Genomic DNA, 57,671 nt, shown 5'->3' on the forward strand with positions numbered 1-57,671 from the left:
CGATCCAAACCCGCCTGATCCACCTCGCCGCTGCCAAGACCACCGCGCTCAGCGCCGGAATCTCGCGAGCAAAACCCGGTGAGGCACGCACCCACCTTTCGCGAGCATCTTGACGTGAGGCACTACGTGTGACGGCCGGTTACGGCGTCGGCGTGGGTGTCGGGGTGGGTGTCGGAGCCGGGGTCGGCTCGCTGTCCGAACCCCAGCGGGCGATCACGCCACGGGTGTACTGATCGAGCGACGGGTCGTGATCGTCCGCGCTCGACCCCGGGGTCTCGTCGCGCTCGGCCATGACGAACATGTAGGCGGTGATGGTGCCCGCCGCTCCGTCGCTGCTTGCCGGGCGCGTGATCGCGGTCACCAGGAAGATGCGGGGGCCGTTCTGCATCGCGCCCGCGAACGCGACGATTTCATCCACGACCGTCCCGCGGGGGAAGGTGATCGTGATGGGCACGGTGTAGAGCCCATCGAACTGCGCGACGCCGGCGGTTGCCTCGGCTTCACCGGGTGCAGCCTCGACAGCGTCGAGCGACTGACCGTACGGCGCGGCCTCTCCCGTCACGATCGTCTCAACCATTGTCGGGACGCCGGCCTGGATCCTGGCGAGGTAGGCGTAGATGACGTCGGAGTCAACTTCGCTGGGAACCGCGACGCGGAGCGCTTCGAGATCGAGAGCGATCTCATCGAGACGTTCGAAGTCGGCCTTCATGCTCGCGAGGGTGGCCTGTTGCGCCTGATTGGTCTGCTCGACCAAGAGACGTTCTTGATCCGCTTGAGATGCTGCCGCGAGGAGCGGCGACAGGCCGACCAACCACCCGAGCCCGAGCACTCCAGCGATGACGATGACCGTCGCGAGCGCAAAGATGCGGTTGGCGTTCATTCGTCGTCACCTCCGTCGGTCGCCTCGTCTGTGGTCTGGTCGGTGGGCTCGTCGGTCAGATAGCGACCGCTCAACGCATCGGGGTCGAAGGTGACTTTCAAGGTGGTGGTGTACTCGCCATCTTTGAACTCGGTCTTGTCGATCTTCACGTCCGAGAATCCGAAGATCGACGGGATCTTTGCGACGAAGTGGGCGGCGCCGTCGTAACTCACGCCCGCGAGCTCGAACGTCGCGACAGCGACACGCGGTTCGCGCAGCGGACCTTCCGGCGGGAATGTGGTCTCCCACGGAGCGGGCGCTTGGAATGCGATTCCGGCGACCCGCGTGCCTTCAGGCAGGTACTCGCTCGCCCTGGCAAACAGTGAAGCCCACTGGATCTCGGTCGCCGTGACGACCTGCTGGGCCTCCTCCCCCTGGGTGACCAACATGGCCATCCGGGCGGCGTCGGCGTACTCGGCCTGCTGCTCAAGGATCTGGGCCGTGAGTTGCTGGGTCGCGAGAAGCGACAGGTGGGCTTGCGCGGCACGCAGGAATCCCCACCCGACCCCGGCCCCGGTGATCACCACCGAGAAGATGACGAGCAGCACCATCATCCGGCGCGCCGCTCGGTTCTTCTCGCGCTGCTTGACGCTCGGCGGCAGCAGCTGCGCGCGCGGTTCAGCCGAGAGCACGAGACCGGGGATGGATGCGGCGCTCATGCGTGGCTCCCGAGCGCGAGCCCGAAGGCGGTCGTGTAGGCGTCTTGGTCGGCGCGACTGGCCTGCTTGTAGCGCTTCGGCATCGGCACCGCGGCAAGCGGTTCCGCAAGTTGTACCGGAAGCCCGGCGAGCTCTTGCAGCGCGTTCGGCAGCCCGATCATCTGAGCGCCACCGCCGCTGAGCAGAATGCGCTGCGGCGGCTCAGCGGGGTGCGCCGTGGCGTAGTAGCTGATGGTGCTGCGGATGCCGGCCAGCAGTTCCCCGACGACCTCGTAGATGATCTCGAGCACCGGACGGTCTTCTGCCCGCATCATCGCCCCGCCCATCCCGACGGCGCGCTTGGCGGCCTCGGCCTGGTCGGGCGACCACTGCAGGCGCGTCGCGATCGCGCGCGTGACATCGTCGCTGCCGTTGGTGAGGATGCGCACGAACTGCGGCACCCCGTTGTCAGAAACGACGACGTTGGTGGAGTTCGCCCCGATCGACACCAGCACGTCGCGTCCGCGAGCGGTGCGCAACGGAGCCAAGGCGCGGGTCATCGCGAACGGGATGAGGTCGACCTGAACGGGACGCAAGCCCGCGCCGGCGACGGCCGCGACGTTGGCGTTGACGGCGTCCTTGAGCGCCGCGACGAGCAACCCCGACACCTGCGGGCCGCTGTCGCCGTCTTCCTCGGCGATCGGATAGAAGTCGAGCAGGGCATCGGCGACCGGTACCGGCAGCAGTTCTTGCACGATGAACGGCAGCGACTCCCTGATCTGCACGATCGAGGCGCGCGGAACCGAGAGGTCACGCGCGAAAACCCGCGACCCGCCCATCCCGAGCACGACGTCTTTGGTCTTGAAACCCCCCGTCGACCACAGGCGCCTCAGCGCCGTGCCGACCGTGCTCGTCTCGACGACCTCGCCCCGACGCGTCGAGTTCATCGGCAACGCGACCTCCGCGTAGCGGACGATCTGCGGCCGTGGCCCGTCGAATCCGTTGACCTCGACCGCGCGTATCGACGCGCTTCCGATATCCACTCCGACAACCGTGCCCCCCATGACCGGTTCTCCCTTTCCTTCGTTGCTTACGTGATTCCGAATAGAGACAGATAGGCGCTCGCGAGCGGCGCCCCGATGAGAATGGCGACCCAGGCGCCGGCCAGCAGCCAGGGCCCGAAGGCGATGGCAGCTCGGCGGCCGCGGCCGGCGAGCAGCATGCCGACCCCGACGATGCCGCCCAGCAGCGCGGCGGCGATCGTGGCGACGAGCAGCTCGGGAATGCCGAGCCACCCGGTGAAGAGGCCGATGACACCCGCCAGTTTGACGTCGCCCATACCCATGCCCCCGGGGCGCACCAAGGCGAGCACGAGGTAGAAGCCGCCGAGCGCGAGGGCGCCCAAGGCCCCGACGACGAGCGGCTGCCAGGAACCTGTGAGCGCCGCGGTCGCGCCGAGCAGCGCCAGACCCACGAGGTAGGCGGGCAACACGATGACGTTCGGCAGGCGGTGCACATCGAGGTCGATGAGGGCCAGCGCGATGCTGATGGCCGCGAAGTAGAGGTAGGCGACGAGCTGCAGGATGCCGGCGACCAGCGCCACGGCACCCGTTGCCGCGAGCACGTCGGGCAGGAACCGCCAGGCGACGACGCCGAAAGCCACGGCGCCGGCGAGTTCGACGAGCGGGTAGCGCACCGAGATCGGGGCCGCACAGTCACGGCACTTGCCGCGCAGCACGAGCCATGAGATCAGCGGGATGTTGTCGTACGGCCGCACCTCGTGCCCACAGGTGCCGCACGCGCTCGGAGGCGCCACGATCGACTTTCCGCGCGGCACGCGGTAGATCACGACGTTGAGGAACGATCCGATGAATGTTCCGAACGCTCCGACGAGTACGGCGATCATCAGTTGCCGTCCTCGAGGTTGCGGAACGACACGATCGTGCGGTCGGCCTCCGAGGTCGCGACGGTCGTCGTGAGTCCGGTATCCAGGTTGTAGCCGGGCAGCCCGACGGCAGTGTAGGTCAGCACAGCTCCCCCGTCGATGCCGGCTTTGCCCGAGAACACCTGGCCGGTGAACTTCGTGCTGGAGCTCAGCACCACCTTGCACGGCGTGTACATCATCACGCGCAGGTTGCTCGAGAAGGTGAAGCCGCCGCTGACCGAGAACGAGCTTTCTCCGGTGATGCAGGTGGGAGTCGTCGGCGTCTCGGCGACGGTGTCCGGGGTGATGAGCCACAGCTTGCGCGTCTGGCTCGCCGTGAAGCCGCCGCCGCCGCTGAAGTTGTATTTCGGCGAGAAGATGGCGACATCCTGATTGAGCGTCACGATGTCCGACCCGCCGATCGAGATACCGCCGACGCAGCCGAGCCCGTTGACGATGCCGTTCTGCCCGGCGAACGAAGCCACGGCGTTCTTCACCTGGGTGAAGCTGCACGATCCGCTCGAGCTGATCGTCGCCACGGCGAATCCCGACCAGTCTGCGGGGTCGTAGTCGAAGTTGATCCAGTCGGGAACGATCGGCCAGGCCGGCCGTGCCGGGTTCGTGGCGTACGGGCTCGCCGTCGGGCCGCCCGGCACGAGAGTGAGCGTGCCCTTGACGAAGTCCTTGTTGCTACCGCCGGGCTTGCTGAATGTCTTTGTCGTCAGGTTGCCCTTGATCACCGCGCCCCAGTTGACGCTGGTCGCGCCGTAGATCCAGGCATTCTTCTCGACGGTGCCACCGTTTCCGGTGGTGAAACTCGCTGCCGTGAGGTTGCCCTTGATCAGCGGCCCACCGCCGCCGTTGAAGGTCACGGCGCCGGTGGTCTGCACGTTGCCGCCGATCTCACCGCCGCTCGAGAACGACATCGTCGCCGCGGTGACGTTGCCGCCGATCTTGACGCCACCGCTGAGGGTCACGTCTTGATTGACCCAGACGCTGCCACCGACCTCGCTGCCGCCGTTCATGGTCAGCGCGTTGGCGATCGCGTTGCCGCCGATGTCGGGCCCACCCGGAAGAGTGATGCGTCCGCTCGCGTAGGCGTTGCCGGTGATGACGCAGCCGCCTGACACGGTGAGGTTGCCGTTGTTCACCACGATGTCGGCGTCGCCCGACGCGCCACCCGTGCAGTTGACGTCGCCCTCACGGATCAAAATGCTGGCGTCGCTGCCGCCGATGGTGACGAGCTTGCCACCGCCGCCGAAGCCCTGCGAGTTGTAGGCGTAGATGGCCGGGCCGGTCGCCTCGATCGTCGACGGAACACTGATCGACGAGAGGATTACCTCGAGGTGCGACTCGTCGCGCCCGTCGGAGCCGAGCGCGCCCTCTCGCTCGGCGTAGCCGGTAGAGAGGATGCGCACCTGCGTCGCGGTGCCCGTGGGGCAGCCGCGCACCCACGCCGAGCCCGACGGAATCCAGATCGTCGCGACGTACTCGGGCACGGTGTTCGCTGCGCTCGCGTAGCTATTGCTGTTCGAGACGCAGGTTCCGTTCAGAAGGCCGGCGCGTGCGACGGCGATACCGGCCTCGGCAGCCGCCTGAGACTCGACGCCGGCCCGGGTCACCGTCGTGTATTCGGTGGCGGTGACGACCGAGGTCGCCACGACCGAGGTGGTCAGCAGCGACACGGCCATGAGGCCGACGACGGCCGCCATGCCGGCACCGCGCTCCTCGGAGCGGAGTCGACGGAAGGTTGACGCGAGGCTGGTCAGTAGCATGTCGTGTTCTCCGTCACTCCGGCCAGCGGCGCCGAACTCAGTTCGATCGCCACCGGTTTGTTGTCATCGTCGGTCTCGGCCCGGAACGACACCGTGAGGAGGTCGCCCGAAGCGCTGAAAATGGTGGTGCCGCTCGTCGGCGTGACACCGTCGGCGAGCAGGGTCCAGGTCTCGAGTTGGCTGGAGGTCGGCGCCGCGACCGGCGTGCCCGGGGTCGTCGAGGTCATGCGGATGGTGTCGTCCGCCGCCGAGTAGTACCAGGCACGGCAGACCCACTGCAGCGTGGCCCCGCCGCCCGCGACCCGTGCGACCAGCAACTGGTCGGCGCTGACGGCCGTGAGTTCGAAGCCCGACGAGTTGCGGATGCCGGTGTCGATCGTGGTGCCGGCGAGCTGGGCATCCGTCGTCGCGGTCGTGATCGCGCTCACCTGCTGCTGCGCCGAGAACTGACCGAGGAAGATGCTGACGGCGGTGAGCGTCACGAGCGAGAAGAGCACCGACGAGGCGATGAGTTCGGTGAGCGTGAAGCCGTCGTCGTTACGGAGGCGACGCAGAAGGGCGATCATGAGACCAACACCAGGGACGAGGCGGTCGTCAACGTGTCGGAGGTGTCGACGCGCGTGGCCGTGACGGTGATCGAGACGGTGCCGTCACCGACCGGGCAGGTGCCGACGGTCGTGACGAGGCGGATGACGACGCCGCGCGGGTCGGTGAAGTCGCTCGTGCCGGTGAGCGCCGAGACGTCGGAGCAGACCGGGCTAGCGGCCTGAGCGGCGCGCAGCTGCTCGTTGACGAGCTGCGTGCCGGTCGCGAGCGTGGTGTTCGCGGCCGACTGCTTGAGCCCCTGGATCAGCAGCGGCAGAAAGAGCATCGCGAGGATCGCGAGCAGGAACATCGAGATGACGATCTCGATGAGGCCGAAGCCGGTGTCCGAGCGGAGCCGCTCGAGGATGCGTTGGTTTCTCATGACGATCGAGCCCCCCTCTCGTATCGTGCGGGTGAAGCGGGTAGGTGGGGCGCCGCCGAAGCGACGCCCCACCGGGTGTTCAGCGAAGCCGCTTAGCAGCCACCTGCGGCGACAGCGGTCGACTCGGTGATGTTGAACGGGTTGCCGGCCTCCGACGTGACCTCGATGCAGAAGGTCGAGACGGTGCTCGCAATATCGATCGCGAAGCCGGTGGTTCCGGGGCTTGCGGAGTAGCCGAACTCCTGAAGGTCGGCGACGGTCGGAACGGCGTCGTTGGCCGTGACGGCCGAGACGTAGGCGACCTTGGCAACGCCGAGGTCGGACTTGGCGGCCGCGTCGCGGGCCTGGTCCTGCTGACCGAGGAACACCGGAACGGCGATCGCGGTCAGGATGCCGATGATGAGAACGACGACGAGCAGCTCGATGAGCGTGAAGCCCTTCTCGTCCTTGGCGAGCATCTCGCGCTTAGCGGCGAGCGACTTGTGAATTGCAGTGATCAAGATTCCTATCCTTTTCGTTTGACACGAGTGTGTGGACAGGCGGCCCCCCATTGTGAAACTGGCCCCCTGGTGCAATGTTGTTCTGTTGGTGCCCGGCGCGTAATCCCGCAAAAGGGGGGAATGACGCCGAATCGCGGCCCCAGTCCGGGGGCGGTCACCCGCCGGAGATCTGCCCGTAGATCGAGAACATCGGCAGGTAGAGCGACACGATGATGCCACCGATGAGTACACCGATGACGGCGATCATGAGCGGCTCGATGAGCGACGTGAGCGCTTCCGTCGTGGTCTGCACCTCGTCGTCGTAGAACTCGGCGATCTTGTTGAGCATCTGCTCGAGCGAGCCGGAGTCTTCACCGACGGCAATCATCTGCACCACCATCGACGGAAAGACCGGATGTTCGCCGAGCGGCCCGGAGATCGAGCGCCCGGAACGCACGGAGTCCTGCACTTCTTGCAGTGCTTTCTCGACCACGAAGTTGTTCGAGGTGTTCGCGACGATCGCGAGGGCTTGCAGAATCGGCACACCCGATTTGGTCATCGTCGAGAGATTCCGAGTGACGCGGGCGATGGCGACCTTCTGAAAGAGCTGCCCGAACACTGGCAGTTTGAGTTTCAACGGGTCGACGAACGCGCGCACCTTCTCGGTGTGCTTGTTCTTGCCCCACCAGACCGCGAATACGACGCCCGCAACGATTAACAGCGGAACTCCCCAGATCGCGTTCTCCGACATCACCACCAGGATCTGCGTCGGGATCGGCAGCTCGCCCCCGAGATCGGCGAACATGTTCTTGAACACCGGCACGATGAACACGATCATGCCGACGACGGCGACCAGCGCCATGACCAGCACGACGACCGGGTAGGTCAGCGCCGACTTGATCGTCGCCATCAGCTTGACGTCTTTCTCGAACGTCGTAGCCACCGACTCCAGCGACAGGTCCAGGAACCCGCCGGTCTCGCCGGCCCGCACCAGGTGGATCATCAGCGGCGGAAAGATCAGCCCGTGTTTGGCGAGCGCCTCCGACAGTGACGAACCGGTCTCGACCTGCGTTCGCACGATCGCGAGGGTGCGGGCGAGCTTCTTGTTCTCGGTCTGCTCAGAGAGGATCGACAGCGCTTTGAGCAGCGAGAGTCCCGCGGCCACCATCGTCGCGAGCTGCCGCGACATGACGGCGAGGTCTTTGAGCTTGACGCCCTTCTCGAGGCCGCCGAGGGAGAGCTCCATCTGCAGGCCGGTGCCGGCCGCGGAGTGGTTGATCTCGATCGGGGTGACGCCCATCGTGCGCAGCCGCGTGACGACCGCAGCTTCGCTCGGCGCCTCGACCTTGCCCTTGACGACCTTGCCGCCGACATCCCGGCCCTTGTAGGCATAGGTCAGCAGATTGCTCATCGTTGCGCTCCGAAGTCTGAGGCGAACGCGGCGCCCGCCGGGTCGGTGTCGCCCGTGCGGTGCACGAGCCGGGTGAAGTCTTCGTTGTCGTGAACCTTCTCGAGCGCTGCTCCGTACGTGACGGCACCGCTGTTGACGAGGTCGGCGAGATGCTGATCCATCGTGTGCATGCCCGCCGCGCGGCCGGCCTGGAGAGCCGACCGGATCTGGTACGTCTTGCCCTCGCGGATCAGGTTCGCGATCGCGGGCGTCATGACGAGCAGCTCGGTGGCAACCGCACGGCCTGACCCGGAGGAGCGCTTCACCAGGGTCTGGCAGACGACTCCCTGCAGCGTCGCGGCGAGCTGCGTGCGCACCTGACCCTGCTGGTGCGGCGGGAAGACGTCGATGACGCGGTCGATCGTCTGGCTCGCATCCTGCGTGTGCAGGGTCGCGAAGACCAGGTGCCCGGTCTCGGCCGCGGTGAGGGCGACCGAGATGGTCTCGAGGTCACGGAGCTCGCCGATGAGAATGACGTCGGGGTCTTGCCGCAGCACGTGCTTGAGCGCGTTGCCGAAGCTCTGCGTGTCTGACCCGACTTCGCGCTGGTTAACGAGCGAGCGCTTGTTCGGGTGCATGAACTCGATCGGGTCTTCGACGGTGACGATGTGGTCGGCGCGAGTCGTGTTGACCAGGTCGATGAGGGCGGCGAGCGTCGTCGACTTGCCCGAACCGGTCGGGCCGGTGACGAGCACGAGACCACGCGGCAGCTTGGCGAACTCACCGACGACTTCTGGGATGCCGAGAGCGGTCAGCGGCTTGATCTCGGTCGGGATGAGACGGAACGCCCCACCGATCGCGCCGCGCTGGAGGTAGAAGTTGACGCGGAATCGGGACTCCTCCGAGAGCGTGAACGCGAAGTCGAGTTCCAGCACCTCGTCGAACTGCGCTTGCTGCTCGTCGGTGAGGAGGCTGTAGAGCGCGGCAGCGACGCGCTCGCGGTCCCAGGGCTCCATCCCGACGATCGGACGCAGGCTCCCGTCGATGCGGATCATCGGCGGCGCGCCGATTGAGATGTGCAGGTCGGACGCGCCCTCGGTGACGACCGTCTCGAGCGCGGTCAACAGCTCGGCATCAACGCGGGCCCGTGCTGCCAGCGTGAAGTCGTCGGGAACGAACGCCGGGCGCGCGGGCTTGTCGAGCCGCTGGCTGAGCGGCGGGATGATCGTGAACTCGGGGATCGGCAGCACCGGCGCGGCCGGGGCCGGGGTGAAGCCCGGGATCGCCTCACTCGGGGCGGGGGTGAACCCGGGGATGTCTCCCGAGGGCGCCGGGGTGAACCCCGGGATCCCTTCCGCGACAGGGGGAGCCGGGGTCGACGCCGCAGCGTCGTCAGTCGCGACCGCGGGGGGCGGCAATTGCGAAAGGTCGACAGTCGTCGACCCCGGCGGCAGGGGTGGCTGCACTCCACGCGGGGGCGGCATCGCCCCGGCAGCCCCGGGTACCCCGAGCGGCGGATTCGCCGGATCGGTCACCGGAATCTCATACAAAGGCTTGTTCACGCGCGGTATCCCTTCCCTCGTGAACCACCACGGATGCCGGCGCTCACGCGACGACTCGCATAATCTCTTCGACACTGGTCAGGCCGAGCAGCGCTTTCGCCCAGCCGTCCTGACGCAGGGTTGTCATCCCCTGCTGCACAGCGAGGCGACCGATCTCTGCACTCGAGGCGCGCGCGACGGCGAGCCGCTCGATGTCTTCGGTGACCGGCATGACCTCGTGCAACGCGATACGGCCGCGGTAGCCGGTGTTCGAACACGACGTGCAACCGGTCGCCTTGAACAGCGTGGGCTGCGGGTCGCCGGGCTCCGCGAACCGCATCGCCTGAAGATCTTCGAAGCTCGGCTGATACGGCGCCTTGCACTTGTCGCAGAGCTTGCGGGCAAGTCGCTGGGCGACGATGCAGTCGAGCGCCGATCCGACGAGGAACGGCTCGATCTCCATCTCGATGAGCCGGGTCACGGCGCTCGGCGCGTCGTTCGTGTGCAGAGTCGAGAGCACGAGGTGGCCGGTGAGCGAGGCCTCGATCGCGATCTGCGCCGTCTCGTGGTCGCGGATCTCACCGATCAGCACGACATCCGGGTCGGACCGCAGGATGCTGCGCAGTGCACTCGCGAACGTCAGGCCCGCCTTCGGGTTGACCTGCACCTGGTTGATGCCCGGGATGCGGTACTCGACCGGGTCTTCGACGGTGATGACGTTGATCTCGGGCCGCGCGACCTCATGCAGGGTCGTGTAGAGCGTCGTCGACTTTCCGGAACCGGTCGGCCCGGTGACGAGGATCATGCCGTACGGCTTCGTGTACGACGCCTTGTAGACGGCGGCGTTGCGCTCGAGCAGCCGCAGCTGGTCCATGCCCAGCCCGGTCATCGAGTTGTCGAGAATACGCATGACGACCTTCTCGCCGAACACCGTCGGCAGGGTCGCGACGCGCAGGTCGATCTGCTTGCCCCCGTGGATGACCGACATGCGGCCGTCCTGCGGCTTGCGGCGTTCGGCGATATCGATGTCGCTCATGATCTTGAGTCGCGAGATGACGCCGTTCTGGATGTTCTTCGGAGCCCGCTGCATCTCGTGCAGCACGCCGTCGATGCGGTAGCGAACGTGCATGTCGCGCTCGGCGGGTTCGATGTGGATGTCGGACGCCTGATCCGAGATCGCCTGGCTGATGAGCAGGTTGACGAACCGCACGATCGGGGCGTCGTCTTCGCTCGCCTCCGACGCCGCCGGGACCAGATCGGTACCCGTCGAGCCGTTCTCTTCGACGATCGCGGTGGTGAGCTCGCTGAGCTCGCCGTCCGAGCGCACGAGGCGTGCGATCGCCGCGAGCAAGTCGTTGCGCTCGGCGACGACCGGACGCACCTGCATCCGCACCGCGGCGCGCACATCGTCGATCGCGAGCACGTCGCGCGGATCGGCCATCGCCAGCATCAGCCGGTCGCCGTCGCGCCCGATCGGCAGCACCTCGTACCGCTTCAGCACCTGCACGGGTACGAGGGCCACGGCCGAACCGTCGACCGGGTACTCGGTGAGGTCGACGAACGGCAACCCGAGCTGCGCGGCACGCGCCGACGCGACCTGGCTCTCGGTGACGACACCGCCCTCGAGCAGCTCGCGCACGTGCGCCTCATCCGCCTGCGGGTCGCCGGTGGCGACGTCGAGGCTCGTGATCGGCATCAAGCCGCGGATGATGAGAATCTCTGACAGGGAGGTCATCGTCACCCCCTGACGACCATCACGCCCACCGTTCCCCCCGAAGCGGTGCGCGCCGAGGGCTGCGGATATGCCCCTCGTTGGTCTGAGGTTACGGCCGGGTCGTCCCGCTCGACAGTCCCACGTTGGGGGGTCGGCGCAGCGCGATCCAGGTTCCGACGACTGCCACGGCAGCAAGCGCGGCCGCCACGACGACGAAGGGGCTGGTCGCCTGTTCCGCGAACAGGCGGAACGACCCGAGCAACGCGGTGGTGACGACCGCCAGGTAGACCGCTGCGGCAGCGGCGATCGCGCCCACCCAGGGCGACGTCGCGCGCACCGTCAACCCGACGGCGAGCCACACCACTACGCCGGCGACCGCGAGCCCGATCAGACCGACGTACGGCGGCGCCGGGGTCTGCACCGGATCCCGGTCGAGCACGACGGCGAGGATGCCGGCGAGCGCGAAGGTGCTCGCCGCCCAGGTGATCGCGACGAACAGCGCGACGAAGAGGCTACGCCCCTGCGTTGGCCGAGGAGGTGGCAGTCGCTCCATCGGATGCCTTCGTCTCGCCCTGCTCGGCGTCGAACGCCTCGCGCTCGGCGCGGTTGCGCTGCGTCAGCCTGGCGCCGCGGCGGGAGATCAGCAGACCGACCCAGATCGACACCTCGCGAGCGACGATGGTCGCGGCGATGACGAACGGACTGAATGCCGTCGCCACGAAACCCACACTCGAGCCGGCGATCTGGTGCACCAGCAGCAGCATCCCGATCGATCCGAAGTAGGTGATGAACGCCACGAGCAGGCTGGCCAGCACATGAACCCACCAGGCGGCGCGATTGACGAGCACCGCGATGAGCACGAACCCGATCGTGAAGAACAGCACCGGGATCCAGAAGATCGCGTCGGTGATGAAGTCGCCGAAACCGAGGGTCGAACTGGTGACCGCGATGTACGCGGCCCCGACGAGACCGTAGACGAGAGCGAAGACGACAGTTCCGACGAGAGCGAGCAGCGACCCGACGACGCGGTTGCTCGCCGCTTTCGGCGGGGTCGGGGTACTCACGTAAACGACGCGCTCGCCCGCGAGCGGGGATTCGACCTTCTCATCGGTGAGCGTCGCGGTCGCGGTCGCCGACTCGCTGGTCGGGGCCTCCTCAACGACGATCTCGTCGCTCTCGTCGGCCTCGACGACGATCTCCTCCGGGTCCTGCGTCGGATCCGTGGACTCGTTCTTCGCCTGGGCCATCCCGGCTCCTCTCGTCTTCGGTTCAGCCTAGTCAGCGAAGTTCCGCGCGTCGTCGGCGCGTCGGGTCACACCGTGATGGTGTCGGCCAGGTCGTCGATCGACACGATCGTGGAACCACCGACCGCGATGACGTCGAGCACGATGATCGAAATGTTGTCCCGACCCCCCTGCTCGATCGCCAGCGCCAGCAGGTCTGTCGCCGCCGCTTCGGGGTCGCCGCGCGTCATCAGCACAGTTCGGATGCCCTCATCCCCGATCTCCGAATGCAACCCGTCAGAGCACACCAGAAACCGCTCGCCGTCCACGACGGGCAGCAGCCAACTGTCGGCCAGGCTCTCGGGCGCTCCGATCGCCCGAGTGATCACGTTGCGGTCCGTGAACGTCGCGAGATCCTCCGGTCGCAGCTCCCCGCTCTGGATGAGCTCCTGCGCGAGCGAATGGTCGACGGTGAGTTGTTCCAGCACTCCATCGACGTGCCGGTAGACCCGCGAGTCGCCGACGTTGAAGACCAGCCAGTGCGGCGCGCCCGCGTACTGCACCAGCACCATCCCGGCCGCGGTGCTGCCGGCGCCCCGCGATGTGCGTGAGGCGACCGCCGCGACCTCGTCGTCGGCGGCCAGCAGTGCATCGCGCACGTCGTCGACGGCGGCGAACTCACGGCCCTGCAACCGGCCGCGAAAAGCCGCGACGACGGCCGCGCTCGCCCGGTCGCCGGCCTCGTAGCCGCCCATCCCGTCGGCGACGAGGAACACCGGCGGCTCGGCGAGGTAGGAGTCTTCGTTGACCTCGCGCTTGAGACCCGCGTCGGTGACGGCCGCCACGGCGAGCTGGATGCCGCTCGAGCCGCCCCAGAGGTCCGATCGCGCACTCACAGCGTCTGCTCGCCGGTATCGGAGATGACCCGCATCACGACCTTGCCCAGCACCAGCCGCTCGACGATGGGGGCCGACTCCCCTGGGTCGAGCAGATTCTCGGAACCGTCGGCGCCGATCACGATGACACCGTTGGTCGCGTTGAGATCGGTCACCGTCCACACCCCGTCGGCCAGGTCGAGACGCGCGTGCACCTTCGACAGCGTGCGGCTGGGATCGGGGATGGCGAGCTCCTGAGCGCCGCCGCCGGCCCCGGCGGGTCGGCGCCCGAGCACGACGCGCGACCCGGCCAGGCGCAAGGTCGGCCCTCCCTCGATCACGAGCTGCCACGGGGCCACCGGCCGGCGATCGACGACGACCGTGCGATCCAGGTCGTCGGCGGCATCGTTGGAGGCATCGTCGGGCGCGGCGATCAGCGGGGTCGGCACGGGGCGCGGCGCGGGTGGCGGAGCGGCGGGTCGATCGAGGGAGATCCAGGGTGGCGCGGGTGGTGCCGCGCGGGGAATCGACGGCGGCTCGATCAACGCCGGCGGGGGTGGAGGGGGCGCGATGTGAGCCGGGGGCGGAGTGGGAAGCGGCACGGCACCCAGGGGCGGAGGTGGCGGGATGGTCGGCGCAGCGGGCACGGCTTCGTCGGGGTCACGGCCCGGCGGCTGAGGAGTGCTCACCGCGACAGCGTAGCGCGAGGGCCAACCAACACCGAAGCCCCCGATCACGAGGAACGGGGGCTTCGGGTTGCGGTTGCGACTCAGTTAGTTATACGTACCCGGCGAGAAGTCGTCGGACGAGAACGAGTCGAAGTCGACGAACGAGAGGTCACCTTCGGTGAACACCGAGTCGTCGGTGAAGATGCGGTTCGGGTAACGCTCCGCCTTCGCCTCCTCGGTGGCCTCGACCGTCACGTTGCGGTACCGCTGAAGACCCGTACCTGCCGGGATCAGCTGACCGATGATGACGTTCTCCTTCAGGCCCATCAGCGGGTCGGACTTGCCCTCCATCGCCGCCTGCGTAAGAACGCGGGTCGTCTCCTGGAAGGACGCGGCCGACAGCCACGACTCGGTCGCGAGCGAGGCCTTGGTGATACCCATGACCTCTTCACGGCCCGACGCGGTCTTCTTGCCGTCGAGCAGCGCAGCGCGGTTGATGTCGTTGTACTTCGAACGGTCGACCAGCTCACCGGGCAGCAGGTCGGTGTCGGCGTGGTCGACGACGGTGACCTTGCGCAGCATCTGCCGCACGATGACCTCGATGTGCTTGTCGTGAATCGGCACACCCTGCGAGCGGTAGACGCCCTGCACGCCGTCGACGAGGTGCTTCTGCACCGCGCGACTGCCCTGCACCCGAAGAACTTCCTTCGGGTCGAGGTTGCCGACCACGAACTGCTGGCCGAGCTCGACGTGCTGACCGTCTTCGACGAGCAGCGTCGAACGCTTGAGCACCGGGTAGGCCTTCACCTCGTCGCCGTTGTCGGGCGTGAGGATGATGCGGCGCTGCTTCTCGGTGTCTTCGATCTCGATGCGACCCGCCGACTCCGCGATGGGCGAAGCGCCCTTCGGGGTGCGCGCCTCGAACAGCTCGGTGACACGCGGCAGACCCTGCGTGATGTCATCCGCACCGGCCGAACCACCCTGGTGGAAGGTACGCATCGTGAGCTGAGTGCCGGGCTCACCGATCGACTGCGCGGCGATGATGCCCACCGCTTCGCCGATGTCGACGAGCTTGCCGGTCGCGAGCGAACGGCCGTAGCAGGCCGCGCACACGCCGACGGCGCTCTCACAGGTGAGAACCGAACGCACCTTGATGGTCTCGACGCCGGCACCGATGAGCTTCTCGATCAGCACGTCACCGACATCCGAGCCGGCTTCCGCGACAACCTTGCCCTTGGCATCCAGCGCGTCTTCGGCGAGCGAGCGCGCGTACACCGCGTTCTCGACGTTCGCGTCACGCACCAGTTCACCGTCGAGCATTGCGGCGATCGTCAGGTCGAGACCCTTGGCCGTGCCGCAGTCGTCTTCACGGATGATGACATCCTGTGCGACGTCGACGAGTCGACGCGTCAGGTAGCCCGAGTCGGCGGTACGCAGAGCGGTGTCGGCGAGACCCTTACGCGCACCGTGGGTGGCGATGAAGTACTCGGCCACACTCAGCCCCTCGCGGTACGAGGAGATGATCGGACGCGGGATGGTCTCACCCTTCGGGTTCGCCACGAGTCCACGGATACCCGAGATGTTACGAACCTGCAGCCAGTTACCACGAGCACCCGACGACACCATCCGGAAGATGTTGTTGCCCTCGGTGTACGCGGCCTGCATGGATGCGGCGACCTCGTTGGTGGCTTCGGTCCAGATCTCGATGAGCTCGCGACGGCGCGAACCGTCGTCGATCAGACCCTTGTCGTACTCGCCCTGCACCTTCGAGGCACGCTTCTCGTGCTTCGCGATGATCTCGGGCTTGTCCTTCGGGGTGACGATATCGCTGAGCGCGACGGTGACACCCGAGCGGGTCGCCCAGTGGAAACCGGCGTCCTTGATGCGGTCGAGCGCCGCAGCGACCTCGACCTTGGGGTAGCGCTCGGCGAGGTCGTTGACGATCGCCGAGATCTTGCCCTTGTCAGCGACGGCCTCGACGTACGGGTAGTCCACCGGCAGCGTCTCGTTGAAGAGTGCGCGACCGAGGGTCGTGGTGAGCAGAACCTGCGAGCCCTGCTCGAAGCCCTCGGGCACTTCACCCTCGGCGTAGTACACGCCCTCGACCCGGATGCGCACGCGCGCGTTCAGGTCGAGAGAGTGCTGGTCGAAGGCGAGGATCGCCTCGGCGACGCTCGAGAACGCGCGGCCCTCACCGGTCGCCCCCTCCTTGACCGTGGTCAGGTGGTGCAGGCCGATGATCATGTCCTGCGAGGGCAGCGTCACCGGGCGGCCGTCGGACGGCTTCAGGATGTTGTTGCTCGCGAGCATGAGGATGCGGGCCTCGGCCTGAGCCTCGACCGACAACGGCAGGTGCACGGCCATCTGGTCACCGTCGAAGTCGGCGTTGAACGCCGCGCAGACGAGCGGGTGCAGCTGGATGGCCTTGCCCTCCACGAGTTGCGGCTCGAAGGCCTGGATGCCGAGACGGTGCAGCGTGGGCGCGCGGTTCAGCAGAACGGGGCGCTCGCGGATGATCTCCTCGAGCACATCCCACACCTGCGGGCGCGACCGCTCGACCATGCGCTTGGCGCTCTTGATGTTCTGCGCGTGCGACAGGTCGATGAGGCGCTTGATCACGAACGGCTTGAACAGCTCCAGCGCCATCTGCTTGGGCAGACCGCACTGGTGCAGCTTCAGCTGCGGGCCGACGATGATGACCGAGCGGCCCGAGTAGTCGACGCGCTTGCCGAGCAGGTTCTGGCGGAACCGGCCCTGCTTGCCCTTGAGCATGTCGCTCAGGGACTTGAGCGCGCGGTTGCCGGTGCCCGTGACGGGGCGACCGCGGCGGCCGTTGTCGAACAGTGCGTCGACGGCCTCCTGCAGCATGCGCTTCTCGTTGTTGACGATGATCTCCGGCGCGCCCAGGTCGAGAAGACGACGCAGACGGTTGTTGCGGTTGATCACGCGACGGTAGAGGTCGTTCAGGTCACTGGTCGCGAAGCGGCCACCGTCGAGCTGCACCATCGGGCGCAGCTCCGGCGGGATGACGGGAACGACATCGAGCACCATCGCGGCCGGCGAGTTGCCGGTCTGCAGGAACGAGTTGACGACGCGGAGGCGCTTGATCGCACGGATCTTCTTCTGACCACCGCGACCGTTCGCGATCTCGTCGTGCAGGGCATCCGACTCGGCCTGCAGGTCGAACGCCTGCAGCCGCTTCTGGATCGCCTCGGCGCCCATGTGGGCCTCGAAGTACAGGCCGAAGCGGTCCTGCAGCTCGTGGAACACGGAGTCTTCGGGCTTGAGGTCGCCGACCTTCAGCGAACGGAAGTCATCCCAGACGCGCTCGAGCTGGGCGATCTGCTCGTCGTACGACTTGCGGATCTGGCCCATCTCCTTCTCGCCGGCGTCGCGGACCTTGCGCTTCTGGTCGCTCTTCGCGCCCTCTTCTTCCAGCGCAGCCATCTCGGTCTCGAGCGTGCCGAGGCGGACGGCGATCTGGGAGTCGCGCTGCTGCTCGAGCGTCTTGATCTCGAGCCGGATCTCGTTCTCAAGCCCGGGCAGGTCGTTGTGGCGACCCTCCTCGTCGACCGAGATCACCATGTAGGCGGCGAAGTAGATGACCTTCTCGAGGTCCTTCGGCGCCATGTCGAGCAGGTACCCGAGACGCGACGGCACACCCTTGAAGTACCAGATGTGCGTCACGGGAGCGGCGAGCTCGATGTGGCCCATGCGCTCCCGGCGCACCGACGACTTCGTCACCTCGACGCCGCACCGCTCACAGACGATGCCCTTGAATCGCACCCGCTTGTACTTGCCGCACGAGCACTCCCAGTCGCGGGAAGGGCCGAAGATCTGCTCGCCGAACAGACCGTCCTTCTCGGGCTTGAGGGTGCGGTAGTTGATGGTCTCGGGCTTCTTGACCTCGCCGTACGACCACGCCCGGATGTCGGTGCTGGTCGCAAGACCGATCTTCAACTGATCGAAACTCGTCGCGTTGATCACGTATGTCTCTCTCTTACCTAATGTCTTCTAAACCTGTTGACGAGCCGGATCAGATTTCGTCGATCGACGACGACTCGAACCGGGAGGAGATGTTGATACCGAGCTCTTCAGCGGCACGGAAGATCTCGTCATCCGTGTCCTTGAGGCTCAGCACGCTGCCGTCGGCGCCGAGCACTTCGACGTTCAGGCACAGCGACTGCATCTCCTTGATGAGCACCTTGAAGCTCTCGGGGATGCCGGGCTCCTGGATGTTCTCGCCCTTGACGATCGCCTCGTACACCTTGACGCGACCGAGGATGTCGTCACTCTTGATCGTCAGCAGCTCCTGCAGCGCGTAGGCGGCACCGTAGGCCTCGAGGGCCCACACCTCCATCTCGCCGAAGCGCTGGCCACCGAACTGCGCCTTACCGCCGAGCGGCTGCTGCGTGATCATCGAGTACGGACCCGTGCTGCGCGCGTGGATCTTGTCGTCCACGAGGTGGTGCAGCTTCAGGATGTACATGTACCCGACCGACACCGGCTCCGGGAACGGCTCGCCGGAGCGGCCGTCGAAGAGGCGGGTCTTGCCCGAGCTGCCGATGAGTCGCTGGCCGTCGCGGTTGAGCAGGGTGCTGTCGAGCAGACCCTCGATCTCGTCCTCGAGCGCGCCGTCGAACACCGGGGTCGCGAGCTTCGTGCCGGGGGCCGCCGCGTGGGCTTCCTTCGGCAGGTTCGCGGCCCACTTCGGGCTGCCCTGAACTTCCCAGCCCTGCTTGGCGACCCACCCGAGGTGGGTTTCGAGCACCTGGCCGAAGTTCATGCGACCGGGGATGCCGAGCGGGTTGAGCACGACGTCGACGGGGGTGCCGTCTTCCATGAAGGGCATGTCTTCGACCGGCAGGATCTTCGCGATGACGCCCTTGTTGCCGTGACGACCGGCGAGCTTGTCGCCCTCGGTGATCTTGCGCTTCTGGGCGATGAACACGACGACCCGCATGTTGACGCCCGAGCCGAGCTCGTCGTCGCCTTCGGCGGCGTCGAACACCTTGACGCCGATGATCGTGCCCTCTTCACCGTGAGGAACCTTGAGCGAGGTGTCGCGCACCTCGCGGCTCTTCTCGTTGAAGATCGCGCGCAGCAGGCGCTCCTCGGCACTCAGCTCGGTCTCACCCTTCGGCGTGACCTTGCCGACGAGGATGTCGCCGGGGCGAACCTCGGCACCGATGCGGATGATGCCGCGCTCGTCGAGGTCGGCGAGCAGGTCGGGGCTCACGTTCGGCAGGTCGCGCGTGATCTCTTCCTTGCCGAGCTTCGTGTCGCGGGCATCCACCTCGTACTCCTCGATGTGGATGCTCGAGAGCACGTCGTCCTTCACCAGGTTCTGGCTGAGGATGATGGCGTCTTCGAAGTTGTGACCCTCCCACGGCATGAACGCCACGAGGAGGTTCTTGCCGAGCGCGAGCTCGCCGTTCTCGGTGGCGGGGCCGTCGGCGAGAACCTGGCCGACCTCGACCCGGTCGCCGGTGTCGACGACCACACGGTGGTTGTACGAGGTGCCCTGGTTGCTGCGGTCGAACTTGCGCAGGTAGTACTCCTGCGTGCCGCCCTCATCGAGCTGCACCACGACGACGTCGGCCGAGACCTCGGAGACGACACCGGCCTGAAGCGCGGTGATCACGTCTCCGGCGTCGATGGCGGCGTAGCCCTCCATACCGGTGCCGATGACGGGCGACTCGGAACGCAGCAGCGGCACGGCCTGACGCTGCATGTTCGCACCCATGAGGGCGCGGTTCGCATCGTCGTGCTCGAGGAACGGGATGAGCGACGTCGCGACCGACACCATCTGGCGCGGCGAGACATCCATGTAGTCGACCTGGTTGGCGTCGACGAGCTCGACCTCGCCGCCCTTCTTACGAACCAGAACCTTGGGCTCGGTGTACTTGCCGTCGGTACCGATCGGCGCGTTGGCCTGGGCGACGACGAACTCGTCTTCCTCCGACGCGGTCAGGTAGTCGATGGTCGTCGAGACCTTGCCGTTGCTGACGCGACGGTACGGGGTCTCGATGAAGCCGAACGAGTTGATGCGGGCGAACGACGCGAGCGAACCGATGAGGCCGATGTTCGGGCCTTCCGGGGTCTCGATCGGGCACATGCGGCCGTAGTGCGACGGGTGAACGTCACGCACCTCGACGCCGGCACGCTCACGGGAGAGACCACCCGGGCCGAGCGCGCTCAGGCGACGCTTGTGGGTGAGACCCGCGAGCGGGTTGTTCTGGTCCATGAACTGGCTGAGCTGCGAGGTTCCGAAGAACTCCTTGATCGCGGCGACGACGGGGCGCACGTTGATCAGGGTCTGCGGGGTGATCGCCTCGATGTCCTGCGTGGTCATGCGCTCACGAACGACGCGCTCCATGCGGGACAGGCCGGTGCGCACCTGGTTCTGGATGAGCTCGCCGACCGCGCGGATGCGGCGGTTGCCGAAGTGGTCGATGTCGTCGACGTCGAGGCGGATGTCGACCTTCTTGCCGTCGCGCACACCCGGCAGGGTGGTCTGCTCGGCGTGGAGGGCGACCAGGTACTTGATCGTCGCCAGAATGTCTTCGAGCGTCAGCACCGAATCCTTCAGCCCCGCGTCGATGCCGAGCTTGCGGTTGATCTTGTAACGACCCACCTTCGCCAGGTCGTAGCGCTTCGGGTTGAAGTAGAAGTTGTCGAGCAGCGCACGCGCGGCCTCGGCGGCGACCTGCTCGCCCGGACGGAGCTTGCGGTAGATGTCCTTGAGCGCCTCTTCCTTGGTGAGGATCGCATCCTTCTCGAGGGTGCCGGCGATCGACTCGTATCCGGGGAAGGCGGCGAGGATCTCTTCGCTCGTCATGCCGAGCGCCTTGAGGAAGACGGTCACCGACTGCTTGCGCTTGCGGTCGATGCGCACGCCCACCTGGTCGCGCTTGTCGATCTCGAACTCGAGCCAGGCACCGCGGCTCGGGATGATGCGGGCGGAGTAGATGTCCTTGTCGGAGGTCTTGTCGTTGACCCGCTCGAAGTACACGCCGGGGCTGCGCACGAGCTGCGACACGACGACACGCTCGGTGCCGTTGATGATGAAGGTGCCCTTCTCGGTCATCAGCGGGAAGTCGCCCATGAAGACCGTCTGGGTCTTGATCTCGCCGGTCATGTGGTTCATGAACTCGGCGTTGACGTAGAGCGGCGCGGCGAACGTCTTGCCGCGCTCCTTGCACTCGTCGATCGTGTACTTCGGCTCTTCGAGTTCGGGAGCGGTGAACGACAGCTGCATCGTCTCGCCGAGATCTTCGATCGGCGAGATCTCTTCGAAGATCTCGTCGAGACCGGTGGTCTCGGGAACGCCGGCGTCACCGGCGGCCTTCGCGGCGGTCACCCGCGCCTTCCAGGCGTCGTTACCGACCAGCCAGTCGAAACTCTCGGTCTGCAGCGCCAGCAGATCGGGCACCGTCAAGGTGTCGGCGATCTTGGCGAACGAGAGCCGCGATGCGGTGCGGCCGGTGGTGAGGGACTTCTTGGGGGTGCGCGCAGCAGCCAAGGGATACAACCTCCGTGAAAGCTCAGGCTTTCAGTTCAGGGTCGGTCGGTGGGATTTTTGCGCCAGAACCCTCTTCAAGCCGACCGCAATATGACGGCGAGAGTGGTAGTGGGCGCAAGGATCAACTATAGGTCCCAACTCGCTGACACGTCCAGCTATTCCTTGACTTGCCTTCCGATTGGGTCTATAAGCCCGAACCTGGGTCCCTCCATCCGCGACTTTTCGCGCGAGTTCGCGGTCCATCCGCGCGAAAAGTCGCGGATGAGAAGGCGGTGCGAGACTGGATGTCGTGGCTGACATCGGGGAGACGACGCTCGAGAGCGGGCTGCACGCGGTCATCCGCGACGACCCGTTCACGCCGGGCAGCTACCTGCTCGTGGTCGACGGCACGCCGCAGTCGCACGTGAACCCCGACCGGCCGCAAGAGCTGTTCTTCGAGTACGTGAATCGCATGGGTCACGTCATCGACCAGTTGCCCGACGGGCCGCTCACCGCGCTGCACCTCGGAGCCGGCGCGCTCACCCTTCCGCGCTACATCGAGGCGACGCGACCGGGGTCGCGGCAGCAGGTCCTCGAGCTGGAGCGCGGCCTCGTCGACCTCGTGCGCGAGCACCTGCCGTGGTCGAAGAACGCGAGCATCCGCATCCGTTACGGCGACGCCCGGGATGCTCTCGGCAAGCTGCCCCCGGCCCTGCGCGGCAGCGTCGACCTGGCGGTGGCGGATGTCTTCGGCGGCGCGCGTATCCCGGCGCATGTCACGAGCGTCGAGTTCTATACCGAGGTCGCCGCCTTCCTCGCACCCGACGGCGTCGTGCTGGTGAACGTCGCCGACGGCGGCGCGCTCGCCTTCGCCCGCGGCCAGGCGGCGACCCTCGGCTACGTGTTCGCCGACACCGCGCTGCTCGCCGAGTCGGCCGTGCTCAAGGGGCGGCGGTACGGCAACTTCGTGTTCGTCGCCTCACCCGCCGAGCTGCCGCTGGAATGGATGCCGCGGCTGCTGGCATCCGGACCGCACCCGGCTTCGGTGGTGCGCGGGCGGGAGCTGCGCGACTGGATCGCCGGCGCCGCGATCGTGACCGACGCCTCCTCCACACCCTCACCGCCGCCGGCCCGCAGCATCTTCCAGGTGCGCCCCGGTCGCGGTGAAGCCGGCTCGACGTAGGGTCGTCGCATGCGCCGCCCCCTGTCGCTCGTCGCGATCACCGCGACCGCCGCTCTTGCACTCGCCGGATGCGGGCTCGCCAGTCCGGTGACGTCCCCGGGCCCCAGCGCTCCCAGTCCGTCAGGGGCCGTCGGGCAGGTGCAGCCCGCCGGTGACCCGGTCGACATCGCCACCGGGCTGGCGGCGCCCTGGTCGGTGGTGCGGGTCGGCGACGACACTCTCGTCTCGCAGCGCGACGACGCTCGCATCCTGCTGCTCTCCCCTGATGGGTCGACGGTCGAGATCGGCGTCGTGCCGGGTGTCGCCCACGGCGGCGAGGGTGGGCTCCTCGGGCTCGCTTACCTCGACACCGACGACGAGGCCTGGCTGTACGCCTACTTCACGGCGGCCGATGACAACCGCATCGTGCGCATGGCCTACGACGACGGCGAGCTCGGTGAGCCCGAGGTCGTGCTGGCGGGAATCGCGAAGGCCGGCAACCACAACGGCGGCCGCATCGCGTTCGGCCCCGACGGCATGCTGTACGCCACCACCGGCGACGCCGCGCAGCCCGACCGGGCGCAAGACCCGGCGTCGCTCAACGGCAAGATCCTGCGGATGACGCCCGAAGGTGACGTGCCCGACGACAACCCGATACCCGGGTCGCTCGTCTACTCCCTCGGGCACCGCAACCCGCAGGGCATTGCGTGGGACGCCGACGGGCAGCTCTGGGCGGCCGAGTTCGGGCAGAACACCTGGGACGAGTTCAACCGCATCGACGCCGGCGCCAACTACGGCTGGCCGATCGTCGAAGGCCAGACCGGCGACCCCCTCTTCGTCGACCCCGTGCTGCAGTGGGCCACCTCTGAGGCCAGCCCGAGCGGTCTGGCCCGCGTGGGCGACACCTTCTTCTTGGCGTCACTCCGGGGCGAACGGGTGTGGGCGATCTATGTCGCCGACGACGGCACCGCGGGGGCGACCGCGTGGTTCACGGGTGAGTTCGGCCGCATCCGGGATGTCGCGGCCGGCCCCGACGACAGCCTGTGGTTCCTCACCAACAACACCGACGGGCGCGGCGACGTGCGGGAGGGCGACGACCGCCTCATGCAGGTACGGCTCGTTCCGCTGGTGGCCCTTCGACACGCGGGCTCCGCCCGCTACTCAGGAACCGGGCTCTAATGGCCGACCTCGACCGCGTGCGGCGCTGGGCGGATGCCCTCATCGCGCTCCATCTCGACCCCGCGTGGACCTTCGGGTTCGACCACGCCCGAACCCGTGCCGGGCTGTGCAACTACCGCGAGAAGCGCATCACCGTGTCGCGGCATCTCGCCGGCCGCTATGAGGACGACGAGATCCACCAGGTGTTGTTGCACGAGGTGGCGCACGCCCTCGCCGGGCCCGGCGCCGGCCACGGGCCGCGCTGGAAGAGGGTCGGGAAAGAGCTCGGCTACGAGGGCAAGCGGCTGCATGGCGGCGCGATCGCCGACGACCTCGCGACCTGGATCGGCACCTGCCCGAACGGCCATGTGCACTACCGGTACCGCAAGCCGGCGCGGGCCCTCTCGTGTGCGAAATGCTCGCGCCGGTTCGACACGAGATTCCAGATCGCCTGGCTGCACCGCGACGAAGCGAGTAACCGGCAAACTGAGTTACATGAATCCGAGCTGTAAGGCAGCTGTATGAGTACGGGGCAATGGCTGATCGCCCCGGAAGGCGTGAGCTGGTTCTTCGACGCCGGCGCCGACGCCCTCGACTTCGCCGCAGCACCCGAGCCGGTGCACGCCCGCGACCTGGGCGAGTGGCTCGCCCATCGCTACGAACGGCTGGATGCCGGCGAGGCATCCGACCGTGACCTCGCCGACGCGCTCGCCCTGCGCGCCGCGATCGATCGGCTCGCGACCGCCGCTGCCGACCGGCAGCCGCTCGCCCCCGACGACATCGACACGATCAACCTGTTCGGCGCGACCCCCGACATCCCTCCCGCCCTCGACGGTGGGCGACGCCAGGCCGGAGCCGGTCGGCTCAGGATCGGGCAGGCGCTCTCGACCCTCGCCCGCGACGCGATCGCGATGCTCTCGGTCGAACCCGAACGCATCCGGCGCTGCGACGCCGACGACTGCCGCCGGGTGTTCCGCGACGAGTCGCGCACCGCAAACCGTCGATGGTGCTCGATGCAGCGCTGTGGCAACCGCGCCAAGGTGCGGGCGCACAGGGCAAGGCAGGCCTCCGCCGTCTAACGCGACATGTGGCTACACTGAGGTGTTGCGAAGTGTACACAGGAGGATGCTATGGAAGTCGGCGTGCGTGCGTTGCGTGACGAGCTGAGTCGCCATCTCGACGAGGTGAAAGACGGTCACACCGTCACCGTGACCGAGCGCGGCCGCCCGATCGCCCGCATCGTTCCGGTTACCGAGCAGACGACGCTGGAGCGTCTCCGCGCCGAGGGCCGAGTCACTCCCGCGCGCAGCAAGCGGAAGCCATTGCCTCCCGCGGTCGCGGCCGACGGCTCGGTCAGTGAGCTGGTGCCCGAGCAGCGACGGTGATCGTCTACCTCGACACCTCAGCGATTGTTCCGCTCCTCGTCGTCGAGCCCGCGTCGGAGAACTGTCGGCAACTCTGGGAAAGCGCTGACGCTGTAGTGACCTGTCGCCTGAGCTACGTCGAAACCGCCGCGGCGCTCGCGCACGCCCTGCGACTCGGCAGGATCACGGCGACAGCGCACACGCAAGCACTGCAAGCACTCGAGCAGCTGTGGGCAGAACTGGTGATCGTCGAGTTCGACACCGAACTCATGCACACCGCGGCCGACCGGGCCACGCGCTTCGCCCTCCGCGGCTACGACGCGGTGCATTGCGCCGTTGCCGAGCTCGTCACTGACGGGCAGACCGTCGCCGCGAGCGGTGACCGAGCGCTGTTGGCCGCGTGGGACGCGCTCGGCATCTCAACCGCCGACACCCACGCCGGTCGGGCTTAGGCGACGGCGTGGAACTCGATACGCAGTCCGAGAGCGTGAGCAACCTTTGAGATCGTGGCGAAACTGGGATTGCCCTCAGCGGTCAGCGCCTTGTAGAGACCTTCACGGCTCATCCCGGTCTTCCTGGCCAGCTCGCTGAGGTTGCCCGACCGCGCAATCGTGCCGAGCGCGCGCGCAACTGCAGCTGGGTTGTCGCCGGACTCTTCGAGCGCCGCCTCCAGATACGCTGCCGCGTCTGCGGGAGTACTCAGATAGTCGGCCGCGTCGAAGCGTCTGAACTCTTCGGTGCTCTTAGTCATCGTTCCTCCATTCGGTCGCGATCCTCTGCGCGCTGCTGATGTCGTCGCTCTGAGTCGACTTGTCTCCCCCGCAGAGCAGGAGCACGACCGTCTGCCCCTTTTGGGCGAAGTAGACCCGATAGCCCGGGCCATGGTCGATCTTCAGTTCTGAGACGCCTCCGCCGACCGACCGGACGTCGCCCGGATTGCCGAGCACGAGTCGGTCAATCCGCACGAGTATCCGAGCGACGGCATGCCTGTCTTTGAATTTTCGAAGCCAGCGATCGAAGGTCGCGCTCCGCAGGACCTCGACCACATTGTCAACTGTAGTTCACACTTTCGGGCGCGGCAAGGATGGGAATGACCACTTCGAGTTGGACTCGGCTGCAGCGCTTCGGAATGCCACCGCGAAAGGATTTCTTCCGATCACCCCGACCTCGACGTCAACGAGATCCAACAGCGCCGTCTGCGGTTCGATCGCGAGACAGTTTTCGAACCACAAGCGTTGAAGCGACGGGAGCATAAGGAGCCGCTCGGCGTCCTCGATTGCCCGGCAGCCGGTGAGGTCGAGGCGGGTCAACGCGCTGCATGACTCGATACCCGCCAGCGAAAGCGTCGACGCACCGTCGATCGCCATCGTCCGCAGTCGCGTCGAGTCGTCGAAGGTCGGCAACCCGACGGTCTTGTTCGAGTAGCCGACCGAGAGCGATTCAAGCCCTGCCGAGATGTGCGGCGGTGTCGCGCTCGACCACTCGAAGGCAAGGCTCACAATTGTCGGGTGGTCGAGGACGCCGTCGAACGACTCGATGGGTCCGCCGAAACTCTCGAGGTTGCGCAGCAGGCGAAGATCGGCGCCGACATCGACGAGCCCACCGACCGCAAGCGAACGAAGCTCGCTCATCAGCGCGACGTCGCTCAGGTCCCGGCAGGACGCCGAGTTCACGGTCAGGTGACGGATGCGGCTCGCAAAGGGGCGGAGCCCTCCGAGGTCGACAGCAGCTCCCGGCATTTGCAGGACGTTGACGCCGAGGTCATCGCGAACGATCCGTTTCCACTCCCGCCGCGAGGGCAGCGTCCCCTGTATGAGAGCCAAGCCTCTGGGTAACCCCTCGAATGTAACGAAGTCGACCACGCCGCACTCAACCCGCGGAGAGTGCGGCGGACTCGCGAGCGCTGACCGAGGCTTTGACGAGGTGGCGGGTCGCGTTGCGCAGACCCGTGTAGGCGGCGGCCGCCGCGGCGGCTTCGGGTGACTGGTGGTCGATGCCGAGTTCGGCGATCGCGTCGATGACCGCGCCGGCGGCAAGGAGGTCTTCGACGGCGAAACGCAGCGACCCGTCGGGTTGGGTCGCTCCGGCGGCGACGACGGCGATGCGGAAGCGCCCGCCCAGCTCTTCCTGCCGCGCGAGGCACCACTGCGCGAACTCCGCCGCATCGGCGAGCGCCACGACGCGGGCGCCCGCCGGCACGGGCTCAGAACCGATCTCGTCGACCCATGCCACGACATCCGCCTCGACCCCCACCGCAGCAGCACCGGCGGCACCCCACTCGAAGCGCACCTGGTAGCTCGACTGATTGCGGGGGGCTGCCTCTTTCACGATGCGAGGTTAGCGCCGCAGACTGGACCTCATGCGCGTCACCCTGCAGCTCGACCTCGATGCTCACCCCGACGACGTGTGGGCGATACTGCAGGACCCGCGAGCGCTCGGTGAGGTCGTGGCGCCGCTCATCGAGATCGAACCGATCGGGCACCGGCGCTTCCCACCCACCTGGAGCAGCGGTGACCATCTCGTGCGGCTGCGGCTATTCGGCCTCCTGCCGGTCGGCGACCAGCTCATCCGGTTGTCGACGTCGCGACGCGGCGACGTGCGCATTCTCGAAGATTCCGGCGGGCCGATCTCGGGCCCGCTCGGGCTCGTCACGGGTTGGCGGCATCGGATGGCGGTGTCACCGCTGCCGGGCGGGCGCACCTTCTACCGCGACCGGCTCGACATCTCGGCCGGGGCGCTGACCCCGATCGTCTGGATCGGCACGTGGCTGCTCTGGCAATACCGGGCGCTCGGCATCCGCCGCGTGGTCGCGGCCCGAGCCCAGCGCGGCTGAGGAGTGCCGGCGCGCCGCACCGCCCCGCGACCTGGGACAGAGGTCACGGGGCGGGCTCACCCTAGACAGAACGCCTAGGGGTTCTGGCGACCGGCGATGGTGGGCCGGCGCCGCACGGTGACGAGCGCGCCACCGAGGCTGAGGAGAGTGAGAGCGAGCACCCAACCGAGCGTCGACGAGGTGCCGGTGAGGGCGAGGGTCGTCAGCACGACGGCGCTGTCCTCGAGGGCGAGCGTCGTGAGGCTGCCCCGGCCACCCACCGGGATGCCGCCGAGCGTCGGCAGCTCCCACGCGGTGACGCGGGCGGTGTTCACGACCGGGCCGCCGGGCGCCGACGGGCTCAACTGCACATCGAGCAGAACGTCGGGCGCGCGTTCGCCCGAGCCGAGGTCGCGGTCGAGTTCACAGGTGATGGTGCCGCCGTAGCCGTTGGGCAGCCGGTCCGACACCACGCAGTCGACCCATCCCGGGCCGCCCGCGTCCGCAGGGTCGGCAGCGGTCACCGAGATCACGCGCAGCACTTCGGGAATGTCGTCGATCAGGATGAGACCCGTCACGCCGCCCCGGCCCGAGTTGCCGATCTCCATCGTGTAGCTGAAGGCGCCGCCTGCCGCGAGGTTGTTGACCGAGGCGGTCTTCGTCATCCACAACTCGGACTCCTGCTCCTCGGGCGTCTCGGTGCAGTCTGCGGTAGCCGGCGGGTAGGCGATCGCGACCGTGGTGGTCGGGTTGATCACGAACTCCACCGAGGCCCCGGACCGCAGACCGTAGCTGGGCAGCGCCGGGTCGAGGATGAGGTTCTCCCAGTCCGGGGTCTCCCCGGCGAGCGCGGGACGCCAGCCGGGCCAGGCGATGCCATCGCCGTCGGCGTCGACCGCGGCCCCCGGGAAGAGCAGGCGACCGGCGACGGTGCCATCGGCAAGGATGTCGATCTCGTCGGTCTGCACGATGTCACCGTCGGCATCCAGCCAGTTCACCTGCATCGTGCGACCCGACACATCGAGATTGTGGGCGTCGACGCTGTAGTCGAGCCACGGGGCATCCTGCACGCACTCGGTGAAGGCGTCGACGTCCAGCCACTTCACCGGGGTCGAGACGGTGTCGTCGTCGCCCGCCACCACGAAGGTCGTCGAGGTGACGACTGCGGTGTTGGCGATCGCGTCCTGCGCAACCTCGGGGTGCAGGGTCGCGGTGAACGCGATCAGCGGAGCGGTCGCGCCGACCGGCAGCGTCGTGTCGAGCACGCACTCAAGGGTGCCGCCGTAGCCGTCGCCGTCGCGTCCGGTCACATCACAGGTCCAGCCGGTGGCGACGATGCTGCTCGCGTCGAGGTTGAGGTCGGCGTCGAGGTCGTCGGTGACAGTCACGCCGCCCGCTTCGACATCGCCGACGTTCTCGACCGAGATCTCGTAGTGCAACAGTTCGCCGCCCTGCACGAGGGTCTCGTCGACCGTCTTCTCGACGTCGAGTTCGCCGGTGAGGAAGTGGTTGGTCACCGTGACGACGGCGGGCCCGTCGGCCGCGGCCGGAATGACCACGGCACCGCTGTCGGTGGAGACTTCGCTGGTGATCGCGAGGCCGGCATCCGTCTCGGTCACCGTGCACGAGGCGCCTTGCAGCATGTCGTCGACCGTCACCGTGTAATCCGGCGCCGACAGGGTCTGCGTCGCGTCGTCACCGAGGTCGAGTTCGTACCAGGTGCCGTCGCGGTCGATGCCGCACTCGATGAGCACCTCGAAGGGCCCGACGGCGAACGCCTCGGCGCCCTCGGCGATGTCGCGTACCTTGTCGATGCGCAACGACCCGGTGGCGAAGTCGTTCTCGATCCGGACGACACTCTGGCCGTCGGCGGGGATCGTGCCGGGCGACGGGGCCGAGACCGCTTGGCGCGTCGCCGCGCCGTCCTTGGTCTCGGTGACCGTGCAGTCGGCGCCGGCGATGAGTCCGGTGACGGTGGCCGTGTAGCCGTTGCCGGCGGTCAGCGCGACGACCCCTGCGTCGGGCAGCGGGATGACGAGGTCGCTCTCACCCGGGCGGTCCCACGTGCACTCGACCTGCGCCTCGAATGGCCCGGCACCGTAGCGCTCCCAGGCTCCGGTGCGCTCTTTGTCGATACGCAACGACCCGACGTCGAAGCGGTTGGTGAGCACGGTGTTCGTCGTGCCGGCGCTTATCGTCACCGAACGGTCCCCGGCGGCGGCGGTGGCGCCCCCGGCCTGCGTCTCGACGACGTCGCACACGGTTCCGACGGGGAAATACGAGGCCAGTAGTTCGGTGTCGCCATCCTCCAGGGTGAAGGTGCCGTCGAACAGCGTCTGCCCGTCGTAGGTGCACTCCACCGCCACGTCGAAGACGCCGTCGCCGTACTGGCTGGCTCCGGTGACATCCTTCGTGACCGAGAGTCGGCCGCTCGCGTACGTGTTGGCCGCGGTGACGACGTACTCGGCGGCGGTGCCGAGGGTCACCCGGTACGGCTGGTTCTCGGCGACAGTGGTCGTCGAGCCCGCGCCGACCCGCATCCCGATCGTCGTGGCGCCGTCGGAGTCGGCTTCGCGCAGATCGCAGCGCGCCGTGACCGGGATGCCGCTGACGGTGCGCGATGCCCCGCCCGCGAGCGTGAAGGATGCGTCGGCCGCGTCGAGCGGCACGGTGAGCGTGGCCGTGCCGGTGTCGACGGTGCAGGCGAGGGTGAAGTCGAACGGGCCGAACTCGCCGACCGTCGCCGTGGTGGAAACGGCCTTGGTGACGGTGAGCGACGTCTCACCGTAGGAGTTCGTGATCGTCGCGACCTGCGCCGTCGGCACGGCGGTCGCCGAGGAGGCAGCCTGCGCGACCGAGAGCGACGCCCCCGAGGCGCCGGCCGGCGAGTAGCTGGTGCTGCTCGCCCCCGTCGTGGTCTCCGCGATCTCGCACACCGATCCCACCGGGATGCCGTCGATGCGAGCCGTGTACGGAGTCGCCGCGCTCGCCGACAGCGTGAGAGCGCCCGACGACGGCAGCACCACGGCGACGCCCTCGATCTCGCACGAAGCGGTCGCTGCGAACGACGTCGGGGCGTAATCGGCGGAGGTGCCGGTGATCTGCTTGACGACCTGGATCGGGCCGCTCGCGAGTTGCACGCCCGCGCGCACCGGCTCGACGCGGCGGTCTTCGTAGCCGGCGCCGAACTCGGCGAACACGCCGAAGCTGTTCCAGGCCCGCGGGGTGCCGAGCGGAGCCGTCACCGGGGCGCGGCCGTCGCCCGCCGAGGTGGTGGGCAGGTTGACCGTCTCGTAGGTGAGGGCGAGGGTCGTCGCGGGCTCCATGCCGCCGACCGGGAAGTCGAAGTTCACCCGAACGGCGGTGACCGCCGGGTAGGAACCCGTCGGGAACGACGGGCCCGACTGCCAGGTGGCGGCGCTGCAGGTCGAATCGGTGAGGTAGTTCGGGCACGGGTTGGCGGTCGTGGTAACCTCCCAAGTGAACGTGCTGCCACCCGTGGTGTCGGTGAGCGGACTCACCTCGCCGGCGAACGCCGGGCGGTAGGTGGAGCCGCGCGACGAGCCGGTGCCGAGGTAGGTGTCGCCGGTGCGCGGCAGCACGTCGACGATCGTCGCGTCGGTCGCCACGACGTTGCCGCCGTTGGTGAACTGCAGCTTCCACCGGTCGGTGCCGCCGATGACGCTGTTGGCGGCGCACGGGTTGCGGTAGTAGCCCTGGCTGTCGGCGACGCACGCCGTCGCGGCGTTGCTCACGTTGACGGCGCCGCTCGTCGAGACGCCGAGGTCGTCGACATCCCCCTTGACGCCCTTGAACGAGCTGATCGCGGATGCCGCGATGGTGCGCAGGTCGTTGCTCGTGCGGCAGCCGTCGGTGCCGACCGAGGTGACGCCCTCGCCGTTGCCGGAGGTGTTGGTGCAGGCCGACAGCACGCGGTCGCTGCTGAACGTCATGCGGTTGGTCACGTCGCCGTAGGCCGCAGCCAGACCCGGCGCCACCTGCAGCGGCACGGTGATCGTGTACTCCTCGTTCGGGGCGAGGCGCGAGCCGTCGGGCCAGCTGAACGCCAACGTGCGAGCGACGCTGTCGTACACCATGGTCACGCCGGTGGTGGGCAGGATGCCGCCCGTGCTGGTCGCGTAGGTGATCTCGCTGGTGGGGTCGAAGAGCAGCGGTCCGCCGCTCGGCAGGCCGGCATCGACCGGCAACTGGTCGATGACCGTCGGGTTGTCGAGGTAGCCGGTGCCGGTGTTGGTGACGACGAGCTGCCAGTCGAGGGTGATGCCCGCCGGGGTCTCCTTCTCGGGCGTGCGCTTCTCGACGTCCACCCGGAACGTGCCGGGGTCGAGGGTGATCGAGCGGTCGAAGCTGTCGGTGCGGTCGCCGAGCCACGGGTGCGTGGCGGATGCGGTGGCGGTGTTCGTCACCGTGCTCGGGAACGCCAGCGGGGTCGAGTCGTCGAGATGCGCGGCGCGCAGCCTCGCGACGAAACGGATGGTCGCGCTCCAGCCGGCCGCCGGAGCGGTGGTCGAGAACAGCGACCCGTCAGCCTTCGTGAACACCGCGCGCAGCGCTGTCACCTGGGAGTTGGTGATGCCGGCTGGCAGGGCTGGACTGCTCGCGACCGCGGTGCCGAGAGTCCACGTGCTCGAGCCGTTCAGCTGCACGTCGACGCGCACCCGGTTGGCGCCGGACGGCAGGGTCGCACTCGTGAAAGAGCGCAGCTCGAAGGTGTTCCAGAAGTCGGCGTCGAGGTCTTCGACGACGACCTCGGTGGTCGACGCGGTCGAGGTGGACTGGTTGGCGGTGAGGGTCACCGTGACGTCGCTCGCGCGATCCTTCTCGAGGATGCTCGACTGCGAGAAGGACTTGCTGACATCGACCGCGAGGCTCGCGTCGACGAGGGTGACGGATGCGCTGCGCGAGTCGTAGGCGGCGGATCCCGAATCGTCGAGCACCCCGTCCCACACCTGCGAGAACGCCGAGTTGACGACCGTCGCCGGGGCGACGAGGGTGCTGGGGGCGGAACGCAGGTACTGGCGCAGCCGGGTGTCGAGCCGCAGGGTCGCGGTGGCGCCGCTCACGATCGAGCCGCCATCGTCCACCGAGGTGCCCGAGTACAGGGCGCTGACGCCGACCACATCGGCGAGCGCGGTCGCGTTCAGGCCGAGCGCCGCGGTCAGCGACATCGACTGGGTCGTGCCGTCGGCCATCAGCAGGGTGACGACGGACACGGCGGGGTCGATGCCGGAGTTGGCGCTCAGCACGACATCGATGTCACGGATCGTGAAGTATTCGAAGGGATTCGTCAGCGCGTACTGGGCCATGTCGATCCCCGCGTACGGGTTGACGGTCCACCCGCCGCTCGGCTCCACGCAGTCCGTCTCGACGGTCGCGGTGGTGCAGGGCATCTGGTCGGTGACCCGCAGGTGCCAGGCCCGCGCCACGGAATCGTTGCTCGCCACCATCTCGAACCGCACGTTCGGGTAGCCGGAGGCGGCGACATCTCCCGGATAGGGGATCGCGATCGGAGTGGAGATGACCGACCCGCTCGTGGTCTTCACCGTCTTGCTGAGTCCGAGGTCGGGGGTCGGGTCCAGCAACAGCATGGTGTCACTGCTCGAGCCGCTCACGGCATCCAGGCTCAACGTCGCCGTGTTGGCGACCTCACCGAGTTCGACCGTGTTGTAGCTGCGGTCGGCCGTCACCCACGGGTCGGTCGGGTCGGTCATCGCCGAGGCGTCCCGCACGCGGTTGCGCACCTCGAAGACCAGGTCGAAGCGTCGCGTGTCGGGACCACTCGCGACCCCCGAGCCGACCGGCGGGGCGAGCGGGTCGCCCGAACGTGCGGCGGCGTACTCCTCGAAAGTGACCCGGATACCGAGGGCATCCTCACGCTGTTGGGTGGTGAGGGTGTAGCCGAGGAAACCGCCCTCACACCGCGAGACAGGCGAGCACGCGGAGGAGTAGATCGACACCCAGCCGTCGGCGGCGGTGGAGATCTCGATCCCGGTGATGCGGTCGTAGGCGATGAGCGGGTCGATCGAGGAGCTGATCGCCGGGATGCGCACCAGGTCGAATGCCTGGAACACGGTCGAGCCGACCGGCTGGGTCGGGTCACTGGGGTCGACGAGCACCGCCTCGGTGTAGCCGCTCACCTCGGTGCCCCACTCCAGGCGCACCGTGCGCTGCAGACGGGACTGGGTCGGAACGGTCGTGCTGCCCGCGACCGGCACCCAGGTCTTGTCGAACATGAGGCCCGTGCCGCCGGCGAGATCCTTGATGCTGCCGGTGGCCGTCGCCGAGGCGCTGGCGGTCACCGGGTCGGTCGTGCCCGGGAGAACGACGTCGCCCGTCGCCACGACGGTCGCGGTGTTGAGGTAGTCGGACGGAGTCGCGCCGGCCGCCGTCGGGTCGCTCGTGCCGCGCAGGACTGCCCGCGCGACGAAGGCGATGTTGCCCTGCACGGTCGTTCCTTGCGAGAACCCGCCATCGGCGTCGGTGAACACGAAGCGGATGCCGACGATCGTCGGGTCGGTGAGCGCCACCTGGTAGTACTGCGCCGAGCCGCTCGTCGTGACCGTGCCGACGAGGGTCCACGCGGTGCCGTCCGTGGTCGAGTAGACGTCGAGGGTGGCGCCCGCCGGTACCTGAGTCGGAGCGATCGCGGCCGCGTCGAAGGCGCTCCAGTAGTCGGTGCTGCCGCCGACGAGGGTGTCGGTGAGCACGATCTGCGACGGGCTGACATACCCGGAGTCGCTCGACGTGGTGCCGCGCAACTGCACGACCGAACGGCCGCCCGCCGGGACCGCCGCCGTCGGAGTGATGGTCTTGGTGAGGGCGACGCCGACCTGCGGGTAGAGCACCGTGAGAGTTGCTGTTGGCGTGACCGGCGTCGCCGCGCCGGCATCGTTGGTGCCGTCGATGCGGGCCGCGTTGACGAAGTCGGCCGAACCGGGCGACGCGGCCACGGCATCCTCGGCGACGTCGATCGTGAAGGCCGCGCCCGCCGTCGCCGCAGTGGGGATCGACCCGGTGAATTCGATCGAGAACCCGGTGAGCCGTTGGCCCGTCGCGAGAGTCGGGTTGGGGAACGCCGACCCCGGGGTCGAGAGCGTCGTCGGCGCCGGGACCGGGTCGCCGTCATCGTCCACCGCGTACCAGGTGATGACCGCGCCGGTGGCGCCGGTCGGCCATGCCGAGCCGCTCGTGCGGAAGCCGGCGAACGTGATGTCCGCGCTGAGGAAGCCCTCCGGCTGGGTGACCGTGAAGCTCTGCAAGGGGCCGTTGGAGTCGTTGCGACCGGTGATGGCGACCCCGGTCGAGGTGCCCGCGGCGATGCGCGAACTGGTGAACGAGAGCGTGCCGGAGACGATCGAGTCGAGTCCGGCGATCGTGTACGTCGCCGACCCCGTCGCGGTGCTCGTGCCCTGGCCGGGAACGGAGACCGTTCCGCTCAGTGTCGCCGTGACGGTCGCCCCCGAGACGAGCGAGGCCCCGCCGTCGCGCACCGTCGCGCGCTGGGCGAGGTTGAGGACGATCGTGCCCTGCGTGCCGCCCGCGACGAGCTGGGCTCCGGCCAGTGCGGAGCGGAACGTGATGCGCAGCCCGCGCACGTCGGCGGCCGCGATGCCGCCCGGCAACGCCGGGGTCGCCGCGAACGCGCCGCCGATCCACGCGGTGCCATTGAACGCATCGACCTGCACCTCGTCGGCGCCCTGCGGGAACACCACGGTGCCGAAACTCGCGAAGTCGACGCGCTGGAAGAGGTTGGCTGCCGCCGTCGGGTCGGTCGGCAGGGTGAGCGTGAGCGTGTCGGCGAGCGCGTTCGAGGTGTTGCGCGTGCGGAGGGTGAGCGTCGAAGCCTCACCGACCTTGAACTGCGTCGACGGCGGCGACCAGGTCGCACCGGTCGTCGTCGAGACCTGATACGGGATCGTCACGGTCGCCGAATCCGATGCCGAAACGCTCACCGCATTGGATGCCGACACCGTCGCGGTGTTCTCGACCGCGAGCGCGTTGAAGGCCCAGTCCGGCGACAGCGAGGTCGGCACGGTGAGGCGCACCTGCACCGAGTAGCCGTCGCCCGCGGCGATCCCGGGGCCGCCCGCGTGGGCGAAGTCGACGGTCAGGGTGCGTCCGGCCCACGCGTAGCTCGAGGTTCCTCCGGGAGGGGCCGTGACGATGACCGTCGGGTTGAGGGTCAGGTCGTCGAACTCGGTCGGCAGCGCGTCGACGAGTTGTGCGTCGGCGCAGTCGAAGCTCAGGCAGTTGACGGTGATCGTGTAGACGAGCGTGTCGCCGGGGCCGAGCGTGTCATCCGCGATGGTCTTGGTGATGAGCAGTTCGCCGTTGTCCTCCGCCGCGAGCGCGGGAGCAGCGGCGAATACCCCGCCGAACAACCCCGCGAGGGCGGCGACGAGAGCGACCCGCGACACGACGCGCCGCGCCGTACCACCCCAAGACGACATCCGAATTCCCCCGAATTCCGTGCGGGAACCCGGGCGGACGCGTCCCTACGTCCGCGGCTTCGGGTGCCGCGTGACCACGCTAGGGCGACCGGGTCGGGGTGTCATCGGCCCAGTTGGGGCGCGACCCGGAAGGGGGTGGTGGGTGTCCCCCGCTTTCGCGACGACGGGAGTCGAAACCCGCTCAGGCGTACCCCGCGCGGGTGTGCGGCGTCAGCCCAGCACGCCGACCGAGGCGAGAGCGGCGCGCAATAGAGTGCCGCGGCCGCCTTCCATTTCGGCGTGGATCTGCGACGAGGATGCCTCGGCCGGCGTCATCCACGACAGCTCCAGGGCATCCTGCCGCGGTTCGCACGTGCCGGTGACCGGCACCACATACGCGAGCGACACGGCATGCTGCCGCTCGTCGGTGAAGGGGCTGAGGCCCGGGATCGGAAAGTACTCGGCGACCTGGAACGGCAGCGGGCTCGCCGGCAATTGGGGAAACGCGATCGGCCCGAGATCCTTCTCGAGGTGGCGGAAGAGGGCATCCCGAATCGTCTCGCCGAACATCACGCGCCCCGACACGACCGTGCGGGTGATCGCCCCCTGCGGGTTGGCGCGCAGCAGCAACCCGACGCTCGTCACGACCCCCATGCCGTCGACCCGCACCGGCACCGCCTCGACGTACAGCAGCGGGATGCGCCGACGCGCCTCGGCCAGCTCCTCGTCGGAGAGCCACGACGAGTTGGGATCGGGGGTGCCGACGGAGCTCATGCTCCCCATTGTTGCTGCTCTCTCGCTGTTTGCCCCAAATGGCCCCTTGCCCGGCACCGGAAGGGGCCATCTCGGGCAGATAGCGTTGAGGGATGCCGATCGACCCGGAACACGTGATGTGGAGCACCCCGGAACGCGAGCGCGCGGGGCGGCCGCACCTCATCCTGTTGCACGGGTACGGCAGCAACGAGGGTGACCTGTTCCAGCTCTCGCCGTACCTGCCGCTGGGTTTCGTGATCGCCTCACCCCGGGCGCCGCTGCCGCATCCGATGGGCATCGGCTTCTCATGGTTCCCGCTCGAAGTGGAGACCGTCGACCGCGCCGAGGTCGATCGGGCCGCCGACGATCTCGCCGACTGGATCGAGCAGATCGCGGGTAAGGCATCGCGGGTCGGCATCCTCGGCTTCTCCCAAGGTGGATGCGTCGGACTTCAGGTGCTGCGCCGTCGGCCCGGGGTCGCCGACGCTCTCGTGATGCTCGGCAGCGCCCGGCATCCCGAACCCGACCCGGGCGACGAGGCGATGGCGGCCCGCCGCCCGCCGGTGTTCTCGGGCCGGGGCACCGCCGACGACGTGATCCCCGCGTGGCGGTTCGCCGACACCGCCGACTGGCTGCCCGACCACTCGCGGCTCACCGAGCGCATCTACGAGGGCCTCGGGCATTCGGTGTCGGAGGCGATGCTTCAGGATGTCGTCGCCTTTCTCGACGTCGAGTTCGGCTGAGCGTCTCGAAGCCCGCGGGCGACCCGGGCGGCTGACAGCGGTTCGGGCGAAGATGTGAGGATGCACGCCGCGCTCAAGCGCTTCACCCCCGCCACGCGGGAGTGGTTCGCAGGCGCGTTCCCCGAGCCGACGCCGGCGCAGGAGGGGGCGTGGGAAGCGATCGCGTCGGGGCGGCACGCGCTCGTCGTCGCGCCCACGGGATCGGGTAAGACCCTCTCCGCCTTCCTCTTCTCCCTTGACCGGCTCGCGTCGACCCCGAAGCCCGCCGACCCGAAACACCGAACCCGGGTGCTCTACATCTCGCCGCTCAAAGCCCTTGGGGTCGACGTCGAGCGCAACCTGCGCAGCCCGCTCGTCGGTATCTCGGCGACCGGGCGACGGCTGGGGCAGGAGGTTCCGCCGATCAGCGTCGGGGTGCGCTCGGGTGACACCACGAGCGCCGACCGGCGGATGCTGCAGCGCGAGCCCCCCGACATCCTCATCACCACCCCCGAGTCGCTCTACCTGATGCTCACCTCGGCGGCCCGCGAAACCTTGACCGGCGTCGAGACGGTGATCGTCGATGAGATCCACGCGGTGGCGGCGTCGAAGCGCGGCGCGCACCTCGCGGTGACGTTGGAACGACTGGATGCCCTGCTCGAGAAGCCCGCGCAGCGCATCGGGTTGAGCGCCACGGTGCGACCGATCCAGGAGGTGGCGCGGTTCCTCGGCGGCCAGGCGCCGGTCACGATCGTGCAACCGCCCGCGGCGAAGACGTTCGACCTGCGGGTCGTCGTGCCGGTGGAAGACATGACCGAGCTCGGCGTCAGAACCACGGATGCCGTGACCCCCGGTGCGGGCGAACCCGAAGAGACCGGGTTGCAGTCGGCGGGGTCGATCTGGCCGCACGTCGACCAGGCCGTCGTCGAACAGGTGCTCGCGCATCGCTCGACGATCGTGTTCGTCAACTCGCGGCGGCTTGCGGAACGCATCACGGCATCCATGAACGACGTCTATACGGAGATGCTGGTGCCTGCGCGGGCTACTCAACCAGCGAAGGGGGTGCCCGCGCAGGTCATGGGGCAGTCGGGCGCGACCTCCGGCGCGGAGCCGGTGCTGGCGCGGGCGCACCACGGGTCGGTGAGTAAGGAGCAGCGCGCCGAGATCGAGGATGCGCTCAAGTCGGGCCGCCTGCGCTGCGTCGTCGCCACCAGTTCCCTCGAACTCGGCATCGACATGGGCGCGGTCGACCTGGTCATCCAGGTGGAGACCCCGCCCAGCGTCGCGAGCGGGCTGCAGCGGGTCGGTCGCGCCGGCCACCAGGTGGGCGAGATCAGCAAGGGCGTGCTGTTCCCGAAGCATCGCGCCGACCTGCTGGGCACGGCGGTGGTGAGCGAGCGGATGCGAACCGGGCTGATCGAGGCGATCAACGTGCCGCAGAACCCGCTCGACATCCTGGCGCAACAGACCGTGGCGGCGGTCGCCCTCGACACGATCGAGGTCGAGGAGTGGTTCGAGACGGTGCGCCGGTCGGCTCCCTTCGCGACCCTCCCCCGCAGCGCCTACGAGGCGACGCTCGACCTGCTCGCCGGACGCTACCCGTCCGACGAGTTCGCCGAGCTGCGCCCGCGCATCGTGTGGGACCGGGTCGCCGGCACGATCGCCGGACGCCCTGGCGCGCAGCGACTCGCGGTCACGAGCGGCGGCACCATCCCCGACCGCGGCATGTTCGGTGTCTTCATCGTCGGCACCGACCCTTCGACAGGCTCAGGGACCGGGGGGCCAAGAAGAGTCGGTGAGCTCGACGAGGAAATGGTCTACGAGTCGCGGGTGGCGGATGTCATCGCCCTCGGCGCGACGAGCTGGCGCATCGAAGAGATCACCTCCGACCGGGTGCTCGTCACCCCGGCATTCGGGCAACCCGGACGCGTGCCGTTCTGGAAGGGCGACGGACTCGGGCGCCCCGCCGAACTCGGCAAGGCGATCGGGGCGTTCACGAAAGACCTCGCCGCGAAGCCCGCCGGCATCGAAGCGAGGCTGCGCGCGAGTGGCCTCGACGAGTGGGCCGTGCAGAACCTCCTCCGCTTCGTCGAGGAACAGAAGCAGGCGACCGGAGCGGTGCCCACCGACACGACGCTGCTCGTCGAACGGTTCCGCGACGAGCTCGGCGACTGGCGCATCGTCTTACACTCCCCGTACGGCATGCCGGTGCACGCGCCGTGGGCCCTCGCGGTGTCGGCCCGCATCCGCGAACGCCTCGGCGTCGAGGGCTCGGCGATGGCGGGCGACGACGGCATCGTGGTGCGTCTGCCCGAAACGGATGCCGACCCACCCGGGGCAGAGCTGTTCCTGTTCGAGAAAGAGGAGCTCGAAGAACTCGTCACCCTCGAGGTCGGCGGATCGGCGCTGTTCGCGTCGCGCTTCCGCGAGAACGCGGCGCGCGCCTTGCTGTTGCCCCGGTACAACCCCGGCCGGCGCAACCCGCTGTGGCAACAACGCCAACGCAGTGCCCAGTTGCTGGATGTCGCCCGCAAGTACCCGTCGTTCCCGATCATCCTCGAGACGGTGCGCGAGGTGCTGCAAGACGTCTACGACCTGCCTGCGCTCGGCGAGTTGACCGCCGACATCGCGGCGCGGGCGGTGCGCCTGGTCGAGGTGGAGACGACATCCCCATCGCCGTTCGCCCGCACCCTGCTGTTCGGCTACGTCGCCGCGTTCATGTACGAGGGCGACTCGCCGCTCGCCGAGCGCCGTGCCGCCGCGCTGTCGCTCGACCCGACCCTGCTCGCCGAACTGCTCGGCCGCGCCGAGCTGCGGGAACTACTCGACCCGAAGGTGATCGAGCAGACCGAGCTGGAGCTGCAACGCCTCGCCCCCGACCGTCATGCGAAAGACGCCGAGGGCCTTGTCGACCTCCTCCGCATCCTCGGCCCGTTGTCGGCCGACGAACTCGCTCTTCGGTGGTCGAGTAGCGATCCGGAGGATCGCGTGTCGAGACCAGGTGACCCGGACGTCGGTCTCGACACGCCCCCTGCGGGGGCTACTCGACCAGCGCGATTGGCGGGGCTCCTCGAAGACCTCGCACGCAGCAATCGGGTGATTCGGGCGACGATCGCGGGGCAGCGGCGGTGGGCGGTCGTCGAGGATGCCAGCCGGTTGCGGGATGCACTCGGGGTGCCGCTGCCGATCGGGGTGCCGACGGCGTTCCTCGATCCCGTCGACGATCCCGTGGGCGACCTGGTGTCGCGGTACGTGCGCACTCATGGGCCGTTCACGGCCCAGGATGCCGCCGACCGGCTCGGGCTCGGCGTCGCCGTCGTCACCGACGTGTTGCGCCGGTTCGCCGCCGACCGCCGGGTGGTCGAGGGCGAGTTCCGGCCCGGCGCGACCGGGGTGGAATGGGTGGATGCCGAGATCCTGCGTCGCCTGCGCCGCCGGAGCCTCGCGGCCCTCCGTTCCGAGGTCGAGCCGGTGCCGCAACGCGCGCTCGGGCGGTTCCTGCCGACCTGGCACCGCTTCGGCGACCTCCGCGGAATCGACGGGCTGGTCAGCGCGATCGACCAGCTCTCCGGCGTCGCCCTTCCGGCGAGCACGTGGGAGAGCATGGTGCTGCCGAGCCGGGTGAAGGACTACACCCCGGCGATGCTCGACGAGTTGACGACATCCGGTGAGGTGCTGTGGTCGGGTCGCGGCGAGCTTCCCGGCGGCGACGGCTGGATCGCGCTGCACCTCGCGGATGCCGCGCCGCTCACCCTGTTCGAGCCGAACCTGGCCGATGCGGGTGACCTGCACGGGCGCATCATCGACGCCCTCGCCGGCGGGGGTGCCTTCTTCTTCCGGCAACTTTCGACGGCGGTCGGCCTGACGGAGCCCGTCGACGACAAAGACCTCGCCGCCGCCCTCTGGGATCTCGTGTGGGCCGGACTCGTCGGCAACGACACCCTCGCCCCGCTGCGGGCGCGACTCGGCGCGACCCCCACGCGCTCGCGCGCCACCCCTCGGGCCCGCGGTCGCCGCGCCCCCGCCCGCGTGTTGAACGCCCTCGCCATGTCAGCGCCGCCGACGGTCGCCGGGCGGTGGTCACTGCTGCCCGCGCCCGAACCGAACACCACCATCCGCTCTGCCGCTCTCGCCGAGGCGCTGCTCGAACGGCACGGCGTCGTCACCCGTGGCGCCGTCGTCTCCGAGGGGGTCGCGGGCGGCTTCGCGCTCGCCTATAAGGTGCTCGCCGGACTCGAAGAGACCGGCCGCACCCGCCGCGGCTACTTCATCGAGGGCCTCGGCGCCGCCCAGTTTGCGACCCCGGCGACGGTCGACCGGCTACGCACCTTCGCGGCCGACCCCGAGGAGGGTGCCGCCCCCGTCGCCGTCACCCTGGGCGCGACCGATCCCGCGAACCCCTACGGTGCGGCGCTCGGCTGGCCGGATGCCGACGGCCACCGCCCCGGCAGAAAGGCCGGAGCGCTCGTCGTACTGGTGGATGGCGCCCTCGAGATCTACGTGGAACGCGGCGGCAAGACCGTGCTCACGTTCACCGCCGACGAGCAGCGACTCGCTGCCGCCGCCGAGTCGCTCACCGCGGCCGTTCGCCGCGCGGGAGGCCGGCTGCGCGTCGAGAAGATCGACGGGGAGTTTTCGCTCGGCACCCCGTTCGGCAACGCCCTCGTCGCCGCCGGTTTCGCGCCGACCCCGCAGGGCTTGAGGCTCCGAGGGTAGACGTCTACCCCTCCACGGTAGAATGGTAGACATGAGTCTCAACATCAAGAACGAGCGCACCCACGCGCTCGTGCGCGAGCTGGCTACCCTCCGAGGTGTGAACCAGACGGATGCCGTCACCGAGGCGGTCGAACGCCGCATCGCCGAACTGCGCCAAGTCGAGCGCAAGAAGGAAACCATCCTGCGACTCGCCCGCGAATTCCGTCAGTATGCAGGCGACGTGGATCTCAGCACGGACGACCTTTACGACGAGGAGACAGGGCTTCCCAGGTGATCGTCGACTCGTCGGCCATCATCGCCATTCTCGCGGGTGAACCCGAAGCCTCGGACTTCTCGGGCGCACTCGAGGCCGCGTCTCACGTGGCGATCGCCGCGCCGACCCTCGTCGAGCTCCACGTCGTCGCCGATCGCGCCCGGGACCCACGAGCTAGATCCGCCCTCGACGACCTTCTCCGCGCCGTCGACCCTGAGATCGTGGCGTTCACTGTGGAGCACGCCACGATCGCCCGACAGGCTCACCGCAACTTCGGCAGGGGCAGCGGACATCCCGCCCGCCTCAACTTCGGTGACTGCTTCGCTTACGCCCTCGCGAAGGCCACCGGCGAACCGCTGCTCTACAAGGGCGACGACTTCGGGCACACCGACATCCGAAGCGCCCTCGAATGAAGCGCCTGCTCGCGGTTCTCGTGGTGCTCGCCATCACGGCCTTCGCGGTGTGGATCGTCGCCACCCAGCAGCAGCCCGCCGCCACGCCGGATGCCGGCCCCGGCATCCCGGCGGTCGACGGCGGTATCCCGGCACCGGCCGACGCGCAGCAGATGACGGTCGTCGACATCACCGACGGCGACACCCTCCGGCTGCGGGACGGCAGCGGCGCGGTCGAGAACGTGCGACTGGTCGGCATCGACACCCCCGAGGTCTATCCGGTGTACGAGTGCTTCGGCGACGAGGCCGAAGCCGAACTGCTGCGCCTCGCCCCGATCGGCGGCACCCTGCTCGTCGATCCCGACGAAGACCCGTTCGACGACTACGACCGCCTGCTGCTCTACCTGTGGAACGACGACGGCACCTTCATCAACCTCGCGCTCGTCGAGGGCGGATTCGCCGAAGCCATCCGGGTGGCGCCGAACGACCTCTACTTCGACGAGCTGTTCGCCGCCGAAGACGCCGCAGCTCGCGGCGCCCTCGGCATGTGGGGCTCCTGCTGACTCAGGCCGTCGCGACCGGGGAGGTTCCCGCCCGCGCCATCACGAGACGACGGGCGAGCAACCCGAGCCCGATCACGATGACCGCGGCGACGACCTCGAAGGCGATCAGCTCGACGAGGTCGGCCCGTTCTCGCGCGGCCTGGCCTGCGGTCTCATAGAGGCCCGACCCCTCGTAGAACAGCGCCGCGAACCCGGTCGCGAGCAACAGCACCGGGGCGACCGCGAACAGCAGCACCGACACGATTCCGCGCACCAGCGGCACGTGAGCCCCCCGCGCCAGGGTCACGGCGAGGCAGATCGCCAGCGCCGGCGCCCAGACCATGACCATCCAGGGCAACAGGGCGAACACCGTGGCCACGCCGCCGGCGACGGCACTGATCGCGCCCAGCCGTCCGAACCCGTCGCCCAGGCCGATCGCGAGCAGGATCATCGTGGTGGAGGTGAGGCCGACCGCGAGGGCGAGCAGGATGCCGCCGGTGATGCCGACGGCATCCGTGACGGTCACGATGGTCTCGGAAAAGCCGTACGGATAGAGGAACATCACGGCGATCCAGCTCAGGGTCGCGACGATCGCGAACACGCCGGTGGCCCTGTCGAGTACTGCGTTCATGTCGAAGCCCTTCGTGGGAACGGATGCGAGGAGTGTTGCGGTGAGACGGGGGTCGCCGAAGCGGTCGAGCGCGCTGCGTTCGGCGGCGACGCGGGCCATGCCACCGGCTTCGGCCCGCTCGACGGATTCGTATAGGTGATCGGCCATCTCGTCGAGCAATTCGCGCAGGTCGCGCCGGTGGGCGAGGCGGGCCTCGACGATGCCGAGGTAGTCGTCGATCAAGCCGGACTCGGCCATGACCGACCTCCCAGCACGCGGGTGACGGCGGTCGCGAACTGCTGCCAGCTCGCCTGCTCCCGCGCGAGGCGGGCGGTACCGGATGTCGTGATGCGGTACTGCCGGCGGCGACGACCGTTCGCTTCGATCCACTCGCTGGCGAGCGCCCCGTCGCGCTCAAGGCGGTGCAGCACTGGATACACGGTGCCTTCGGCGAGGTCGAACACCTCGTCGCTGTCGTCGCGAAGCCCTTCGATGATGGCGTAGCCGTGCCGGGGTCCGCGGGCGAGCACGGCGAGCACGAGCAGGTCGAGGTGCCCCTTCAGCGCTTGGGTCGTCATACCTCGGAATGCTATGCCTCGGATCGGTAGGCGTCAAGCGATCGGGTCGCCCGGTCGGCGTACCCTCACACCAGAAGGAGGCCGGATGCCTGAGGGCGACACCGTCTGGAAGACGGCGCAGGCGCAGCATGCGGCCCTCGCCGGCCTCGTGCTCGACCGCACCGACTTCCGGGTGCCGAGATTCGCGACTGTCGACCTCGCGGGTGAGACGGTGCGAGAGGTCGTCGCCCGCGGCAAGCACCTGTTCCATCGCGTCGGTGAGTTCAGCATCCACTCGCACCTGAAGATGGAGGGTGCGTGGCGGGTCTACGCGCCCGGGGAGAAGTGGGGCCGACCGGCGCATCTCGCGCGCGCGGTGCTCGACGCCCCTGGCGTGCAGGCGGTGGGTTTCGAGCTCGGCCTGCTCGAGGTCATTCCGACGGCAGAAGAAGAGGATGTCGTCGGCCACCTCGGCCCCGATCTGCTCGGCCCCGACTGGGATGCCGGCGAGGCGGTGCAGCGGCTGGCCGAGCGCCCGGAGGTGCCGGTCTATGTCGCGCTGCTCGACCAGCGCAACCTCGCGGGCGTCGGCAACGTGTACGCGAACGAGATCTGCTTTCTGCGCGGCGTGCTGCCGACCCGAACCGTCGGCGAGACCCGCGACCTACCGGCGGTGGTCGACCTGGCCGAGCGGATGCTGCAGGCCAACAAGGATCGCTGGAACCGATCGACGACGGGCAACCTGCGCCCGGGCAGCACGACCTGGGTCTATGGGCGGCGCGGGCGCCCGTGCCGGCGGTGCGGCACCCGCCTGCTCGGCGGCGAACTCGGCCGCCTCGAAGGTCAGGAACGCGTCGTCACCTGGTGCCCGCGCTGCCAGACCTAGAGCGACGCCAGCACGGCGCGCGCCAGTTCGATCGCCCGGTCGCGTTCGTCGGCACTCGTCTCATCGTTGATGAGTCGTCCCACGCGGCCGGGCCTCCGGGAAGGTCGCCGAAGGTGGCGCTCAGCGCACTCGCCGACCCGAGGTCGTTGCGCCAGTAGCAGTGCGTGCCGCCGGCGACCAGGAACCCGGCGTGATACGCGACGGGTTGCACCGGAGTCTCGAGTTCGACCGCTGTTCCGAGGGTCGACGAGACGAGGTCGGTCGGCGCGAGGTCGGCGCACGTTCCGGCCGCAGGTCCCCGGGCCGGGAGGTCGCGATCGCCGCCGACTGGGTGGCCCAGGCATCCGTTGCCGCGGGCAGCACCGACATCGTGAGGTACCGCTCGGGACTGCCGCCGTCGCTCCACTCGCAACGCAACGCTCCCGCCTGCGCCAGCCCGATTTGCGCGAGCTCGTAGTAGCCGGCACCGCTGAAGGTCAGCGGGATCGGCGCGATCTCGGGGGCGAACGCCGCACCCAGCACGTCGAGGTCGAGGTCCGAGACCTCATGGTCATCCGTTCAGTCGATGAGCCGTGCGCGCAGGGTGACCGTCGCGCTGTACAGCTCGGGAACCCGAACCACGACACCCTCGGGGGTGAACAGCTGTTGCAGATCGACGTCGGCCGTGGCGGTGCGCACGGTGTCGTCCGACGCGACGCTCAGGCAGTCGGCACCCCACGCTTCGGCGTCGCCCCACCGCGAAGCCTCGCCGATGAGGATCGACAGGGTCACGCTGTTGGTGTTGTAGAGGTCGCGCTCGAGGCTTCCCCCGCTGGAGACCAACCCGTCTTCGAGGCACCGGCCGCTGCGCGTCTCTTCGGCGCCGACCGACGAGCCGTTGAAATCGAGTTCGAAGACTCGCAGGTAGCTCCGGCTGACGTGCTGGGCGCGGATCTCGTAGAAGACTTCGGCACGCAACGCCGGCGCGATGACGAGGGCGGTACCGCCCCACCAGGATTCCGCGTCGTGCAGGCCCCACGTGGTGCGGTTGCCGTCGGCGTCGACGAGTTCGAGTTCGGCGAGGTACTGCGCGCCGAGGCAGACGCCAGCCATGCGCAGACCGATCGTGTGGGACCCCGAGGCCGTCACGCTCGAGCCGCTCACCTCGAGGGGCAGGTCGGTGCCGTCACACCGGGTGCCTGCCACCGGGCCGCCGAGGAACCGCAGCGTGTAGTCGACGGGGCGATCGACCTCGACGGTCAGCGATGCCGCCGACCACGGTTGGGTCAGTGTCGGTTCGGTGAACGTCCAGTCGGCGTCGTTGTCGACTTGGGGCACGTCGGGAATGACGTAGTCGACGGGGCGGTCGACGGTCGGGGTGATGTTCCAGTCGGAGCGACCGTTGCTGAGACCCTGCTGCCAGTCGACGTAGAAGGTGGCGGTGCCGGCAGCGACGTCGCGGCTCGGCGGGGTGCAGTCCGATCCGAAGAACGACCCGCACAGGCCGGTGCCTTGCGTCACATCCTCCAGCGCCACCCGGTACCACTGGCGCTCCGGCGGTTCGCAGACGCCGCGGCATCCGCCCTCGCCGGCCGGAATGAGATAGCTCGTCTCGGATGTCTCGCCCGTGTTCAGGGCGGTGGTCACGGTGATCACCAGGTCGCCGCGGAAGCCGTGGGTCCAGAGGCGTTCGCCGTCGGATGCCGTGCCGCCGCTCGCGAACGCCGACGCGTCGCAGAGCTGCACCGGCAGGTCGCCGTCGCGGTCGCGAGTCCAGGTCCAACTCGGGCGCCAGCAGCCGATGCCTTCGGCCGAGGCCACCCGCACATCCATGCGCTCGACGGCGTCGTCGAACCGCGCCACGTCGAACAGTGAGATGCTCGGCAGCACCCGGTCGGCTGCTTGCACGACGGCGGAGGATTCGAAGTTCGGCTGGCTCGTCTCCCACACCGGCGCGCCGCCGGCGGGGAACCACCGCCCGCAGACGATCGCGGTCGCGCCTTCCGGGATCACGAACGTGCGCACGGCCTTGCGCTGGAAGTCGGGCAGCGCGTTGAGGGCGTTCACCTCGTCGCGGTCGGCATCGACGTCGACCGTGGTGAGCGGGGTGAGCTGCCTTGCTCCGACCGGCGCGGTGCACGTCGGGGCGGCATCCGGCTCGACGAGGTAGGCGCGGATGTCGAGGGTCTCGTCGCGCGGGTACAGGCCCGACGCGAAGAGCAGGTTGTCGCCGACGGTGCTGATCTGCAGCCCCGGGTGCACGGGAGCACCGCCCGAGTGGAAGCGCACCGTGTGCGGTGGCGAGACGCGCAGGAAGGTGTCGATGCCGGTCACGACCGCGGTGTAGGCGGTGTTCGGTTCGATGCCGTCGATCACGAAGCAGTGCTGGGCGATCGGCCAGCCATCGGGCAGGGCGACCTGTTCCTCCCAGAGGGCGAGTTGTTCGGCGGTGGTGGTGACGATCGTCTCGCGCTCGGCCGCCGGGTCGCCGGTCGGCCAGTAGCGCAGGGTGAAGGTTCCGGGGGCGGTCGCCAGGATGCCGAAGGGCACCTCACCCAAGCCGGCTTCGAGCCCGTCGCACCAGAGCGACCCGCCGTAGGGGTTGCCGTTCTCGAGGTACTCGGCGTAGGTCGGCGGGAAGGCCTGGCCGCCGGCCGCGAAGTCGCGCAAGGCGGTGTCGCTGAGGATCGTGCTGCGCAGGCCGCCGGGGCAGCCGACGGCCGGCTCGCCCTCGCGGGGTGCGCACGGGTCGTCGCCGTCGGCCCGACCCTCGTCGCCGAAACTGATGAGGCCCAGCAGCGCGTCGGGCCACGCCATCAGCTCGTCGAAGAAGAACAGCAGCGAGGGGTCGATCGGCGCGTCACCCGTCGGCGCCGCCGGCACGGTGACCTCCCGCTCGGCGGCGGCCTCGCTCACCACGACCGGCGCCTCGGGTGCGGCTTCGTCGTCGGGTTCGACGGGCGGCTCCTCACCTTCGGCGATGGGAGCCAGCACGGGAACGATCTCGGTCGTCGGCTGCGTCGTCACCGTCTCGACCGGCGCGAGGCGCATCCCGATCAGGGTCGCGGCCACGCCGACCGCCACCGCCGCGATCACGGCGAGCACGGGAATCAACCACTTGGGAACGGTCATCGTCGTCTCAGATCAGGCAGTACTCGACGGTCACGGCCACCGCAGTGGATTCAGCGTTTCCCGACGCGTCGGTCGCCGTGAGGGTGATCGTGTAGTTGGTGTCGGTGAAGCCGATGGTGTCTTCCGAGAACGAGAACGACCAAGTGTTGCCCGACCGATTCAGAACGGCATTGCCCCCCGTCCAACTCGCCGTCACCGATTGCACGCCACCGGGATCAGTCACATTGATGGAGATGAGCGAAACGGTAGGCCCACACTCCGGAAATCCCTGCATCGAGATCGTCTTGGGATTCGCGTTCGCGTTCGCAAGTGAGGGCGGAGTGGTGTCGCCCGGGGCAGGCTGCGGCGCAGGCCCCGGCACCGGGACCGGCTCGATCGTCGGCTCGGGGGTGGGCTCGGGGGTGGGCTCGATGACCTCCACGGTCGCGACGGGGCACGCCTCGACCGGGAGGCTGTCGACATCCGCCTGCCCCTCATCCACGACGACCACCGCGCGATCGAACCACAGGGTGCGGGTGAAGTCGTTGGGGTCACGCACGCCGAGGTAGCCCGAATCCTCCGAGCGGGCCACGGCGAGCACCCGGTCGCCGGCGAAGAGTTCGCCGATGACGGGCCCGCCGGGGCACGACGAGGCGGGAGCCGAGTCATCCAGCACCGCGGTATAGCCCGCGAGAATCTCCCGGGGTTCGCTGGCAAACACCCCGGAGGCGCCGAGGGCCGTGCCCCCGACCCCGGCGAGCACGATGAGCCCGAGCCACGGCAGCCACGAGAACGCGCCGCCGCCCCAGCCCGGAGCGGTCGAGGAGGCAACCGAGGTACCGGGATCACCGGCGGCGACCCGCGAACGGATGGCGTCGGCGACCCCGGCGGAGTCACCCGGTTGTGCGGCACGCTGCAGCGCGTCGCGCAGCACACCGTCGAGTTCAGTGAACTCAGCCATGGTGATCCTCCCTCCTCAGTCGCGCCGCGAGCGCCTTGCGGGCGCGGTGCAGCTGGGTCTTGATCGTGCCGGTGCTCACTCCGAGGCCTTCGGCGACCTGTTCCACCGATTGGTCGAGCAGGTAGTGCAGCACGCACACTTCTTTCTGTTGCCGGGGCAGCTCGTCGAGCGCCTTCAGCACGTCGATGTCGAGCCCGGCCAAGGCCGAGTCGTAGCTCTCGTCGTCGGTGCCGATCTTCGCGTAGGCGCGCGACTCGGCTCCGCGCGACCGCTGCAGGTCGCGCGCCCGGTTGCTGGCGACGACCGTGATCCAGGCGGCGACGTTGGTGATCTCGCGGGCCGGGGGCTTCGCGAGAAAGCCGACGATCGCATCCTGCACCGCGTCGGCGGCGTCCTGCCGGTTGCCGGTGATCAGTCCGACCGCCGCGACGACCTTCGGATACTCGTGCGCAACGAAAGCATCCAGGTCGACCTGGGTCCTCTCGGCCACGGCTGCGCTCACAGTCCTTCGACGCGGTGAGGAGCCCGTCAGGTTGACAAACCCCCAAAGGAAACTGCGCTCAGCATCCCGCACCGACGGGGCTCGGCGCTAGACGTAGCGATCTAGGCCAGGCCGGCGAATCAGCCGCCCACCCGAGCTCCTGGGTCGCTTTCGCCTCGGCGACGGCCGCGAACTCCCGGCGCCGGTGTCGTTGAACCCGGTGCGGTTCCATCGGCACGTCGAGAATCGACCCTGACTGCTGGATGCCGGCACTCAGCACCAGCACGTCGATGCGGCGGTCGGCGGCAAGCTCCAGGTCGAGCGGTTCGAGGTCTGCGTCGCATCATGCTCCGACGCGAGGCACCGGTGCTACGGGGGCTCGGCCCCTTGCACTCGAACGCGAAACCCGCAAGACCTCGCAGCGGTACTGCGCCCCGACCTACCGTCGAAAGCACACCTCACGAAGGAGAAGCCGATGCCCACCATGACCCTCGAATCCCCGACCGAGCTGCTGCACTACCAACTGCGTACGGCGCTCACGATGGAAGACCACTCGCTCGCCGCGCTCGGCGAATTGGCGAAGGCGGCGAAGTCGGCCGACATCAAGAAGATGTTCACCCATCACGCCGAGGAGACCCGCGAACAGATCGCGAACCTGCACGAGGTCTTCACGATCCTCGATCTGCGCGACACCACGGCGCCGTCACCGAGCACCACCGGCATCGCCCGCCAGGCCGAGTCGCTCATCGCGAAGGCGGGCCCGAAACTGCGCGACCAGGTCGTGCTGACCTGCGCACTCGGCAATGAGCACTACGAAATCTCAGCCTACGAGGGGCTCATCATTCCGCTTGAGACGATGGGGGTTCCGGATGCCGTGAAGCTGTTGCGCGCCAACCTCGACCAGGAGACGCACACCAGCGAGGAGCTGCGCACCATGCTCGAGAAGGTCGTCGGCTGAACGCGCTGCGCGGGGAACGCGCCGAGCACCGCTGGCCGGCGGTCGGCGCGATCCTCGTCGCTCTCACCCTCTACGCGCTGCTACCGAGCAGCTTCTTCCCGGCGCTGCGCGTCGCCGTCATCGCGATCTGCGTGCTACTGCTCATCCCGGTCGTCGCGATCAACCCGGTGCGCTTCAACACGCAGACGAAGTGGTCGCGTTGGGCGTCGGTGGGGGGCACGATCGTGCTCGCCATCGCCAACCACGTCGCGCTCGTGCAACTGGTCATCCAGCTCTTGCAGGCGAAGTCGGATGCCGACGGCACCCTGCTGCTCGCCGCCACCCAGGTGTGGATCACGCACGTGATCGTGTACGCCCTCATCTACTGGGAGATGGACCGGGGCGGGCCGGTCGTGCGCTCCACCGCGAAACGCGCCGACCTGCCGCTCGCCGACATCCGCTTCCCGCAAGACGAAGACCACGACACCGTCGCCGAGGTCAAGGCCGGTTCGTCGGCCTCCGTCAACTGGACGGCGTCGTTCGTCGACTACGCATACTTCTCGTTGTCGAACACGATGGCGTTCAGCCCGCCCGACGCGATGCCGCTGCTGGCACGCACGAAGGTTCTCGTCGGACTGCAGGCCTTCGCCGGGTTCGTGATTCTGGTGCTCGTGATCGCGCGCGCCGTCTCATTGCTCGGCTGATCTGGCGCCCAGCGTCAGAGCGCGACGAGCATCGACAGAGCGTGCGTGATCGTCTGCGCCACGACATCCTCGGGGTCGCCGTCGAAGGCTTGTGCCGATTCGCGCACCTCGCTTGCCGACACCGCGCAGAAGAAGACGGTGCCCGACGGCCGACCCTCCTCGGGCCCCGGCCCGCCGACCCCGGTCACCGCGACGGCGAGGTCGGCTCCGGTGAGGTCGAGCACCCCGAGCGCCATGGCTCGCGCGGCATCCGCCGTGACCACGGGGCCTTCGGGCACCTCGAATACCCGGTACTTCGTCGCGTTGCGATAGGCCACGACACCCCCGGCGAACCATGCGCCGGCGTCGCCTGCCTTCGCGAGCGCGGCGCTGAGCGCCCCACCGGTGAGCGACTCCGCCACCGCGACGGTGACGCCCTCTCGCTGCGCACGCCTGCGGACCTCGTCGGCCAGCCGCTCGATCGCCCGATCGTCCGAGATGGTCAGCCCCCCATGCGGAAGATCGTGATGACGAGCACCAGCGCGACGGCGGTCGCGCCACCGATGACCCCCCAGAGCAACGCGGTGACGACGCGCACGCCGGGCGCGCCCCGCGGTCGCCGTTGCGCCCTCCGGTCGATCGCAGCGCGGGCCGAATCAAGGTCGTCGAACACGCCGAGCTCACGACCGCGTGCGCTCGTCACGCGGTACGACCCGTCGATGCGTTCCACGGTGCCGAGCGATTCGCCGCGCCGCGAGGCGGCCCAGCGGCCCGACGACGGGCTCATCCACCGCACCTCCGACGTCCATCGATCCGCCGAACGCTCCGTGGCGGTCGGGTCGGCAGTCAGGCGGCCGACGCTAGGCACGCGCCGCGCGCAGCCGGTCGAGCGCCACCGTGAGGTCGAGGCACTGGGCGATTTCGACCGAGGTGTTGTACACCGAGCCGAGCAGGGCGACGTAGACCGGACCGGCGAGCTGCACGTAGCCGACGACCTCGTCGCCCTCGGTCGCGCGATACACGTCGGGCAGCACCAACGTCGCCACGAGTGACCGCTCGACCGGCGCGGTCCGCGGGCGCGCCGCGGGCTGCGCGACGCGCGCACGCGGAGCTGCTGAGCGGCTCGGGCGGTCGGTGGTGAGAGTCATGGTTCACTCATTGTCGGCAGCGGCACGGCACCCCTTCCAGGGCTTGTCAGCCGCGAAACCTCGTGCTACTCGATGGTGCGCGACACCAGGGCGGAGTCCGGCGGAAGCATCAGCGGGTTGCCCGACACGTCGTCGGAGGTCGCGAACAGCGCCTCTTCCTCACCCTCCGGGCGCCATGTCGCGTCGCCGAGATTGAGCCGGATGCGGATGCGCCCCCGCACGAACGTCACGTGACGTTCGTGCTCGTCGATTTCGGCGCTCAGGTCGCCCAGACGCGGGCTGCGCAGGTCGGGTTCGCGGCTCCGGAGGGCGATGAGGTCGCGGTACTGCGCAAGAAGCCTGCGGTGCGGCTCATGCGCCAGTTCGTCCCACGCCAGCTTCGACCGCTGGAACGTCGCCGGATCCTGCGGGTCGGGCACGACATCCCGGTTCCAGCCCATCTTCTCGAACTCGGCGAAGCGCCCCTCCGCCGTCGCGCGGCCGAGGTCGGGCTCGGGATGCGAGGTGAAGAACTGCCACGGGGTCGACGCGCCCCACTCCTCGCCCATGAACAGCATCGGCGTCGACGGGGTGAGCACCGCGAGCACCGCGCCGATCGCCTGTCGCCGAGGGGAGAGGGACGCCGAGAGCCGGTCACCCGCCGCCCGGTTGCCGATCTGGTCGTGGTTCTGCAGGCACGTCACCAGTCGCCACGCCTCGACATCGTCGTCGAGCGGCACGCCGTGCGTTCGCTCGCGGAACGTCGACCAGGTGCCGGCATGGAAGAAGCCGCGCGTCGCGACCCTGCCCAGCGCGGTGAGCGGCTCGAAGTCGGCGTAGTAGCCGGCAGTCTCGCCCGTGAGGGCGACGTGCGCGGCGTGGTGGTAGTCGTCGCTCCACTGCGCCGTGAGCCCATGCCCGCCCTCGTGACGGGGGCGGAACATCACCGGGTCGTTGAGGTCGGACTCGGCGATCAGGGTGAGCGGGCGCTCGAGCCGGCGGCTGAGGTCGTCGGTCTCGCGGGAGAGGGTACGCAGGATGTGCTCGTCGGACGTGTCGCGCAAGGCGTGGACGGCGTCGAGTCGCAACCCGTCGACCCCGTACTCCTCGAACCACATGCGGGCGTTGTCGAGGATGTACCGACGCACCTCGGCGTGCGAGAGTTCCACCTCCTGGCCCCACGTGTTGGCGGCTTGGTCGCGCAGGTAGGGACCGTACAGCGGCAGGTAGTTGCCGCTTGGGCCGAGGTGGTTGTAGACGACATCCTGGATGACACCCAGCCCCCGCGCGTGACAGGCGGCGACGAAACCGGCGTAGGCGTCGGGTCCGCCGTAGGCCTCGTGCACCGCGAACCACGCCACCCCGTCGTAGCCCCAGTTGTGCGTGCCGTTGAACGCGTTGACGGGCAGCAGCTCGACGAAGTCGATGCCGAGATCGACGAGGTGCCCCAGTCGCGCGACGGCGGCATCGAGGGTTCCCTCCGGGGTGAAGGTGCCGACGTGCAGCTCGTAGATGACCCCGTCGCGCAACTCGCGGCCGGGCCAGTCGAGGGGAGCGAGCCGGGGCAGCGCAGCCTGGCTGAGCCCGTGCACGCCGTCGGGCAGCCGGCGACCGCGCGGATCGGGCCGTGGCGTGGGGTCGTCGTCGAGCAGGAACCCGTAGCGCGCGCCCGGCGGGAGGTCGGGGCCCTCCCACCATCCGCCTTCGCCGGGGGTCATCGGATGCCGCACGCCGTCGATCTGAACGGCGACGGTTGCCGGGCGCGGGGCCCACACCCGCGCGGTGCTCATACCACCTCCCGCAGCAACAGCGCGACCGGGTAGCGCTCCAGCAGGGACGCGAGGGGAACCTCGGCGCCGTCGACCGTGGCACCGGTGAAGGCGTCGCGATAGCGGCCGGCAGCCACCGGCAGCACGGTGTCACCCCAGCCGCCGCCCCGCTCCAGCCCCATCGGCAGGCGGGTCGCGATCGGGATGGCGCCGCCGCGATCGACAGCCACCAGGTGCGCGGCCGCCAGCCCGAAGGCGGGAAGCGGCAGGTAGCGATCGAACGACTCCGGGTGGTCGCGCCGGGCGCGCAACGACCGGGACGTGACAAGCAGCTTCGCAGCGCCGGAGGCGTCGACGGGCGGCAGCTCACCGGCATCCAGTCGGGCCAGCAGCTCCCGCCGCTCCGCGAAGTCGACCGGGCGCCGATTGTCGGGGTCGACAAGCGACCGCTCCCAGAGTTCGCTGCCCTGATACACGTCGGGCACCCCCGGGCCGGTGAGCTGCAGCACCTTCGCGGCGAGCCCGTTCGACCATCCGGCGGGCTGCAGACGGGCGGCCATCGCCTCGACGTCGGCGCGGGTGTGCGGATCGTCGAAGACGCTGTCGACAAGCTCATGCAGGTCGCGTTCGAATCCCTCATCCGGGCGCGCCCAGGTCGTCGCAGTGCCCGCCTCGCGCGCGGCCTTCTCGGCGTAGTCGTGCAACGCCCCGCGCTCACGCGGCCACGATCCGACGATCGACTCCCACATCAGGTTCTCGAACGGCCCGTCATCGAGCGCGAAATCGGCCCGACGACGGCCGACGAAGGCCTCCCACTCCTGCGGGACCTCAGCGATCGCCGAGATGCGAGCGCGGGTGTCCTCGCCGCGCTTGGTGTCGTGCGTCGAAAGCGTCGTCATCGATCCGGGCAGCGCCGCGAGGCGCGCCTGCTGCCGAGCATGGAAGGCGTCGACGTCGAGCGAGAACTGGTCGGGGTCGCCGCCGACCTCGGTCAGCGAGGCCAGTCGGGAGACGCGATAGAACGCGGTGTCCTCGACGCCCTTCGCCATCACCATGCCGGAGGTCTGCTGGAACCGCACGGCCACGCGTCGCGCCGGGTCGCGCAGCGCCGCCCCGACCACGTCGAGGCTCGGCGCGAGCTCCGGTCGCCGCCGTGCTGCGACATCCAGCGCCTCGTCGAGGTACTCCGCGCCGTAGGGCAGATAGCTGCGGTACACCGGGAAGCAGGCGAGCACCTCGGCGAGGGCATCGGCGATCGCCTCCGCCGAACCGGCTCCGGGGTGTTCGGCGAGCAGGTCGCGGGTGAGGCGCAGCACCTCCGAGCGCAGGATGCCGTCGGCGATCGTCCGCTTCGTCGCGTGGATGAGGTCGGCCCAGTCGTGCCGGCCGCCCCGCAGCCGCGCGTCGAGCCGGTCGAGCGTCGCGCGGCCCGACGGGTCGATGAGCACGCGGTCGATCTCGGCGAGCGCGTCGTAGCCGGTCGTGCCGGCGGTCGCCCAGAACGGCGGCAGCGGTTCACCACGCTCAAGGATCTTCTCGACCAGCGTGTAGCAGCCGCCCGTCGCGTCGGCGAGCCGGTCGAGGTAGCCACCGGGATCGGCGAGGCCGTCGGGGTGGTCGACCCGCAGGCCGTCGATCAGCCCGGCCTGCACCCAGCGCACGATCTCGCGGTGCGTGTCGTCGAAGACGTCGGGGATCTCCACCCGCACCGCCGCGAGCTCGTTCACGGCGAAGAAGCGGCGGTAGTTCAGCTCGGCGTCGGCGCGGGTCCAGTGCACGAGCTCGTAGTGCTGACGGGCGTGCACGTCGAGCACATCGCTGGCGCGCGACCCCGGCGACAGCGGGTAGCGATGCTCGTGGTAGCGCAGTTCGTCGTGCTCGATCCGGAGGGCGCCGGTCGCCGCGGCCTCCTCCGGGGTCTGCCCGAGCACGGGGATGCGCAGACGGCCACCACCGGCATCCCAGTCGATGTCGAAATGCTCTGCCCACGGTGACTCGCGGCCGAGCCGCAGCACGTCCCACCACCATGGGTTCTCGACAGGCACGCCGACGCCCATATGGTTCGGCACGATGTCGACGACCACGCCGAGACCGAGGCCGCGCACGGTGGCCGAGAAGCGTTCGAGGGCGTCGACGCCGCCGCGCGCGGGATCCACGCGCGTCGGGTCGACAACGTCGTAGCCGTGGGTCGAGCCGGAGGTCGCCACCAGAAGTGGCGAGAGGTACACCCAGTCGGCGCCGAGGTCGTGAAGGTAGTCGGCGACGTGCGTCGCCGCGTCGAGTGGAAAGTCGGCAGAGATCTGCAACCGGTAAGTGGAGATCGGCGCGCGCGTCATGCGAGATCCGTTCCGGTGGCGGCCAGAGTGACGCTGACGGCGGAATCTCCAGTGTCGGGCTCGACGTGCTCGCGCAACACCACGAGCGAGTGTGGCGACAGCGTGATCCGGTCGCCCGCGCCGAGCGGAGCCCGGTCGACATCCTCGGCGCTGGTGTCGACGATGACATCCCAGGTCAGCGGCGACAACGCGGGGAGCATCACCTCGACATCGTTCTCGTCGGCCGAGAAGTAGACGAGGAACGAGCGGTCGACGACCCTCTCCCCGCGCGGCCCGCGACCGGCGATGCCCTG

General features: G+C 68.8%; 50 protein-coding genes (1 of these 50 running past the window's edge). 15 read left to right on the plus strand and 35 right to left on the minus strand.

What is annotated here, in order from left to right:
* Positions 1-139 precede the first annotated feature (139 nt).
* From WBL06_RS12435 to rpoB, 17 genes are all read right to left on the minus strand, one after another.
* Entirely contained in the window at positions 140-880 is a 741-nt protein-coding gene (locus WBL06_RS12435; RefSeq protein ID WP_424456523.1) for a hypothetical protein, read from the minus strand.
* Positions 877-1,578, minus strand: a complete 702-nt coding sequence (locus tag WBL06_RS12440) for a hypothetical protein (RefSeq protein WP_424456525.1) — start codon at positions 1,576-1,578, stop codon at positions 877-879. Before WBL06_RS12440 ends, WBL06_RS12435 begins: the two co-directional genes overlap by 4 nt.
* Entirely contained in the window at positions 1,575-2,600 is a 1,026-nt protein-coding gene (gene pilM, locus WBL06_RS12445) for a type IV pilus assembly protein PilM (protein WP_424456527.1), read from the minus strand. Before pilM ends, WBL06_RS12440 begins: the two co-directional genes overlap by 4 nt.
* A gap of 47 nt (positions 2,601-2,647) precedes the next feature.
* Positions 2,648-3,463, minus strand: coding sequence for a prepilin peptidase (locus tag WBL06_RS12450; protein WP_424456529.1), 816 nt, complete (start codon positions 3,461-3,463; stop codon positions 2,648-2,650).
* Positions 3,463-5,256 (minus strand): hypothetical protein, encoded by a 1,794-nt coding sequence (locus WBL06_RS12455; RefSeq protein ID WP_424456530.1) that lies wholly within the window; start codon positions 5,254-5,256, stop codon positions 3,463-3,465. Before WBL06_RS12455 ends, WBL06_RS12450 begins: the two co-directional genes overlap by 1 nt.
* Complete coding sequence (locus tag WBL06_RS12460; RefSeq protein WP_424456532.1) at positions 5,247-5,822, minus strand: PulJ/GspJ family protein; 576 nt, start codon at positions 5,820-5,822, stop codon at positions 5,247-5,249. Before WBL06_RS12460 ends, WBL06_RS12455 begins: the two co-directional genes overlap by 10 nt.
* Entirely contained in the window at positions 5,819-6,223 is a 405-nt protein-coding gene (locus tag WBL06_RS12465) for a prepilin-type N-terminal cleavage/methylation domain-containing protein (protein ID WP_424456534.1), read from the minus strand. Before WBL06_RS12465 ends, WBL06_RS12460 begins: the two co-directional genes overlap by 4 nt.
* A 92-nt stretch (positions 6,224-6,315) precedes the next feature.
* Positions 6,316-6,723 carry a type IV pilin protein gene (locus WBL06_RS12470; protein ID WP_424456536.1) on the minus strand — a complete coding sequence of 136 codons (408 nt, stop codon included), beginning with the start codon at positions 6,721-6,723 and terminating at the stop codon, positions 6,316-6,318.
* A 154-nt stretch (positions 6,724-6,877) separates the two neighbouring features.
* Positions 6,878-8,113, minus strand: a complete 1,236-nt coding sequence (locus WBL06_RS12475; RefSeq protein ID WP_424456537.1) for a type II secretion system F family protein — start codon at positions 8,111-8,113, stop codon at positions 6,878-6,880.
* The gene (locus WBL06_RS12480; protein WP_424456539.1) at positions 8,110-9,627 is read right to left on the minus strand and encodes a PilT/PilU family type 4a pilus ATPase; all 1,518 of its coding nucleotides are present in this window, start codon (positions 9,625-9,627) and stop codon (positions 8,110-8,112) included. Before WBL06_RS12480 ends, WBL06_RS12475 begins: the two co-directional genes overlap by 4 nt.
* Before the next feature lie 70 nt (positions 9,628-9,697).
* Entirely contained in the window at positions 9,698-11,368 is a 1,671-nt protein-coding gene (locus tag WBL06_RS12485; protein WP_424456541.1) for a GspE/PulE family protein, read from the minus strand.
* A gap of 88 nt (positions 11,369-11,456) precedes the next feature.
* Positions 11,457-11,900 (minus strand): hypothetical protein, encoded by a 444-nt coding sequence (locus tag WBL06_RS12490; protein ID WP_424456543.1) that lies wholly within the window; start codon positions 11,898-11,900, stop codon positions 11,457-11,459.
* Entirely contained in the window at positions 11,860-12,594 is a 735-nt protein-coding gene (locus WBL06_RS12495) for a hypothetical protein (protein WP_424456544.1), read from the minus strand. Before WBL06_RS12495 ends, WBL06_RS12490 begins: the two co-directional genes overlap by 41 nt.
* Before the next feature lie 65 nt (positions 12,595-12,659).
* On the minus strand, positions 12,660-13,466 hold the full coding sequence (locus WBL06_RS12500; RefSeq protein WP_424456546.1) for a PP2C family protein-serine/threonine phosphatase: 807 nt from the start codon (positions 13,464-13,466) through the stop codon (positions 12,660-12,662).
* Positions 13,463-14,134, minus strand: a complete 672-nt coding sequence (locus tag WBL06_RS12505; protein ID WP_424456547.1) for an FHA domain-containing protein — start codon at positions 14,132-14,134, stop codon at positions 13,463-13,465. The genes WBL06_RS12500 and WBL06_RS12505 overlap by 4 nt, the downstream gene beginning before the upstream one ends.
* An 84-nt stretch (positions 14,135-14,218) precedes the next feature.
* Positions 14,219-18,100 (minus strand): DNA-directed RNA polymerase subunit beta', encoded by a 3,882-nt coding sequence (locus WBL06_RS12510; protein WP_424456549.1) that lies wholly within the window; start codon positions 18,098-18,100, stop codon positions 14,219-14,221.
* Positions 18,101-18,149: 49 nt separating this feature from the next.
* The gene (gene rpoB, locus WBL06_RS12515) at positions 18,150-21,638 is read right to left on the minus strand and encodes a DNA-directed RNA polymerase subunit beta (RefSeq protein ID WP_424456551.1); all 3,489 of its coding nucleotides are present in this window, start codon (positions 21,636-21,638) and stop codon (positions 18,150-18,152) included.
* A gap of 298 nt (positions 21,639-21,936) precedes the next feature.
* On the opposite strand from rpoB, the gene WBL06_RS12520 reads away from it, so the two are divergent.
* From WBL06_RS12520 to WBL06_RS12545, 6 genes are read left to right on the plus strand one after another with little or no spacing between them, the layout of a single operon-like run.
* Complete coding sequence (locus WBL06_RS12520) at positions 21,937-22,800, plus strand: spermidine synthase (RefSeq protein ID WP_424456629.1); 864 nt, start codon at positions 21,937-21,939, stop codon at positions 22,798-22,800.
* A gap of 9 nt (positions 22,801-22,809) precedes the next feature.
* On the plus strand, positions 22,810-23,958 hold the full coding sequence (locus WBL06_RS12525; RefSeq protein ID WP_424456553.1) for a PQQ-dependent sugar dehydrogenase: 1,149 nt from the start codon (positions 22,810-22,812) through the stop codon (positions 23,956-23,958).
* Positions 23,958-24,449 (plus strand): SprT-like domain-containing protein, encoded by a 492-nt coding sequence (locus tag WBL06_RS12530; RefSeq protein ID WP_424456554.1) that lies wholly within the window; start codon positions 23,958-23,960, stop codon positions 24,447-24,449. Before WBL06_RS12525 ends, WBL06_RS12530 begins: the two co-directional genes overlap by 1 nt.
* Before the next feature lie 9 nt (positions 24,450-24,458).
* Positions 24,459-25,016 (plus strand): CGNR zinc finger domain-containing protein, encoded by a 558-nt coding sequence (locus WBL06_RS12535; protein ID WP_424456556.1) that lies wholly within the window; start codon positions 24,459-24,461, stop codon positions 25,014-25,016.
* 51 nt (positions 25,017-25,067) lie between these two features.
* Entirely contained in the window at positions 25,068-25,322 is a 255-nt protein-coding gene (locus WBL06_RS12540; RefSeq protein WP_424456557.1) for a type II toxin-antitoxin system Phd/YefM family antitoxin, read from the plus strand.
* Positions 25,319-25,753, plus strand: a complete 435-nt coding sequence (locus WBL06_RS12545; RefSeq protein WP_424456559.1) for a type II toxin-antitoxin system VapC family toxin — start codon at positions 25,319-25,321, stop codon at positions 25,751-25,753. Before WBL06_RS12540 ends, WBL06_RS12545 begins: the two co-directional genes overlap by 4 nt.
* Here WBL06_RS12545 and WBL06_RS12550 read toward each other — a convergent pair.
* Genes WBL06_RS12550 through WBL06_RS12565 form a run of 4 tightly spaced genes read right to left on the minus strand, consistent with a single transcriptional unit; the run spans position 25,750 to position 27,629 of the window.
* Positions 25,750-26,052 (minus strand): addiction module antidote protein, encoded by a 303-nt coding sequence (locus WBL06_RS12550; RefSeq protein ID WP_424456561.1) that lies wholly within the window; start codon positions 26,050-26,052, stop codon positions 25,750-25,752. The two genes, WBL06_RS12545 and WBL06_RS12550, sit on opposite strands and share 4 nt — an antisense overlap.
* Positions 26,045-26,347 carry a type II toxin-antitoxin system RelE/ParE family toxin gene (locus tag WBL06_RS12555; RefSeq protein WP_424456563.1) on the minus strand — a complete coding sequence of 101 codons (303 nt, stop codon included), beginning with the start codon at positions 26,345-26,347 and terminating at the stop codon, positions 26,045-26,047. The genes WBL06_RS12550 and WBL06_RS12555 overlap by 8 nt, the downstream gene beginning before the upstream one ends.
* 15 nt (positions 26,348-26,362) lie before the next feature.
* Positions 26,363-27,163, minus strand: a complete 801-nt coding sequence (locus WBL06_RS12560) for a hypothetical protein (RefSeq protein WP_424456565.1) — start codon at positions 27,161-27,163, stop codon at positions 26,363-26,365.
* 7 nt (positions 27,164-27,170) lie between these two features.
* On the minus strand, positions 27,171-27,629 hold the full coding sequence (locus tag WBL06_RS12565) for a hypothetical protein (RefSeq protein WP_424456567.1): 459 nt from the start codon (positions 27,627-27,629) through the stop codon (positions 27,171-27,173).
* Between the two features lie 31 nt (positions 27,630-27,660).
* Here WBL06_RS12565 and WBL06_RS12570 point away from each other — a divergent pair, with 31 nt between their 5' ends.
* On the plus strand, positions 27,661-28,134 hold the full coding sequence (locus WBL06_RS12570; protein WP_424456569.1) for a hypothetical protein: 474 nt from the start codon (positions 27,661-27,663) through the stop codon (positions 28,132-28,134).
* A 74-nt stretch (positions 28,135-28,208) separates the two neighbouring features.
* On the opposite strand, the gene WBL06_RS12575 is transcribed toward WBL06_RS12570, so the two are convergent.
* Positions 28,209-36,584 carry a DUF5979 domain-containing protein gene (locus WBL06_RS12575; protein ID WP_424456571.1) on the minus strand — a complete coding sequence of 2,792 codons (8,376 nt, stop codon included), beginning with the start codon at positions 36,582-36,584 and terminating at the stop codon, positions 28,209-28,211.
* A 210-nt stretch (positions 36,585-36,794) separates the two neighbouring features.
* Positions 36,795-37,337, minus strand: coding sequence for an NUDIX hydrolase family protein (locus WBL06_RS12580; RefSeq protein WP_424456573.1), 543 nt, complete (start codon positions 37,335-37,337; stop codon positions 36,795-36,797).
* Between the two features lie 92 nt (positions 37,338-37,429).
* Here WBL06_RS12580 and WBL06_RS12585 point away from each other — a divergent pair, with 92 nt between their 5' ends.
* From WBL06_RS12585 to WBL06_RS12605, 5 genes are read left to right on the plus strand one after another with little or no spacing between them, the layout of a single operon-like run.
* Positions 37,430-38,059: an alpha/beta hydrolase gene (locus tag WBL06_RS12585; protein WP_424456575.1), complete on the plus strand. Its 630-nt coding sequence runs from the start codon at positions 37,430-37,432 to the stop codon at positions 38,057-38,059.
* A gap of 60 nt (positions 38,060-38,119) precedes the next feature.
* Positions 38,120-42,754 carry a DNA glycosylase AlkZ-like family protein gene (locus WBL06_RS12590; protein WP_424456577.1) on the plus strand — a complete coding sequence of 1,545 codons (4,635 nt, stop codon included), beginning with the start codon at positions 38,120-38,122 and terminating at the stop codon, positions 42,752-42,754.
* A gap of 31 nt (positions 42,755-42,785) precedes the next feature.
* On the plus strand, positions 42,786-43,028 hold the full coding sequence (locus tag WBL06_RS12595; RefSeq protein WP_424456579.1) for a type II toxin-antitoxin system VapB family antitoxin: 243 nt from the start codon (positions 42,786-42,788) through the stop codon (positions 43,026-43,028).
* A complete protein-coding gene (locus tag WBL06_RS12600) occupies positions 43,025-43,420 on the plus strand; it encodes a type II toxin-antitoxin system VapC family toxin (RefSeq protein ID WP_424456581.1) in 396 nt (131 codons plus the stop codon). The genes WBL06_RS12595 and WBL06_RS12600 overlap by 4 nt, the downstream gene beginning before the upstream one ends.
* A complete protein-coding gene (locus WBL06_RS12605) occupies positions 43,417-43,962 on the plus strand; it encodes a thermonuclease family protein (RefSeq protein WP_424456583.1) in 546 nt (181 codons plus the stop codon). Before WBL06_RS12600 ends, WBL06_RS12605 begins: the two co-directional genes overlap by 4 nt.
* A gap of 1 nt (position 43,963) precedes the next feature.
* On the opposite strand, the gene WBL06_RS12610 is transcribed toward WBL06_RS12605, so the two are convergent.
* Positions 43,964-44,809: a permease prefix domain 1-containing protein gene (locus WBL06_RS12610; RefSeq protein WP_424456585.1), complete on the minus strand. Its 846-nt coding sequence runs from the start codon at positions 44,807-44,809 to the stop codon at positions 43,964-43,966.
* Positions 44,791-45,129, minus strand: coding sequence for a PadR family transcriptional regulator (locus tag WBL06_RS12615; RefSeq protein ID WP_424456587.1), 339 nt, complete (start codon positions 45,127-45,129; stop codon positions 44,791-44,793). Before WBL06_RS12615 ends, WBL06_RS12610 begins: the two co-directional genes overlap by 19 nt.
* 85 nt (positions 45,130-45,214) lie before the next feature.
* Between WBL06_RS12615 and WBL06_RS12620 the strand changes: the two genes are divergently transcribed.
* Positions 45,215-45,994 carry a DNA-formamidopyrimidine glycosylase family protein gene (locus WBL06_RS12620; protein ID WP_424456588.1) on the plus strand — a complete coding sequence of 260 codons (780 nt, stop codon included), beginning with the start codon at positions 45,215-45,217 and terminating at the stop codon, positions 45,992-45,994.
* A 120-nt stretch (positions 45,995-46,114) separates the two neighbouring features.
* On the opposite strand, the gene WBL06_RS12625 is transcribed toward WBL06_RS12620, so the two are convergent.
* From WBL06_RS12625 to WBL06_RS12640, 4 genes are read right to left on the minus strand one after another with little or no spacing between them, the layout of a single operon-like run.
* Complete coding sequence (locus WBL06_RS12625) at positions 46,115-46,516, minus strand: hypothetical protein (protein WP_424456590.1); 402 nt, start codon at positions 46,514-46,516, stop codon at positions 46,115-46,117.
* A 36-nt stretch (positions 46,517-46,552) separates the two neighbouring features.
* Positions 46,553-49,105, minus strand: a complete 2,553-nt coding sequence (locus WBL06_RS12630; RefSeq protein ID WP_424456592.1) for a hypothetical protein — start codon at positions 49,103-49,105, stop codon at positions 46,553-46,555.
* 7 nt (positions 49,106-49,112) lie between these two features.
* Entirely contained in the window at positions 49,113-50,045 is a 933-nt protein-coding gene (locus WBL06_RS12635; RefSeq protein WP_424456593.1) for a hypothetical protein, read from the minus strand.
* Positions 50,038-50,535: an RNA polymerase sigma factor gene (locus WBL06_RS12640; RefSeq protein WP_424456595.1), complete on the minus strand. Its 498-nt coding sequence runs from the start codon at positions 50,533-50,535 to the stop codon at positions 50,038-50,040. Before WBL06_RS12640 ends, WBL06_RS12635 begins: the two co-directional genes overlap by 8 nt.
* A gap of 466 nt (positions 50,536-51,001) precedes the next feature.
* Between WBL06_RS12640 and WBL06_RS12645 the strand changes: the two genes are divergently transcribed.
* Together WBL06_RS12645 and WBL06_RS12650 are read left to right on the plus strand one after the other, a co-directional pair.
* Positions 51,002-51,484, plus strand: coding sequence for a ferritin-like domain-containing protein (locus WBL06_RS12645; protein WP_424456597.1), 483 nt, complete (start codon positions 51,002-51,004; stop codon positions 51,482-51,484).
* Positions 51,485-51,615: 131 nt separating this feature from the next.
* Positions 51,616-52,167, plus strand: coding sequence for a hypothetical protein (locus WBL06_RS12650; protein WP_424456599.1), 552 nt, complete (start codon positions 51,616-51,618; stop codon positions 52,165-52,167).
* A gap of 14 nt (positions 52,168-52,181) precedes the next feature.
* Here WBL06_RS12650 and WBL06_RS12655 read toward each other — a convergent pair whose 3' ends face one another.
* The 6 genes from WBL06_RS12655 to glgX all read right to left on the minus strand — a co-directional run.
* Positions 52,182-52,721, minus strand: a complete 540-nt coding sequence (locus tag WBL06_RS12655; RefSeq protein ID WP_424456630.1) for a CinA family protein — start codon at positions 52,719-52,721, stop codon at positions 52,182-52,184.
* Positions 52,649-52,933: a hypothetical protein gene (locus tag WBL06_RS12660; RefSeq protein WP_424456600.1), complete on the minus strand. Its 285-nt coding sequence runs from the start codon at positions 52,931-52,933 to the stop codon at positions 52,649-52,651. Before WBL06_RS12660 ends, WBL06_RS12655 begins: the two co-directional genes overlap by 73 nt.
* 73 nt (positions 52,934-53,006) lie before the next feature.
* Positions 53,007-53,294, minus strand: coding sequence for a hypothetical protein (locus tag WBL06_RS12665; RefSeq protein WP_424456602.1), 288 nt, complete (start codon positions 53,292-53,294; stop codon positions 53,007-53,009).
* Between the two features lie 65 nt (positions 53,295-53,359).
* Positions 53,360-55,063, minus strand: a complete 1,704-nt coding sequence (treZ, locus tag WBL06_RS12670; RefSeq protein ID WP_424456604.1) for a malto-oligosyltrehalose trehalohydrolase — start codon at positions 55,061-55,063, stop codon at positions 53,360-53,362.
* On the minus strand, positions 55,060-57,378 hold the full coding sequence (treY, locus tag WBL06_RS12675; RefSeq protein WP_424456606.1) for a malto-oligosyltrehalose synthase: 2,319 nt from the start codon (positions 57,376-57,378) through the stop codon (positions 55,060-55,062). Before treY ends, treZ begins: the two co-directional genes overlap by 4 nt.
* Positions 57,375-57,671 carry the final stretch of a glycogen debranching protein GlgX gene (gene glgX, locus WBL06_RS12680; protein WP_424456608.1) on the minus strand. 1,893 nt of this gene lie beyond the right edge of the window, so 297 of the gene's 2,190 nt are visible here — the last part of the coding sequence; its start codon lies beyond the right edge, outside the window; it ends in the stop codon at positions 57,375-57,377. Before glgX ends, treY begins: the two co-directional genes overlap by 4 nt.

The organism is Pseudolysinimonas sp., assembly GCF_049651805.1.
In the GTDB taxonomy this organism is placed as follows: domain Bacteria; phylum Actinomycetota; class Actinomycetes; order Actinomycetales; family Microbacteriaceae; genus Pseudolysinimonas_A.

Bases quoted from the DNA above. Each gene is read 5' to 3' on its own strand.
- WBL06_RS12435 (WP_424456523.1), bottom strand. From the start codon at position 880: ATGAACGCCAACCGCATCTTTGCGCTCGCGACGGTCATCGTCATCGCT.
- WBL06_RS12440 (WP_424456525.1), bottom strand. From the start codon at position 1,578: ATGAGCGCCGCATCCATCCCCGGTCTCGTGCTCTCGGCTGAACCGCGC.
- WBL06_RS12450 (WP_424456529.1), bottom strand. From the start codon at position 3,463: ATGATCGCCGTACTCGTCGGAGCGTTCGGAACATTCATCGGATCGTTC.
- WBL06_RS12455 (WP_424456530.1), bottom strand. From the start codon at position 5,256: ATGCTACTGACCAGCCTCGCGTCAACCTTCCGTCGACTCCGCTCCGAG.
- WBL06_RS12460 (WP_424456532.1), bottom strand. From the start codon at position 5,822: ATGATCGCCCTTCTGCGTCGCCTCCGTAACGACGACGGCTTCACGCTC.
- WBL06_RS12465 (WP_424456534.1), bottom strand. From the start codon at position 6,223: ATGAGAAACCAACGCATCCTCGAGCGGCTCCGCTCGGACACCGGCTTC.
- WBL06_RS12475 (WP_424456537.1), bottom strand. From the start codon at position 8,113: ATGAGCAATCTGCTGACCTATGCCTACAAGGGCCGGGATGTCGGCGGC.
- WBL06_RS12485 (WP_424456541.1), bottom strand. From the start codon at position 11,368: ATGACCTCCCTGTCAGAGATTCTCATCATCCGCGGCTTGATGCCGATC.
- WBL06_RS12490 (WP_424456543.1), bottom strand. From the start codon at position 11,900: ATGGAGCGACTGCCACCTCCTCGGCCAACGCAGGGGCGTAGCCTCTTC.
- WBL06_RS12495 (WP_424456544.1), bottom strand. From the start codon at position 12,594: ATGGCCCAGGCGAAGAACGAGTCCACGGATCCGACGCAGGACCCGGAG.
- WBL06_RS12525 (WP_424456553.1), top strand. From the start codon at position 22,810: ATGCGCCGCCCCCTGTCGCTCGTCGCGATCACCGCGACCGCCGCTCTT.
- WBL06_RS12530 (WP_424456554.1), top strand. From the start codon at position 23,958: ATGGCCGACCTCGACCGCGTGCGGCGCTGGGCGGATGCCCTCATCGCG.
- WBL06_RS12535 (WP_424456556.1), top strand. From the start codon at position 24,459: ATGAGTACGGGGCAATGGCTGATCGCCCCGGAAGGCGTGAGCTGGTTC.
- WBL06_RS12540 (WP_424456557.1), top strand. From the start codon at position 25,068: ATGGAAGTCGGCGTGCGTGCGTTGCGTGACGAGCTGAGTCGCCATCTC.
- WBL06_RS12550 (WP_424456561.1), bottom strand. From the start codon at position 26,052: ATGACTAAGAGCACCGAAGAGTTCAGACGCTTCGACGCGGCCGACTAT.
- WBL06_RS12570 (WP_424456569.1), top strand. From the start codon at position 27,661: ATGCGCGTCACCCTGCAGCTCGACCTCGATGCTCACCCCGACGACGTG.
- WBL06_RS12575 (WP_424456571.1), bottom strand. From the start codon at position 36,584: ATGTCGTCTTGGGGTGGTACGGCGCGGCGCGTCGTGTCGCGGGTCGCT.
- WBL06_RS12580 (WP_424456573.1), bottom strand. From the start codon at position 37,337: ATGAGCTCCGTCGGCACCCCCGATCCCAACTCGTCGTGGCTCTCCGAC.
- WBL06_RS12585 (WP_424456575.1), top strand. From the start codon at position 37,430: ATGCCGATCGACCCGGAACACGTGATGTGGAGCACCCCGGAACGCGAG.
- WBL06_RS12590 (WP_424456577.1), top strand. From the start codon at position 38,120: ATGCACGCCGCGCTCAAGCGCTTCACCCCCGCCACGCGGGAGTGGTTC.
- WBL06_RS12595 (WP_424456579.1), top strand. From the start codon at position 42,786: ATGAGTCTCAACATCAAGAACGAGCGCACCCACGCGCTCGTGCGCGAG.
- WBL06_RS12605 (WP_424456583.1), top strand. From the start codon at position 43,417: ATGAAGCGCCTGCTCGCGGTTCTCGTGGTGCTCGCCATCACGGCCTTC.
- WBL06_RS12610 (WP_424456585.1), bottom strand. From the start codon at position 44,809: ATGGCCGAGTCCGGCTTGATCGACGACTACCTCGGCATCGTCGAGGCC.
- WBL06_RS12615 (WP_424456587.1), bottom strand. From the start codon at position 45,129: ATGACGACCCAAGCGCTGAAGGGGCACCTCGACCTGCTCGTGCTCGCC.
- WBL06_RS12620 (WP_424456588.1), top strand. From the start codon at position 45,215: ATGCCTGAGGGCGACACCGTCTGGAAGACGGCGCAGGCGCAGCATGCG.
- WBL06_RS12630 (WP_424456592.1), bottom strand. From the start codon at position 49,105: ATGACCGTTCCCAAGTGGTTGATTCCCGTGCTCGCCGTGATCGCGGCG.
- WBL06_RS12635 (WP_424456593.1), bottom strand. From the start codon at position 50,045: ATGGCTGAGTTCACTGAACTCGACGGTGTGCTGCGCGACGCGCTGCAG.
- WBL06_RS12645 (WP_424456597.1), top strand. From the start codon at position 51,002: ATGCCCACCATGACCCTCGAATCCCCGACCGAGCTGCTGCACTACCAA.
- WBL06_RS12660 (WP_424456600.1), bottom strand. From the start codon at position 52,933: ATGAGCCCGTCGTCGGGCCGCTGGGCCGCCTCGCGGCGCGGCGAATCG.
- WBL06_RS12665 (WP_424456602.1), bottom strand. From the start codon at position 53,294: ATGACTCTCACCACCGACCGCCCGAGCCGCTCAGCAGCTCCGCGTGCG.
- treZ (WP_424456604.1), bottom strand. From the start codon at position 55,063: ATGAGCACCGCGCGGGTGTGGGCCCCGCGCCCGGCAACCGTCGCCGTT.
- treY (WP_424456606.1), bottom strand. From the start codon at position 57,378: ATGACGCGCGCGCCGATCTCCACTTACCGGTTGCAGATCTCTGCCGAC.